Consider the following 56318-nt stretch of genomic DNA (forward strand, 5'->3'; position numbering starts at 1 on the left):
AGCCCGTCGCAGTCGCCGGCATCAGCGCCGACGACATGACACCTCAGGCAGGGGTTTAATCCGCGTGAAGCCTCTGCGCGCCATTCTCGGGACGGCCAGTGCCTCCGACAAGATCATCGCCCTGGCCGAGGGCGATGATCCCCGTGTGGTCGAAGGTGCGGTCATGGCCGTGAAAGAGAACGTCGCGCGGATCATTCTGATTGGCAGCAAGGCCGAGGTTTCGGCCCTGCTGGAGACCCATGAGGGCTACGACCCCGAGCGGATCGAAATCCACGATCCTGTTGATTCCGCACTGACACCGGAACTGACGCAGGCGCTGTACGAACGGCGCAAGCATCGAGGTATGACCCTTGATAAGGCGCAGCAGCAGATCAAGAACCGTTTGACCTATGCCGCCTTGCTGGTACAGCAGGGCTTCGCCGACGGCACTGTCGGCGGCGCGGTCGAAACCACATCCGACACCGTGCGCGCTGCGCTGCAGATCATCGGCACGGCCCCGGATGCGGCGATGGTCTCAAGCTTTTTCCTGATGCTGTTCTGCAAGGACCATCATGAGGTCAAAGGCGCACATATCTTTGCCGATTGCGGTCTGGTTGTTGACCCGGACGCACAGGAAATGGCCGAGATCGCCCGCGCCTCGGCCGCGTCCTATGAAACCCTGACTGGCGAAACCGCGCGGGTGGCGATGCTGTCCTTTTCCACCTCCGGCAGCGCCGAACATGCCAAAGTTTCCAAGGTCGTCGAGGCCACGCGTATTGCACGCGAAAAGGATCCGACCTTGCTGATCGACGGTGAGCTGCAATTCGATGCGGCCTTCGTACCCGAGGTCGCGGCCAAGAAAGCCAAGGATTCGCCTCTCAAGGGTGAGGCGAATGTCTTTGTCTTTCCCAGCCTGAATGCGGGCAATCTGGGATACAAGATCGCGCAGCGCATCGGCGGGGTCGAGGCGATCGGCCCGGTTCTGCAGGGGCTGGCCAAACCGGCAAACGACCTGTCGCGCGGCTGTTCGTCCGAAGACATTCTGCACATGATCGCCGTGACGGCCGTGCAGGCTCAACACATCGAGCCCAAGCCGGAGACGTATTGACCCGGCCACCGAAGAACCCTGGCGACAATCCCGCCGGTACCGCAATTTTTTCCAGAAGGCATGTCGGGCAGATGCTGGCAAAGACCGAACTTACGTCTCTTTTTGGTGCAAACGCCGCACAGAAGATCCGCACCCTGTTTCCCGGCGTGCTGGTGGCGATGACCGTTGCCGCAACGGCCAAGTTCCTGTCCGAGCACTATGCGACGCCAGCCATGCTGATGGCGCTGTTGCTGGGCATCGCGCTCAGTTTTCTGGGGGAAGAGGGCAAAACCGTCCCCGGCATCGGCTTTGCCGCGAAATCTCTGCTGCGTCTGGGCGTGGCGCTGTTGGGTGTGCGGGTATCGATGACGCTGATGATGGGGTTGGGTTGGGACCTGATCGCCCTGGTCGTTGGCGGCGTGCTGGCCACGATTGCCTTTGGCCTGCTGATCGCGCGTTTCTTTGGCCACAAATGGCGCTTTGCCTTTCTGACCGCGGGATCGGTCGCGATATGCGGCGCCTCGGCGGCGATGGCGATCAGCGCCATCCTGCCCAAGGACGAGCGCTCCGAGGAACGGCTGATCTTTACTGTTCTGGGTGTCACCGTCCTGTCAACCATCGCGATGATCGCCTATCCCATTCTGGTGCGCATGCTAGGCATGAGCGACGTGGCAGGCGGCGTGTTCCTGGGCGGTACGATCCACGACGTGGCGCAGGTGGTTGGTGCGGGATTCTCAATCTCGGAACAGACCGGCGACACCGCAACATTGGTGAAACTGTTCCGCGTGGCGATGCTGGCCCCGGTGGTTCTGGTCGCGTCGCTGATCATCCGTGGCGTCACTGACATGGACGAGGCGGGCAAGCGCCCACCGATCCTGCCCGGCTTTGTCATGGGCTTTCTGGTTCTGGCCGCGGCCAGTTCATTCGGCCTGATCCCGCCGGTCATCTCGGACCTGCTGAGCCAGACATCCCGCTGGCTGCTGCTGATCGCCATCGCGGCGGTCGGTATGAAGACCAACCTGAAACAGATCCTGTCGGTCGGCGGCGCCGCAATCGCCCTGATCGTCGTAGAAACTCTTTTCATTGCAGGAGTTATCCTCGCCGGAATAACATTCCTGACCTGATACGCTGCCCCGACAGAAGGACGCCAGATGACCATCCAGCAACCGAAGATCGACACCAGCCCCAAAGTCTCGGACGAGGTCCGGCGCACCACCTGTTACATGTGCGCCTGTCGCTGTGGCATCAACGTGCATATGAAGGACGGCAAGGTCGCCTATATCGAGGGCAACCGCGATCACCCGGTGAACAAGGGCGTTCTTTGCGCCAAGGGGTCGGCAGGGATCATGCAGGTCAACGCGCCGTCGCGCCTGCGCAAACCCCTGCGCCGGGTCGGGCCGCGTGGATCGGGGGAATTCCGTGAGATCGAGTGGGATGAGGCGATCAGCACCGCAGTCGGCTGGCTGAACGAGCTGCACGAGACCGCACCGCAGAAGCTGGCCTTCTTCACCGGTCGCGACCAGAGCCAGAGCTTCACCTCTTTCTGGGCACAGAATTTCGGCACGCCAAACTATGCGGCCCATGGCGGGTTCTGCTCGGTCAACATGGCGGCGGGCGGCATCTACACAATGGGCGGAGCCTTCTGGGAGTTCGGCCAACCCGATTGGGAGCACACCAAGCTGTTCATGCTGTTCGGCGTGGCCGAGGACCATGACAGCAACCCGATCAAGATGGGTCTAGGCAAGATCAAGGCGCGCGGCGCGCGGGTGATCGGGGTGAACCCGATCCGTTCCGGCTATAACGCGGTGGCGGATGATTGGGTCGGGATCACACCCGGCACCGATGGGCTGTTCATCCTGTCGCTGATCCATGTGCTGATGAAGGCGGGCAAGATCGACCTGGATTACCTCAGCCGCTACACCAACGCGCCGGTTCTGGTGAATGCCACCGAGGGGCCTGAGAAGGGCCTGTTCCTGCGCGATGCCGACGGCAAGCCGCTGGTGATCGACCGCGTCACGGGTAAGCCCACCGCATTTGACAAACCCGGGGTCCGCCCGGACCTGTCGGCCACCTACGAAAAAGACGGCGTCACCCATCGCCCGGTCTTTCACCTGATGGCCGAGAAATACCTGTCCGACGACCACGCGCCCGAGGCCATTGCCGAGCGCTGCGGCATCCCCGCCAGCCGTATCCGCGCCATCGCCACCGAAATCGCCCGCGTCGCCTTTGACGAGGCCATCGAGCTGGACCACGAATGGACCGACTTCCGGGGTGAGACGCACTCGAAAATGATCGGCCGCCCGGTCAGCTTCCATGCCATGCGCGGCATCTCGGCCCATGCCAACGGGTTCCAGACCTGCCGCGCCCTTCACGTGCTGCAAATCCTGCTGGGCACGGTCGAGGTCCCCGGCGGTTTCCGCTTCAAACCACCCTATCCCAAACCGGTCGAGGCACATCCCAGCCCGCACGGTGACCGCCGGCCCGGACGCCCGCTGGAAGGTCCGCACCTGGGATTTGTGCGTGGCCCCGAAGACCTGCTGATCGACGATTGCGGCACGCCACAGCGCATCGACAAGGCGTTCACATGGGAAAACCCGATGTCGGCCCACGGGCTGATGCATATGGTGATCTCGAACGCCGCCGCCGGCGATCCTTACAAGATCGACACGCTGTTCATGTACATGGCGAACATGTCGTGGAACTCGTCCATGAACACCAAGGGTGTGATGGAGATGCTGACCGCCCGCAATGAGGATGGCAAGTATACCATCCCGCGCATCATCTATTCCGATGCCTATTCCTCGGAAATGGTGGCCTATGCCGACCTGGTCCTGCCCGACACCACCTATTTGGAACGGCACGACTGCATCTCTCTGCTGGATCGCCCGATCTGCGAGGCCGACGCCGCCGCCGACGCGATCCGCTGGCCGGTGGTCGAACCCGACCGCGATGTGCGTGGGTTCCAGTCGGTGCTGATCGAACTGGCCAACCGCATGAACCTGCCGGGCTTCACCAACGAAGACGGCACGCCGAAGTGGAAGGACTACGCCGACTACATCGTCAACCATGAACGCAAGCCGGGCATCGGCCCGCTGGCCGGGTTCCGGGGCGAAAATGGTGACAAGGAAGGGCGCGGAGAGGTCAACCCCGACCAGCTGAACCGCTATATCGAAAACGGCGGCTTCTACGTCGCGCATATCCCCGAAGGCGCGGACTACTACAAGCCGTGGAACGCGGCCTATCAGGACTGGGCCGTGGGAATGGGCATCTATGACAGCCCGCAACCTTACCTGTTCCAGCTCTACTCCGAGCCGATGCGCAAGTTCCAGCTGGCCGCAGAAGGCCACGGCGACCGCCAGCCGCCCGAGCGCCTGCGCCAGCGCATCAAGGACACCATGGACCCGCTGCCGATCTGGTATGAAACCGATCAGCAAGGCAATGAGGGTTTCACTGTCAACGCCCTGACCCAACGCCCGATGGCGATGTATCACAGCTGGGGTACCCAGAACGCATGGCTGCGGCAGTTGCACGGCCGCAACCCGCTCTATGTGCCGACCAAATTGATGCGCGAACACGGGCTGCAGGACGGAGACTGGGCCAAAGTCAGCTCCCCGCACGGGGAAATCACCGTCCCGGTGATGGAGATGGCCGCGCTGAACGACAACACCGTCTGGACATGGAACGCCATCGGCAAACGCAAAGGTGCCTGGGCGCTGCAAGAGGACGCGCCGGAGGCGACCAAGGGCTTCTTATTGAACCACCTGATTCACGAACTGCTGCCGCCAAAAGGCGACGGGCAACGCTGGGCAAATTCGGACCCGATCACCGGGCAGGCCGCATGGTTCGACCTCAAGGTGAAAATCGAAAAAGCCGATCCCCCGAATGACGCCGAAAGCCAACCCGAGTTTGGCCCGATTAAGTCGCCGGTCGGAACCGGCCCTAAAGACTTGGCTTGGAAGGTAGGCAAATGACCCAACTCCCCCAATCCACCGAGCGCAAGATGGGTCTGGTCATCGACCTGGATACCTGTGTCGGCTGTCATGCCTGCGTGATCTCTTGCAAAGGCTGGAACACCGAGAATTACGGCGCACCCCTGTCGGATCAGGACGCGTATGGCGCGAACCCCTCAGGCACCTTCCTGAACAGGGTCCACTCCTACGAAGTTCAGCCCGCCGAAGGCCACGCCCAGCTGATCCACTTCCCCAAATCCTGCCTGCACTGTGAGGACGCGCCCTGCGTCACCGTCTGCCCCACCGGGGCCAGCTACAAGCGGGTCGAGGACGGCATCGTGCTGGTCAACGAAAGCGACTGCATCGGCTGCGGCCTGTGCGCATGGTCGTGCCCTTACGGCGCGCGCGAGCTGGACGTGGCCGAGGGCGTGATGAAGAAATGCACCCTTTGTGTTGACCGTATCTATAACGAGAACCTGCCCGAGGTGGACCGCGTGCCCTCCTGCGTTCGCACTTGCCCCGCCGGCGCACGTCATTTCGGTGATCTTGGCGATCCGAACAGCAATGTCAGCAAATTGGTGGCCGAGCGCGAGGGCATGGACCTGATGCCGGAAATGGGCACCAAACCCGTCAACAAATACCTGCCGCCACGGCCCAAGGATCAGATCGAGGACCAGATCGACATTCTGGCACCCCTGCTTGCCCCGGTCGCCGAAGAGCCCAAAGGGTTCCTGGGCTGGCTCGACAAAACTCTGGAGAAGCTCTGATGCATCCGGCCCCATCTGTCATCATCTTCACAACCTGTTCCGGGCTGGGCTTCGGCTTGCTGTTTTTCCTTGGACTAGGCCAACCCGCGGTGACCGGTTTCGTCGCCTTTGTGTTCTATGCCATCGCCTATGCACTGGCGGTGGGCGGCCTGCTGGCCTCGACCTTCCACCTGGGACATCCCGAGCGAGCCTGGAAAGCGTTCAGTCAATGGCGGTCGAGCTGGCTCAGCCGCGAAGGCTGGTGTGCGGTCACTGCCCTGATCGTCATGGGGCTATATGCGCTTGGCGCCGTGTTTATGGGCAGCCACTGGGCTGTATTGGGGTGGGTCGGAGCGCTGCTCAGCCTGGCCACCGTATTTACCACCTCGATGATCTACACCCAGCTCAAGACCGTCCCACGCTGGAACATGAACCTGACACCGGCAATGTTCCTGTCGTTCAGCCTGGCAGGCGGTGCGCTGTTGGCTGGCGCCGAGGCCCTGGCCCCGTGGCTGCTGGTCCTCGCAGGGGCGGTGCAGCTTGCCTATTGGGCCAAGGGCGACGGTGCGTTTGCCCGGTCCGGCACCAACTTGGGCACCGCCACAGGGCTTGGCGACCGAGGCGCCGTCCGCGCATTCGAACCGCCGCATACGGGCACCAACTATCTGCTGCGCGAATTCGTCCACGTGGTTGGGCGCAAACATGCGCAGAAATTGCGGGTGATTTCCTTTGGTCTGGCCTTTGTGCTGCCCTTGCTGCTGATCCTGATCCCGGTTTCGGGCGTTGCGATCAAACATATCTTTGCCCTGCTGGCCGTGCTGTCGCATCTGACCGGCGCCGTGGTGTCTCGCTGGCTGTTCTTTGCGCAGGCCGAACACGTGGTCGGGCTGTATTACGGCAAGCGTTGAAAAGTAGCCTCAAACGAAAATGGGCGGCAATCTGAGATCAGAGGCCGCCCATTAAATTTGATAATCTTTAAAGTCAGATCAGACCGGCATGAGCCATAGCAGCGTCGATGGCGGCCTTTGTGCTGTCTTCCAGCGGTGTCAGCGGCGAGCGTACCTCTTCACTGCACAGGCCCAGCTTGCTGAGCGCGTATTTTGCGCCCACCAGACCCGGCTCGATGAAGATCGCTTCGTGCAGAGGCATCAGGCGGTCCTGATACGCCAGCGCCTTGGCATAATCGCCCGCCAGCGTCGCCTGCTGGAATTCGGCACATAGCTTCGGCGCGACGTTTGCGGTGACCGAGATGCAGCCGACGCCGCCATGTGCGTTGAAGCCCAGCGCCGTGGCGTCCTCACCCGACAGTTGGCAGAAGTCGGACCCACAGGAGGCGCGCTGCTGGCTGACGCGGGCAAGATCACCGGTGGCATCCTTGACGCCCACAATGCGCGGCAGCTTGGCCAGCTCTCCCATCGTTGCGGGGGTCATGTCGATGACCGACCGGCCGGGGATGTTGTAGATGATGATCGGAATATCGGCGCAGTCATGCAGCGCGCGGAAATGCGCGATCAGGCCCTTTTGCGTGGGCTTGTTGTAATAGGGTGTCACAACCAGCGCCGCGTCCGCGCCGATCCGTTCTGCGAATCGCACGAAGCGGATCGCTTCGACCGTGTTGTTCGAGCCCGCGCCCGCGATCACCGGCACACGACCGGCAGAGGCTTTGACAACCTCTTCCACCACGGTTTCGTGCTCTTCATGGCTGAGCGTCGGGCTTTCACCGGTGGTGCCCACGGGAACCAGCCCGGTCGAGCCTTCCTGAATCTGCCATTCCACCAAGTGTTTGAGTGTCTTCAGGTCCAACTCGCCGTTTGTGAACGGGGTGACGAGGGCTGGCATTGAGCCTTTGAACATGACACGCTCCTTGGTGTGCGGTTAGCAGTTTTTGCACCTCGGGCCATCACAATCGTCGCGATGTGAGTTGATCCCGGCGGCGCAAGGTTTATCCTGAGTGGCTGTATCCTTGGTTGGTTGGGAAATGCAAGGCATGACACGCGTTCTGGCACTTTTGATAGCGGTGATTCTGGGGCCAATCGGGCAAGCGCGGGCCGACGACGTGGGCGATCTGCGCGCAGGGATGTCTGAGATGCACAAGGGCGACTGGAATGCGGCCCTGCGTGTGTCGGGCAACCGAGGGTCGGTCAGCCGCGATATCATCGTCTGGCACTGGTTACGCCAGGGCTTTGGCAGCTCGGGCGATGTGTTGGTGTTTCTGGACCGCCGTCCGGACTGGCCCGGGCTGGCATGGCTGCGACGCAAAAGCGAACCCGCCTTCACCGGCGCCGAACCCGACCGTGTGTTGAAATTCTATGCCGGCCACCCGCCGCAAACGGCAGAAGGTGCGCTGAACTATGCCGTCGCGTTGAAGGCAAAAGGACGTCCGGGAGATGCCGAGGCCGATATCGTGGCCGCGTGGCGCACCATGCCGATGGGGTCCGGACTGCAAAAGGATTACCTTGAGAATTTCGGCAAGCTGCTGAAACCCCATCACGCCGCCCGGCTGGACCGGATGCTGTGGGATGGGCACCTTGTCAGCGCCGGTCAGATGCTGCCCTTGGTCAGCGCCGATCAGCGCAAGCTGGCCGAGGCACGGATTGCCCTGCAAAAACGCCAACCCGGTGTGGACAACAAAGTTGCTGCTGTCCCGGAATCGCTGACCGGATCTCCGGGGCTGGCCTTTGACCGGTTTGTCTGGCGCGACAAGAAGGAACTGGACGACAGCGCGATCGATCTGATGCTGGCCCGGTCGACCGGGCCGGATGCGCTGGGTGAGCCGGACAAGTGGGGCGAAGGCCGCCGCCGTCTGGCGCGGCTTGAAATGCGCAATGGCGATGCCAGCCGTGCCTACCAGATCGCCGCCAACCACCACATGACGCCCGAGATGGGCTACGCCTACGCGGATCTGGAATGGCTGGCCGGGTTCCTTGCGCTGCGCAAGCTGAATGACCCCGCCACGGCGGTGCGGCATTTCCAGAACTTCTCGGGCGCGGTGGAATCGCCGATCTCGAAAGGGCGCGGCGGCTATTGGCTGGGCCGGGCTCATGCAGCGCAGGGGGATGCCGACAAAGCTTATGACGCCTATGCGATGGGCGCGGACTATCAGACGTCGTTCTATGGCCTTTTGGCAGCCGAGAGGATCGGACGACCCTTCGACAGTGAGTTGGCCAACCCGCGCCGGGCCCCGCATTGGAAACAGGCCGAGTTCGCCGATTCCAGTGTATTGGAGGCCGGGCTGTTGCTGCTGCGCGCAGGTGAAAACAATCTGTCTGAACGCTTCCTGACCCATCTGGTCGAAGAGCTTGATCAGGTGCAGGCCACGCAACTGGGCGATCTGGTGATCGAACTGAAGGAACCGCATCTGGCGGTGATGATTGCCAAACGCGCCGCCAAAACCGGTGTCGTGCTGCCCGCCGCCTATTACCCGGTGCACCCGGTGGCCGATATGGGCCTGCCCATGGCCAAAGAGATGACGCTGGCCATCGCCCGCCGCGAAAGCGAGTTCGACCCGGTGGTGGTCAGCGGTGCAGGCGCACGCGGTTTGATGCAGGTGATGCCCGCCACGGCCAAGCTGGTGGCCAAGGAGCTGGGCATCCTCAGTGGGCACAAGACGCTGAAACTGACCTCGGACTGGCAGTACAACGCCAAGCTGGGTGCAAATTACCTGTCCGGACTGGCCGCGGATTTCAACGGCAACGTGGTGATGATGGCCGCAGGCTATAACGCCGGGCCGCGGCGTCCGATCTCGTGGATGGAGCGCTATGGCGACCCCCGCGCCGGTGAGATTGACGTGGTCGACTGGATCGAGACGATCCCCTTTAGCGAAACCCGTAATTACGTGATGCGGGTGGCGGAAAGCCTGCCGGTCTATCGCGCGCGGCTGGGTCAGCCCGCGCTGCCGGTTCCCTTCTCGCAGGAGTTGGTTGGCTCAACCCTGGCTTCGTTCGCGCCATAGGGTGAACAGGCCCGCAGCCACAACCAATGCGGCCCCGAGGATAACCGCGGGCCGCAACGCCTCACCAAAGACGGAAATGCCTATGATGGCCGTCCAGACCAGATGGAAATAGGCAAAGGGCTGAACCGCGCTGGCCTCGGCCATTTCATAGCATTTGATCAGCAGCCAGTGCCCCAGAACGCCACTGACGCAGAGCACCGCCATCCACGCCCAATCCGCGCGCGCCATCGGCTCCCAGAACCACATCCCCACCAGCGTCATCGCGACGGCCCCGGCCACCCCGGTCCAGAAGAAGCTGGTGGCGGCGCTATCCTTGCGGGCCGCATAGCGGGTCAGCAACCCATAGAGCGCGAACAAAAACGCGGAAATCAGCGGGATAATGGCCCATGGGTTGAACACACCCACACCCGGTTGCAGGATGATCAGAACGCCGACGCAACCCACGCCGATCGCCACCCAGCGCCGCCAGCCGACCGCTTCGCCCAGAACCGGCCCGCTGAGTGCCGCGACCAGCAATGGGTAACAGATAAACACCGCCATGCTGTCGATCAGACCCAGCACGGTAAAGGCGTAAACGGCGACGCAAATCTCGGCCGCCAGAAGAACTCCTCGGAACACCTGCAAACCCAATTGGCTGGTCTGGGTCGCGGCGCTTAACCCTCCGGGCGCGCGCGCGGCCAGCGCGATCACGAAGGCGGCAAAGAACCAATAGCGGATCATCACGACCATGTAGGTGTTATAGGTCCCCGCCAGATGGCGCGAGATCCCGTCCTGCAGCGCAAACACAACCGTCGCCGCGATCATCAGCGCAATACCCGCACGGGTGTTGTTCTGCTGTGTCATACCCGGATCGCCCGGGTCATATGGCGCTTGCGGCCATATCCGGGGGTGCGAGTGACGGTGAACCCTGCTTCCTCCAGCCCACGCCGCACGAAGCCGGCGGCGGTATAGGTCGCCGCCGTGCCGCCCCTGGCCGTGTGGGCGGCCACCTTCTGCATCAGGTCCGCCCCCCAAAGTTCGGGGTTCTTGGCGGGGGAAAAACCGTCCAGGAACCAGGCATCGGCCTCGCCAGCCCATGAAGGCAATGTCTGACGCGCATCGCCTTCGATCACCTCAAGATGCAGGGTGCCCAGATCGCAAGAGCCGCCCTCCCACCGGGCCAGAAAGCGGTCGGCCCAAGGCGCAAGCTCGGGGAAGGCCGCCAGGGCGCGGGCCATGTCCTCGGGCACCATAGGGAAGGCTTCGAAACTGGTGAAGGTCAGGGGGGTGGTTTGGCCCGCCTTCTCCCACTCGGACCAAACGGTCAGCATGTTCAGACCGGTGCCGAACCCCAGTTCGGCAATGCGGAACCCCGGCGCGAACCGTGCAGGCAGGTCGTTGCCCGCCAGGAACACATGCCGCGTCTCTTCCAGCCCGTTTTGCAACGAGAAATACGGATCGTCGAAACGGTCCGAGACCGGAATCTGATCCTCGGTCCATGTCAGTTCAGCGCGCTGGTCTGCCATCGGGGAATCCTGTAGCTAAGCGGCGCGACACTGAACAAGGAAAAGGGGAATGGCAATGGTCGATGTAACGGTGCGCGGTGCGGGTATCTTTGGCCTGTCCATCGCCTGGACCTGCGCCCGGCGCGGCGCCAAGGTTCAGGTCGTCGATCCGTTTGGTGCCGGCTCAGGCTCCAGCAGCGGGTTGGTCGGTGCGTTGGCCCCTCATGTGCCCGAGAATTGGAACGCCAAGAAGGCCTTTCAGTTCGACAGCCTGATCATGGCCGAGCCGTTCTGGAAACAGGTCGAGGCGACCGGCGGTGTTTCCCCCGGATATGCGCGTCTGGGCCGGTTGCAGCCCATTGCTGACGCCCGCACGCTGGAGCTTGCCCATGCCCGCGCGATCACCGCTGCCGAACTATGGCAGGACCGCGCCGAATGGCGAGTGGTCGAGGCCAAATCACTCGGCTCATGGTGCCCGCCCAGCCCGACCGGTTTCGTTATCCACGACACGCTGAGCGCCCGGATGCACCCCCGTCGCGCCTGTGCCGCACTGGTTTCGGCGTTGGCAGTGATGGGAGTGGACGTGGTGGCGGAAGCGCCGGACCAGGGTCAGATCGTCCATGCCACCGGTCTGGCTGGGTTGCAGGAGTTGAACCAGGCCTTTGGCAAAACCGTCGGCAATGGCGTCAAGGGACAGGCCGCGTTGCTGCGCTTTGATGCGGGTGAAGTGCCGCAACTGTTCGCAGATGCAATCCACATCGTACCCCATGCAGATGGCACGTTGGCGATCGGATCGACCTCGGAACGCGACTATGACGACCCATCCAGCACGGATGCCGCGCTGGACGACGTGCTGGAGCGCGCCACACGGGCGGTGCCTTTGCTGCACGGTGCCGAGGTGATCGAACGGTGGGCCGGGGTCCGCCCCCGCAGCAAAAGCCGCGCCCCGATGCTGGGTGCACATCCTTTGCATCAAGGGCAGTTCATTGCCAATGGTGGCTTCAAGATCGGTTTCGGCATGGCCCCGAAAGTGGCCGAGGTCATGACCGATCTGATGCTGGACGGGCGCGATTCGATCCCCGAGGATTTTCGGCCCGAGGCGTCTTTGTGAACACCGATAAAACTCCTATACGCCTGATGCCAGACAGCGCGCGCCTGACAGAGGTCTTGCACCTGATCCGCGAGACTTTTGCCTATATGGAGGGCCGCATCGACCCGCCCTCCTCAATGCATCGCCTGACCATGGAAGAGCTTCAACGTCAGGCGCGTGACGGTGAGATTTGGGGGATAGGAGACCGGCCCGATGCAGTCGTCTTTCTGACGCCCAAGCCGGACTGCCTGTATCTGAGCAAACTCGCCGTTGCCCAAAACAAACGTGGTCAGGGGCTGGCCCGACGTCTGGTGGAAGTGGCCGAACGACGGGCCCGTGCCAAAGGGTTTCGGGCCTTGGAATTGCAAACCCGAATTGAACTTGTTGAAAATCATGCGACCTTCGCACGTCTGGGATTCGCGGTAACCAGAGAGACAACCCACCCCGGTTATGATCGAACAACCTCGCTTACGATGCGGAAGCGGCTTGAGTGATACCCGACCCAAAGAAACTGCTTCTGGAGTAGTTCAGAATCCCGCCTCGGCCCGCAATTTCTCCATCAGCACCCGCAAACTGCTTTCATAGCGGTCGCTGGACAGTTTCCCCTGCTCGTCAAACTCGTTCGAACTGTCGGCCAGATGGATTTCCGGCCCCTGCAGGATGCGCGGCTGGAACGGCACCATATAGCTGCGCAACACCATCTGCGCCCGTTCCCCGCCCGCACGCCCGGCGGCGGCCGACATCACGGCAACCGGTTTATCGGCCCATGGGCGGCCCTCGGTCCGGCTGACCCAGTCCAGCGCGTTTTTCAGAACACCCGATGGGCCCTTGTTGTATTCCGGTGTGGAAATGATCACCGCATGGGCTTGCGCGATCTGATCGGCCAGCGTCTGGACCGCCTGCGGAATGCCTTCGCCATCTTCCAGATCACCGTCATAAAGCGGCAGGTTCAGATCGGCTTCGATATGGGTGCCGGGGTTGAACAGCCGCGCCGCCTCGCGCAGCAGTTTGCGGTTGGTGGCATTTTGGCGCAACGAGCCGGAGAGGCTCAGCAGGATCGGTTCGGACATCGGGGAACTCCGTCATGGTGTTTCCCAATAGCTAGCCCAAAGGCCGCACGCGCCAAAGCCCAGTTGACGCGCAGTCAATGTGCAAAAAGGGGCACCTGCAGGTGCCCCCTCGCATTAAACGCTACCGTTCGGGATGATCTCGATATCGACCCGGCGGTTGCGGGCCTTGCCCTCGGGCGTCAGGTTCGACGCGGCGGGTCGGTTCTCACCCAGGCCGACCGTGCTGATCCGTGCGCTGCTAACACCATTGGCTTGCAGGATATCCGCCACCGACCGGGCGCGGCGTTCGGACAGGGCCTGATTATAGGACGCCTCGCCATCGCTGTCGGTATGGCCAACGACCTGGACGCTCGAATTGGGATACCGCGTCAGGTTCTGACCCACCCGCACCAGATCGGCGCGCAGCGCCGGACGCACGGTCGCGCTGTCGGTATCAAAGGAGATATCATTCGGAACGGTGACAATCAGACGGTCGCCCGCATTGGTGACGGTGATGCCCTGATTGGCCAGTTGCTGACGCAGCTCGGCCGCTTGACGGTCCAGCTGATTGCCGATCAGACCGCCACCGGCGGCACCCACCGCAGCCCCGGCCAATGCGCCCAGACCCGGGTTCGAGTTATTGGCGATCGCACCGACACCAGCCCCGACCAGACCACCCAGAAGCGCGCCCTGTTTGGCGTTCTGACTGGGATCCGCTGGCAGGTTCAGCGTCGCGGGATCCGTGCAAGCCCCCAGAAACAAGGCCGAGCACAGCCCGGCGGACAGTACAAATTTGGAAATCGTCATGATATCACCTTCTGCTCCGGCACCCGTTTACCGGGCGCGTTTTATTTGGTGCAGTTTATCACGCCGCTTGCAGGTGTTCTCAAGCAACAATCCGGTGAAATCGGCAAATACCTGCCACTTAGGACGCCTGTGCCGAGGTATCCCAACGGTTCTGCTCCTGCCACAGCGCCCGCAGAGGTTCGCCCTGCCCGCAAAAGTGATCCTCGATCATCTCACAGGCCCAGATACGGTCGGTGCGGAAATGGCGGAACCCGTTGCGCAGTTCGCACCAGGCGGCCAGCAGGGTGCATTCGATGTGATAGATCAGCGCCACTGGGCGGACGATCCGGTCAGTCCGTTCGCCTTCGGCGTTCACATAGGTGATACGGATTTTGCGCTCATCCCGGATCGCTTCGCGGTAGTTCACCACCGGAACGCAGCCTTTTTCGGGATCATCCATCGGGGCACCCCACGGGGCCACCTGCAACCAGTCGGCGGGCTCGCGCAGCGCTTCGATCTTGCGGCACACCCGGTCGGCGGCCTGTTGCAACGTGCTGTCCCCGGTGCGCGCAAGCATCGACAGGCCGACCCACAGCGCCTCGACCTCTTCGGGATCAAAATTCAGCGGCGGCAGGTCATAGCCGCGCCGCATCAGATACCCGACACCGGCCTCACCCTCAATAGGGGTGCGTTGCGCCTGCAGAGCCGCGATATCGCGGTAGACCGTGCGCGCTGACACTTCGAGTTTTTCGGCCAGCATTTCAGCCGTCACCGGCGCTTCGGCAGAGCGCAGAATCTGGATGATTTCGAACAGGCGAGTGGAACGGCGCATGGGTTTCTCCGGTTCATCTGCTGACACTTTAGCACACCCCCCTGACAGCGTGGTGTCAGGAGATTCAAACCATTAGCATCAATAGATTTTCCCGAGAGATTTCTGCCAGTGGCGCAAGTTTTGGTCTGTTTTCCTTGTGAAAAGTACCCGGGGGCACCTGTGACCAACCGTTGGCTACAGAGTTCGCTCGATCTTTATACGCTGGCTTAAGGTTTGTTTCTTATCAGGTGGTTAACCGAATTTTCGGGCGGTAACGACTTGGTAAGCAAAATGATAAAATTTATTACAAATACACTCAAAATCCTTCTGTTGATCGGAGCAGGCATCATCGCAGCACCCAGCCGGTCAAATAATTGGGCACCTCCTGAACCTCCTGCGATGCCAGAAAACAAGTCGGGTTGCCCCGTGAGGCAGGTGGATTCAAACAAAATCTCAAAACGACATACTCCAATCGGCTCAACGAATACGGTGGACCACGGAATGAAGAAGAAGCGGCTTGAGGCACTCAACATGCGTTCACCCGTGCCAGAAACGCTAATAGAAAAACGTCAGTTCAGTGGTCCCAAATCAGGGGTCCAGACACTTTGAAAGTGGGGAAACAATTGGCGGAAATCGAGCTGTGACTGACGGCCAAAACTCGTTGGATGCGATTTTGAGGGCTATCTGGCAGATCGTGCCCTCAGCTTCAGGTGTTGAGAGTTCTTGGGCTTGCATCGAGTTGGTCCATTTTCCGGCTCAATAGTCTTCAGTGGCCAACTGGGGTTTCCTTGAACGCGGGATGACCCCCAATCGAAGCGTCGTGATATCCAATATTAACAATGATTTACCAAGGTTTTGGATGATGCTGACAAAGGAAGAAACCCCCCTGACAAAGCCCTGTCAGGAGTGATGGGTGAAGCTTGGCGTCAGATGAGAAGGAGAGCACCGATGCCAAGCCTCGACAATCACGTGATGATGACCCTGAAACTGGGCCCTTGGGCGCAGGATCACACCCTGCGCAGCTTTGAGATCGAGCGCGAAATCATGGCCGCCCGCCACCCCTGCGCCCCGCGCAAACGCCGCTGGCGATTTTAGCTGGGTAACCTGAAGATGCTGTGGACGAGTAGCGCCTGAGGGTCAGAATTCCGCCTTGGCGCGGAACTTCATGGACACCCCACCTTCGGGGTTCTTCAGGCGCAATTCCTCGGAATGCAGCATCAGGCGCGGGAAATCCCGCGCTGCGCCCTCAGCATAGAACGGGTCACCCAGGATCGGGTGGCCCAGCGCCTGCATATGCACCCGCAACTGATGCGACCGCCCCGTTTTCGGGAACAGGCGCATGCGGGTCGTTTCACCCTCGTGCTTCACAACTCGCCAGTCGGTGACGGCGGGCTTGCCCGTCTCGTGACACACCATCTGGCGCGGACGGTTGGGCCAGTCCACGATCAGCGGCAGATCCACGGTTCCGGCTCTCGGCGCGACCTTGCCCCAGACACGGGCAATATAGGTCTTGCGTGTCTGGCGGTTCTCGAACTGCATACTCAGATGGCGCTGCGCATGGGGGGTCTGGGCAAAGACCATGACACCGGACGTATCCCGGTCCAGCCGGTGCACCAGCAGCGCCTGCGGAAAGGCCGCCTGCACCCGGGTCAGCAGGCAATCGGCCAGATGCTCTCCCCGTCCCGGCACTGACAACAGTCCCGAGGGTTTATTCACCACAATCAGTTGCGCGTCCTCATACAACACGTCCAGAGGGGTCTTCGGGGGATCATAGGTCTCGCTCATGCGCGCCTGCCTATCGCAGCGCGCGACCTCCCGCAACGTCGGGCTTGCCTGAACGGAACGGTTCAGCAACTCTGCCCCCAAAGCGGAAGGAGAACCCATGCACCCCACGATCAAACATATGCAGGAGGTGGTCGCCAAAGGCGATGAGAGCCTGATCCACGAATTGCTGGCCGAGGATGTGCGCTTTTCCCCACCTACCTATTACAGCACCTGGACCGGGCGCGAACCGGTGGCGGCTGTGCTGGGCCATGTGGGGCAAGTTTTTTCGGATTTCCGCTATCGCCGCGTGATGGGTGAGGGCAAGGACTGGGCGCTGGAGTTCCAATGCAAGGTCGGCGATCTGGACGCTGTGGGTGTCGATCTGATCACGCTAAACGATGACGGGCTGATTCAGGAATTCGAAGTCGTCATGCGCCCCTATAAAACCATCGGCGCCCTGCGCGAAGCGATGATGGCCCGCGTCATGACCGACCCGCGGTTCCTCGAATACAAGAACGCGCTCGGCTGACCATGCCTATCGCTGCCGATCAGCTGTTGCGTGTGCCATTGCTGCCAGTTCTGGCAGCCCAAGGCCTGTCGGTGCGCCGCAACGCCCAAATGCTGCCGGAACCCATCGGCCCGCGCGAAGGGCGCATGGGGAGAGGGCCACGGCGGCGTCTTCTGATCGCAGGCGACAGTTCCGCCGCAGGGGTCGGCGCGGGAACGCAGGCGCAAGCGCTGTCAGGCTACCTCGTGGCCCGGCTTGCCAAGCACTATACGGTCGAATGGCGACTTGAGGCCACGACCGGGCACACAACACAGGACACGATTGACCGACTGCGCGGCTTGAGCGGCCAATTCGATATGGCCGTCACTGCGCTCGGCGTGAATGACGTGACCCGTGGCGTGACGCGTCAGCAGTTCACTGAGCGCCAGACCCAATTGCTGGAGCTTTTGACCGGTCCTCTGGGCGTGCGGCGGCTGGTGGTCACGGCCGTGCCGCAGATGCACCTGTTCCCGGCCCTGCCGCAGCCGCTGGCCTGGGTTCTGGGGCGTCAGGCCGCACGGCTGGATCGCGGCTTGCAGCAGGTCGCGGCCCGCTTTCCACAGGTAAAGCATCTTCAACTGAATCTGCCCGAAGACCCTGCGCTGGCCGCGCCGGACGGCTATCACCCCAGCCCGAAAACCTATGCCCTCTGGGCCGAAGAGGCCGCCCGCCTTTTGCGTCAGGCCTGAGCCCGCATCTGCCGGATCATCGGAATCGAATAGACAATCAGCGCCGTCCAGATCAGTGGGAATGCGATCATGCGCCCCCGGTCGATCTGTTCACCGAACACGGTGATGGCCGTAATGAAAATCATGGTCGGCGCGATATATTGCAGGATACCCATGGTCGACAGCCGCACCAGTTTCGCCCCGTTGGCATAAACCAGCAGCGGCACCGCCGTCACAACGCCTGCGCAAGCCAGCAGCATGGTGTCAGTTGCCCCCACACCGAAATGCCCAGTGCCCTGCACGCCTAGCCACGTCACATACATCAGTGCCGGGATCAGCAGAATCAGAACCTCAAGCAGGAACCCCTGATTTGGACCAATCGGCAACGACCGCTTGAAAAACGCGTAGAACCCCCAGCTGACCATCAGACCCAGCGCAGGCCACGGCAGGCTGCCTGCCTCGACCACCAAAACCAGCACGCCCAGCGCGGCAATTGCCACTGCAGCAAGTTGGATTTTCGTCAAAGGCTCACGCAACAGAACCGCGCCCAGAGCGATACTGAAGAGCGGGTTGATATAATAGCCCAGCGCTGCGTCCAATGCCCGGTCATTGGCAATCGCCCACACATAAATCGCCCAGTTCACCGAGATCAGCGCGGCCGTTATGCAAGCCATCCCCAACATCTTCGGGTTCGCCAATGCCGCTTTCAAGTCCCGCGTGCGCCCCAAGGCCACCAGCAGCAGACCCGCCACCGGAACTGACCAGATGACGCGGTGCGACACGAGTTCGATTGGTCCCACATGAGACATCGCCTTCATGTAAAGCGGCAGAAAGCCCCACAGGACATAAGCCGTCACGGCCAGCGCCAGCCCTTTCGGCGTGTCTTCTCTGTTCGGTGGTATGGGGGTATCTGCCACGGCGAGTCTCCGACTGATATCGGGCTTGTCTACGGCAAACCAGACCGCCTTGGGAACTGCGAAAACTGTGAAGCAGGCCATCAGAAATTCTGATACGTCGCGGTTGCCACCGGCAACCCCAAGAAAAGAGCCGGGGCGCCACAGCGCCCCGACAATTTGATTATACTTTCACCCGCTCGGATTTCGGGTCGTACATCGGCTTCAACGATGCCTCGGCTTTGACCTTCACACCGCAGACGTCGATCTCATAAGTCGAGGCCAGTACATCCGCCGCCTTTTCACCCTCGCACGGCACGTAGCCCAGACCGATGGCGCCGCCCAACGTGTGGCCATAGTTGCCCGAGCTCAGATAACCGACATATTCACCATCCCGGATGATCGGCTCATTGTGGAACAGCAGCGGCTCGGCATCGGTCAGTTTGAACTGAACCAGGCGGTTCTTGGGTCCGCTTTCCTTGCGTGCAATCACCGCCTCACGGCCAATGAAATCACTGCCTTTGTCGACCTTGACGGCAAAGCCCAGCCCCGCATCGACCACGTGGTCTTCGCAGGTGATGTCATGGCCAAAGTGGCGGAAGCCCTTCTCGATCCGGCAGCTGTCCATCATGTGCATCCCGCACAGCTTCAGCCCCATATCCTGCCCCGCCTCATGCAGCGTTTCGAACGCGTGGCCCGCCATGTCGGACGAGACATAGATCTCCCACCCAAGCTCACCCACATAGGTGACGCGGTGGGCACGAGCGAGGCCCATGCCGATCTCGATCTCTTGCGCGGTGCCGAACGGGTTGGTCGCGTTCGAGAAGTCGTTTGGCGATACCTTTTCAAGCAGCGCGCGCGCATTGGGCCCCATGATCGCAAGAACGCCTTCGCCCGCTGTTACGTCAGTGATGACCACGTTAAAGTTGCCCGCATGGCGCATCATCCAGGTCTGATCAGCCAGACGCGTCGCGGCCGGTGTCACCACCAGATATGATGTCTCGGTCAGGCGGGTAACGGTCACATCCGCCTCGATCCCGCCGGTACGGTTCAGAAACTGAGTGTAGACGATCTTGCCATTGGGCACTGAGTAATCGCCACCGCCGATATAGTTCATGAACGTCTCGGCATCGGGTCCTTCGACACGAATCTTGCCGAAGGACGACATGTCGTACATGCCGACATTTTCGCGCACAGCACGGTGTTCGGCCGCCGAGTTTTCGAACCAGTTCTGGCGCTTCCAGCTGTATTGGTATTCGCGCTCCTGCCCTTCAGTGGCAAACCAGTTGGCGCGCTCCCAACCGGCGATCTCGCCCATGACAGCACCCTGTTCCAGCAGGTGGTGGTGGAACGGCGTGCGGCGCACACCTCGTGCAGTCGCCTTCTGGCGGTAAGGGTAGTGGTCGGCATAGAGCAGACCCAGCGTTTCCTTGGACCGTTCGAACAGGTATTTCTTGTTGCCCTGAAACGGTTGCATCCGGCCGATATCCACGTCGCCCAGATCAAACGGTTTCTCACCGCTGTCCATCCATTCGGCCAAGGCCATGCCTGCGCCACCGGCAGACTGGATACCAATCGAGTTGAAGCCGGCTGCGACCCAGACGTTGTCCATCTCGGGCGCCAGACCCAGATGATAGGCGTCGTCGGGCGTAAAGGACTCGGGGCCGTTGAAGAAGGTGTGAATGCCGGCCTCAGCCAGCATCGGCATCCGGTTGCAGGCCGCTTCGAGGATCGGCTCGAAGTGGTCGAAATCCTCGGGTAGTTGGTCAAACTCAAAGGTGTCCGGAATACCACCCATGCCCCAGGGTTTGGCATTAGGTTCAAATGCGCCCAGAAGGATTTTGCCCGCGTCTTCTTTGTAATAGGCGCACTCATCCGGAACACGCAGCACCGGCAATTGGGTCAGACCGTCGATGCCTTCGGTCACGATGTAGAAGTGTTCGCACGCGTGCAGCGGGACATTTACGCCCGCCATTTTGCCGACCTCGTGACCCCACATTCCGGCACAGTTCACCACCATGTCGCATTCGATATGACCCGAGGCGCTGCCGTCATCGGCAACCCAATCCACACCGGTCACCTTGCGGCCTTGCTTGACGATATCGGTGACCTTCACGCGCTCCTTGACGATACCGCCACGCTGACGCGCACCTTTGGCCAGCGCCAGCGCAATGTTAGCCGGATCGCCCTGCCCGTCCAGCGGCAGGTACACTGCGCCTTTGACGTCTTCGATGTTCAGATGCGGATACAGTTCGGCCACACGCTCGTTCGAGATTTCTTCGACCTCAACCCCAAAGGCGCGGGCCATCGCGGCCTGACGATAGATCTCTTCCTTGCGCTCATCGGTCAGGGCAACTGTGATCGAGCCACAGCGTTTGAACCCGGTGGCAACACCTGTCTCTTCCTCAAGCGCGCCATAAAGCTCCTGACTGTATTTCGCCAGCTTGGTCATGTTCGCCGTTGCGCGCAGCTGTGCGATCAGACCCGCCGCGTGCCACGTGGTACCGCTGGTCAGCTGTTTACGCTCCAGCAGGACAACATCGTTCCAGCCCTTCTTGGTCAGGTGATACGCGACCGAGCATCCGATGACGCCGCCGCCGATGATGACCACTCGGGCCTTGCTGGGAAGATCAACCATCCTGAAATCTCCGCTGTGTCAGGTTTTGTGCAAAATGACACGGAAGATCGACAGTAAATGCACCAAAAACGTCACAGGATCGATGATTTTCACCGATGTGTCGCCGCCCGCTTTTCGCGGCGGACAACAAAGGGGGTGACGCCGAAAAAGCTTTTGTAAACAGAGGAAAAACCGTTCGGAAACCCGCAGGCCAGACCTATCTCACGGACGCTCATGGTGGTGTTGAGCAGCAGATTATTGGCCTTGGCTAGCCGCATTTCGCGATAAAACCCGTTCGGCGTGGTGCCGAAATAGTTTTTGAATTTCCGCTCAAGCGACCGGTTTGACAGGTGCAGCGATTCGACGATTTGGTGGATCGGCAGCGGGTCTTCGATATTGGCCTGCATCAGCTTGATGCACTGATCCAGTTTGGCGTCTCCCGTTGCGGTCTGTTTGGCCCCGGAAAACGGCTGCATCGAAGCAAAGTCGCGGATGTTTTCATGCAGCATGATATCGGCAACCGTCATCTTGGCCGGTCCCGAGATATGCCGCCCGATCACCGCCAGCGCCACATCCGTCGTTGCCTCCATCCCGGCGCAGGTTACAACCGCGCCCTGTTCGGTCGCAATCGACAGCTTGGCCTCGAACCGGGCCCCGCGTTCGCGCAGGAATGAGGCGTTTTCCCAATGGGTCGCCATATCGTCGGTGCCTTGCTCGTCGATATAGCGGCTGGCGGCCTCGGCCAGCAAAAACACCTTGGCCCCTCGGAACGTGTAGTCCGACACCACCCGCCCCAAAGACAGGTTTGGGTGATCCGGGTCGGAATTACCGATCACGAACAGGTAATCCGCCTTGGGCTGCGCTTGCACAGGTTCGGTTTGCACCACCGCATCGCTGCTGCTGGCAATCGGGCCGCCTTTCAGCGAACGATAGGTATAGGTGAACGGAGGGCTCGGACACACACGATTGGCCAGCCGCAGCACTTCGACCAGCGAGGCCAGTTCCAATAGCACGTATCCCGGGGCAACCAGGATATCGAATTGGAACTGATCTGAATTGTCCGCAGGTTTCCGCATCATTTACACCTCAGACGATCTGGTGACCGGCTGCACGCAATCGGTTGGCCAGGGTTTCGATGTGATCCGGGCCGACCTCGCAGCAGCCGCCGACTACGGTCGCCCCTTGCGCAACCCATGCCATCGCATGATCGGCATAGGCCTCGGGGCCCAGATCCTGACGTTGCTCCAGCGCGTCTACGGTGGGCGCGTCTTCCAGAAACTTCTGAGTGATCCCGGTGAACCCGTTGGCATAGGCCCCATATGGGCGATCAAATTCAGCAATGATATCCAGCGCGGCAGGAATGGCCTCAGGGCGTGAGCAGTTGATCAGCACAGCTTCGGGCGCAAAACGGTCCACCACCGGCGCGATTTCGGACAGTGGCTCGCCAGACCGCAGGCGCGTGCCATCGTCGTCCATCACCGTCAGCGCCAGCCAGACAGGTTTGCCGCCTCCCGCCGCGCCGCGCAAAGCACCTTCCGCCTCCTGAACCGAGGACACGGTTTCGATCAGGAAAAAGTCCACGCGATCCGCCATCAACTTGGCCAACTCAGCGAACTTCTCGGCCGCCTCGGCCACATCAGGGTTCAGGTCAGGCCGGTACGAGGCCAGAAGCGGCCCAAGCGCCCCGGCAATGCGCCCCCCGTTTGAGCCGCGCGCTTGCTCGGCTTGCGAAACTGCAGCGTCGACCAGACTGTAAAGCTGATCATCCATCCCTTCCCGCACCAGCCGTGACCGATGCAAGGCATATGTGTTCGTGGTGGCAACCGTCGCGCCGCGACGGAAATACTCGGCGTGGACGTCCCCGACCAGTTCGGGGCGGTCGATCATCACCCGGGTCGACCACAAAGGCGTGGGCCGGTCACCGCTGCGTTTGACCAGTTCCTGCCCGATTGAGCCATCCAGAAGAGTGATATTTGCCATTTCCCCAACCCTTTCACGGAATAAGAACAAGCTTGCCCGGAAACGCCTTGGATTGAAAATCCGCCTGCGCCGCCGCAATGTCCTTGAGCGAATAAGTATTTGAGATCAAGGGCCTGATCCGGCCGGCATTGATCATCTCGACCAACCTCCCGAACACCTCAAAGGCCTGATGGGTGCAGCCGTGGATGGTGATGTCGCGCAGATAGATATCGCGCAGATCGGCCTGAACGATCGGTCCCGCGATTGCGCCCGACACAGCATAGTGCCCGCCCGGCTTCAGGGCCAGGATCAGGCGGGACCACGCCGGGCCGCCCACGACGTCGATCACCACATCGAACATATCCGCAGGCAGCGCCGCATCACGTGCAAAGGTCTCTGCCGCACCTTGCCCTTTGACCACCTCGGCCTTGGCCGGGCTGGTCACACCCCAGACAGTCGCGCCCCGCAGCGCCGCCAGTTGCACCGCCGCCAGACCCACACCACCGGACGCACCCGTAATCAGCACTTTTTGCCCCGAAGTCACGCCTGCGCGGGTCAGCAGGTTCTCGGCGGTGCCAAATGCACAGGGGATGGCGGCGATTTCGACATCCGACAGGGGTGAGGCGGTCACGTCATACAGGTCATCTGCCTCAACCACACAGTACTGCGCAAACGCGCCATCCATTTCGGACCCCAAGGCGATGAACCCAGTCGAATGGCCCGGACGTGGACGCGGCAGGTTGATCGGGCAGGTCACCCGCTGACCCGGTTTGAAACCCGTATCAGGCGCGGCAACCTCGACAATACCGCACAGATCACCGCCTTGGATGCGTGGGAAGTGCAGCGCGCCGCCCCAGCCTCCGGCCTCGACATCCTGATCAACGGCATCGGTCGCGCCGGTCACGTCAGAGGAATACCAGCCAACACGCGTGTTGATATCGGTGTTGTTCACCCCCGCGGCGAGAACCCGAACCAGCACCTGCCCCGGTCCGGGCTGGGGCACCGGTATATCCTCGCGCCAGTCCAGCGCCTCTGGCCCGCCGTGTTGGGTCAGGTAAACGCCAGACATTGTATTGGGGAGTGTCATGTGATGCCGCCTTCAGGTCAGATCGTCCGGATGTGGCGGAACCGGACCCATCGGGATGATGTCATATCGGGCGTTCAGTTCGGCCATCTTTGCCTCATCTGCGAAATCGGCCTGGCTCATTGCCGCAAGCTCTGCAAGGAAACCGTCAAACCCCGAGGGCTGAAAGATCATCAGCATCCGCGCAGGTGCGCCTCCGGCCACGCGGCACGCGTGCGGCACCCCCGGCGGGACATGCATCGTGGTGCCTGCCGTGCACCGGTGCCAATCGCCATCGACGTAGAAATCCACCTCACCTTCCAGAAAGTAAAAGGTCTCGGCATGGCTGTCATGGCGATGAAGGCCAAGCGCGAAGCTGGCCTTCAGATTGTCTTCCATGAGCGTATAGGCTCCACCTGAGTCCTGACCAGAGACCTTGACGAAGGTGTGGTCGTTTTCCCAGTCATAGTTGGGGCCCTCACCGGGCCCCAGTTTGGAGTATCGCTTGCTCATGGCACCTCCGTCCGGGGTTATGCGCGCAGCCGCTCGTTTGCCGGATCCCAGAGCGGTTGGTCCTCTTGTACCACAGCGCGGTATTTCTGACCGTAGATTTCCACCTCTAGCTCGGTGCCCGGGTTGGCGGCTTCGGTCCTGACCATGCCCAGCGCGATGGACTTGCCAACGCGGTAACCCCAGGCACCCGACGTGGTCTCACCGACAATCTCGCCGTTCTGCGAGATGCAGGACATGTAGGGCGCATCGCAGTCACCAGCCTCAACGGTCAGCGTGACAAAGGCTTTCTTAACACCCTGCTGCTTTTCGTTCTGGATCGCGGCCTTGCCGGGGAAGTCCTGCGGCTTGTCCAGCTTGACGAACCGTCCCAGACCACCTTCCAACAGCGAGTAGTCACTGGACAGATCGCCCTTCCAGGTGCGGTAGCCCTTTTCGATCCGCAGCGCGTTCAGCGCATACATACCGAACGGCGTTGCACCTGCACCGAGGATCGCGTCGTAGATGGCGGGCATGTCCTCGTTCAGGGCGTGCACTTCCCAGCCCAGTTCACCGGCGAAGGAAACACGGATCAGGAAGGCCGATTTCCCGGCAACGGTTGCCGCCTGATGGGTCAGCCAGCCGGTGGACAGGTCCGCGTCGCTCAGACCCGACAGGATCTCACGCGATTTCGGGCCGGTCACGATCAGCGTGTCGCGGGTGGTAGTGACATCCTCGACCGAGACGTTGGCGGGCATCGCCTTCGTCAGGAGGTCGCGGTCATGCCACTGAGCGGTGGCGGCGGTGATCATCATGAACTCATCCTCGCCCAGACGGACGCAGGACATTTCTGTCAGGATGCGGCCCCGGTCGTCCGAGACGTAGACCAGGTTGATGCGGCCAACCTTGGGCAGGCCCCCGGTGATCAGGCCGCGCAGCGCTTCGGCCGCGCCTTCACCTTTGACCATGAAGCGCGAGAAGCCCGGCAGGTCGAGCACGCCGCAATGATCGCGAACGGCTTCACACTCTTCCTTGATGCGCTGTTCCCACGGGCCGGACCGGCCCCAGGTGTGGGTGGCGTCTTCGGAGGTGTTGTCGCCCGGCTTGGCAAACCAGTTGGCACGCTCCCAACCGTTATACGCCCCCATGACGCCGCCCAGTTCCTTGACCTTGGCATGGACCGGAGACAGCTTCTTGTCGCGCGCTGCAGGCCATTCGTGGTGCGGGAAATGCATGGCGTATTCGTTGCCATAAACTTCCATGCCTTTCTGGTTGCAGTAATCCTGATCGGTGTAGTCGGTATAGCGGCGCGGATCGACGGCCCACATATCCCATTCGGTGTGGCCATCAACGATCCATTCAGCCAGCACCTTGCCTGCACCACCGCCCTGCGCGATGCCGAAAGTAAAGCTGTGGGCCTCGAACGCATTTGCCACGCCCGGCATCGGGCCGATCAGCGGCAGACCATCGGGCGCATAGGGGATCGGGCCGTTGATAACGCGGCCAACACCCGAGGTCGCCATCAGAGGCACCCGTTCCATCGCGTCGGTGACGATGTCCTCGATACGGTCCAGATCGTCATTCCACAGCTGGAAGCTGAAATCCTCGGGCATCGGGTCATCTTCGGTCATCCAGTGGCCCTTGCAGTTGGGCTCGTAGGGACCGAGGTTGAAGCCGTTCTTTTCCTGACGCAGGTAGTAAGAGATATCCACGTCGCGCAGCAGCGGCAGCTTGCCACCGTTCTCTTTCGACCAAGCCTCGACCTCGGGCACTTCGTCGGTCAGCAGGTACTGGTGGCTCATGACCATCGCAGGCACGGTACGGCCGCCGTACGGCTTGAACATCTCGCCCACGCGCTGCGCGTAATAACCCGCGGCGTTCACCACATAGTCACAGGCGATGTCGCCTTTTTCGGTGTGAACGGTCCAAGTTCCGTCGTCATGCTGGGTCACGTCTGTGGCCGGGCAGAATCGGATGATCTTCTGGCCCATATCGCGGGCACCCTTGGCCAGCGCCTGCGTCAGCTGCGCCGGGTCGATGTCACCGTCAGTGGGGTCATACAGCACACCTTCAAGGTCATGGGTTTCAAGGAACGGATAGCGTTCCTTTGCCTGTTCCGGGGTCCACATTTCCATCGGAATGCCCTGGTACTTGCCCATTGCCATGGCGTGTTCGAATTCCTGCATCCGCTCTTTGCTGTGCGCCAGACGGATCGAGCCCGAAACATGATAGTTCATCGGGTAGTCGACCTCTTCGGCCAGACCCGAATACAGCTCGGTTGAATAGCGCTGCATGTTCATGATCGCCCAAGAATTCGAAAACGTGGGGACGTTACCCGCAGCGTGCCATGTCGAACCGGCGGTCAGTTCGTTCTTTTCCAGCAGAACGCAGTCGGTCCAGCCCTTCTTGGCCAGATGATACAGGGACGAACAGCCAACGACGCCGCCGCCGATGATGACCACACGGGCCTTGGTTGGAAAATCACTCATGAGTTTGGATCCTCTTTTACTGTGCCCGTTGGGGCAGATCGTCTGTGATGTCGTAGTAGTCGCCCTTGTCGGCCACAAAGATGTGCCGGGCGAGGTTCAGTCCGGTGGGTTCGCTCAGAGCGCCCATGGAAATGGAAATCGTGTCCTCGTCGTTGTGCTGCCAGAACAGGAACGAACCGCACGCACTGCAAAAGCCGCGTCGCGCTGTCTCTGACGCCCGGAACCAGCGCAGCGTGTCGCTGGCGGTAAAGCTGAGGTTGTCCTGATGGGTCGAGGTCGAAGACCAGAAATGGCCCGACTGTTTGCGGCACTGGCCGCAATGGCAGGCCGAAGGCGGCGACAGGTCGCCGTCGATGGCAAACGAAACAGCGCCGCAAAGGCAGGAACCTGTGCGCATGTGACTACCTCCTTGCTGCTGGCGAATGGGCAGGCATCGGCCCCACGCCACAAATGGTGGATGCAGGACCCGACATGTCAGTACACCGGCGGTGCGATGACCCAGATGGCCACTGCGTGTTCTTCATAGGGGTTGGCCCATTGATAGGGTTCGTTCTTGATGCGGAAACTGTCCCCCGGACCAACCGAAAACACCCGCCCCCCGATCACCAAATCCAAACGACCTGACACGATATAGCCGACCTCTTGCGTGGGACGATTTGCGGGTGTCTGCATCTTTGAGAACGGCTCGAACGTGGAATGTACCATTTCGAAGTCATCGGTCAGATCGGGTGACAGCAGCTCTTCGATCAGCCCTTCCTCGCCCGAGCCCATCGGGCGGCGCGACCCGGCGCGCACGACATATCCCTGCTCGTCTGCTGGTGAAGAGGAATGCGCGAACAGCATCGACATCGGCACACCCAAGCATTCGGCGATCTGGCGCAGGTCCGAGATCGAAGGGTCCGACATGTCCCGCTCAACCTGGCTGAGCCATCCGACCGAGCGGTTCAGACGCTCGGCTATTTCGGTCAGCGTCAGCCCACGCGCTTTGCGCAGGGCACGGATATCCGCACCGAGTGTCGCGCTGTGGGGGGCCTGAGTGTTCACTTGCCGCTCCGATTCTGGTGAAATTTCTCTCTGGTTTTTCACGATGACTTAGTTTCGTGAAATTTCCAAGAGTTTTTTCATTTGCGCGCAAACACGTGCCAGTTTATGCCAAGGCCATGTGGATTGCAGTGATCTATCTTTGGGCGATCAACGCCCTGACGCTATTGGCCTTTGCGTGGGACAAAGCCCGAGCGCGGCGGCGCAAAGGCAGGGTTCCGGAACGACGGCTGCTATGGCTGGCCGCACTTGGCGGCAGCCCCGGTGCAGTGTTGGGGCGCTGGATGTTCCGCCACAAAACCCGCAAGAGCGGGTTTTCCATGTGGCAGTTTGCGATTCTCGGGGTGCAGGCTACGATAATCTACTTGATTGTGACAAAGGGTTATTTCGGCTGGCTGTAGCCTAAACAGACTAAAGCACGCGTGTGAAAGGAAAGAAGCTCACAAAACCACCCTTACCGTCAGCTTTCCCTGAAACCTGCCTCCTGCAGGGTAATTGGTCGCTTACCCAACCCCAGTAAGGTTCGATTGATTTTCCGAATGTTCTCCCGTGCAACTCTTTCGTGCGGTATCGTTGGGTTCTGACGCGGAACCGATTGATCCGGGATTTGCCTGTTGGTCAGCTTCGCTATCGCGTCCAACATCTCAGGCGAGCCAATCTCGACATCGATGAGTTGGTTCATGGCGCCAGCTTCGCCAAAATGCGCGCGGACCTCTTTCAGGTGGTTATTATATCGGGTCAGGTAGTGTTCTTCGAAACCGTGTGGGAACTCGGTCCCGTATGTGGCTTGCCGAATCGATTGGGTCCGAGCGCTAAGAGAGTAGCGTTTGATCGACGCAAGCCAGGCTTCCGGGGAACTGCGCCGCGTCAGAACGAAGACGGCGTCGTCCCCGAACTCCTGCAAAAGCTCGCGGTACAGAAACGGCCAAGGCCAGTCATCGAAGGCGTCATGCCGGTCGATTGCACGACGAATACTCGGACCGATCCCGCCTTCATCCAGGTATTCGTTTAACAGCTTTCCAGAATACCCATGGGTCTTGTAGACAATGCTGCCCATGAGGCTGTTAAAAGACGTGGTTCCGGTTTTTGTGAGCCCGATACAGAAAAACTTCATCCCGTTAAATCCTTGCGTTTCAACGCAGATGCCCTCTGAATTGCGGGGCTCCGTTCCTGAGCTCCAGAGCAATCGCGTCAAGCATGCGCAAAGACCCGTGAGAGAATGGCACTCAGCATCTCCTCATCCTCGTCCCGGAATGCGTCAGGCTGGTCGCTGTCGATGTCGAACACGGCAATGATATCGCCCGCCGCATCCCGCACCGGCAACACCAATTCAGATCGGGTGGACGAGGCACAAGCGATGTGGCCCGGAAACGCATTCACGTCGGGCACCAACTGAGCCTCGCCGGTGCGCGCCGCGGCCCCACAGACGCCTCGTTCGAAGGGGATGACCAGACAGCCGTGACCGCCCTGATAGGGGCCAATCTTCAGCACGCCTGGTTCAGTCACCCGGTAAAACCCGGTCCAGTCGAAGCGGTCGTCGGCGTGGTGCACCTCGCAGGCAATCGTCGCCATGAGGGCGACCTGATCCGTTTCGCCTTCGGTCAGAGCGGAAATGGTCTTGGCGAGTGTGTCGTAATCAACGGTCATGGTCAGTCTTTTCCGGGCTGGGCGGGGGCGCTGCCCCCAGACCCCGAAGTATTGGGAAAAGGATGAGGCGTCAAACGCGTTCGATGGCGATGGCTGTGCCTTCACCCCCGCCGATGCAGATGGCGGCCACACCGCGCTTGAGGTTTCGCTTTTCCAACGCGTTCAGCAGCGTGACCATGATCCGCGCGCCCGACGCGCCGATCGGGTGGCCCAAAGCGCAAGCGCCACCGTTCACGTTCACCTTGTCCCGCGGCAGGCCCATTTCGTGCATGAAGGCCATAGGGACAACGGCAAAGGCCTCGTTCACTTCCCACAGGTCCACATCGTCTTTGGACCAGCCAATGGCCGCGAGCAGCTTTTGCGCCGCCGGAACCGGAGCGGTCGTGAACAGGCCAGGGGCTTGCGCATGGCTGGCATGGCCAACGATCCGGGCGCGCACGGTCAGACCCTGCGCCTCGGCAGCGTCGGCCGAGGCCAGCACTAGTGCTGCGGCTCCATCGGAGATCGATGAGGAATTGGCCGCCGTCACCGTGCCGTCCTTGCGGAAGGCGGGTTTCAGGGTCGGGATTTTGTCGGGCCGCGCAGATTGCGGTTGTTCGTCAGCGGCCAAGGTAACCTCACCCTTACGGGTCCGAATGGTCACAGGTGTAACCTCGCCCTCAAAGGCTCCACTTTCCTGTGCGGACAGGGCATTGGACAGCGATTGCAACGCGTATTCGTCCTGTGCCTCGCGGGTGAATTGGAAAGATTCGGCACAATCCTCGGCGAAGGTGCCCATCAGGCGACCCTTGTCATAGGCGTCCTCAAGCCCGTCCAGAAACATGTGGTCCACCACCTGACCATGCCCGATCCGCGCACCACCACGCATCTTGGGCAGCAGGTAGGGGGCGTTGGTCATGCTTTCCATGCCGCCTGCAATCATCGTATCCGCATGACCCAAAGCGATCTGGTCAAAGGCCATCATGGCGGCTTTCATCCCCGATCCGCACATCTTGTTCAGGGTCGTCGCGGGCACCTCTTCACCCAGACCCGCCGCGAACCCGGCCTGCCGCGCTGGCGCCTGGCCCTGACCGGCGGGCAGAACGCATCCCATCAGCACCTCATCCACCGTTTCAGCGCCTGCGCCCTTCAGAGCCGCTCGGATGGCGGTTCCGCCCAGCTCGGCGGCAGCCACACCGTCAAACATTCCCTGAAACCCTCCCATGGGTGTGCGTGCGGCCCCGGCGATAACAACCTGTTTCATCGGCGTGTTCCTCCTCTTTTTCCATCCGATGGATACCGAATGGTAAGATTTGCCGTCTAGCGTATTTCTACCAGCGATTTTCAGATTAGAGGACCGTCGCGCATGGCCCTGACCAGCACAACGACCGACGCAACCCAGATTATCAAAGTACATTCAGACCGGATCGATGCGGCCATGGCTATCCAGTTCAAGGAAGACATGCGCAACGAGGCCGAAGGCGGCGCCATACGGGTGGTGCTGGACCTGAGCAGCGTGGAGTTCATCGATTCAAGCGGGCTGGGCGCCATCGTCGCCTCGATGAAACAGCTTGGCAACGACCGAAGGCTGGATCTGGCCGGGTTGCATCCCTTCGTCGAAAAGGTGTTTCGGCTGACCCGTATGGACACGGTTTTCAAGTTGTACCCGACTCTGGATGACGCCTTGTCGGCCACCGCCAACTGACCCTTCCGACTATCTGAATAGGCCCAATGCCCATGTGTGACGGCAAATGTTTGGATCTGAGCTTTGCAGCGACCGAGTCTGAGGCCAGCGCCGGTATTGCGCAGCTCAGCAGATGTCTGGCGACGCAGGGGTTGCCGCAGCACAAGGCGAGTGACGTGAAGATTGCCTTAGCCGAGGCGATCAACAACGTGGTCGAACATGCTTATGCCGATGTGACGCCCGCCAAGGTCAAGGTGCGGTGCCGTCTGCACCGGAACTGGCTGGATATCCTGATCTCGGACACCGGTAACCCCCTGCCCGGATTTCGGGTGCCCGACGGCGTTCCGGCACCGCTGGGATCAACCATTGAAGACCTGCCCGAAGGTGGATTCGGCTGGTACCTGATCCACAAATTGACCAGCGACATCCGGTATGAACGCTCCGATGGTTGCAACCGATTGTCACTGCGGTTTGACTTTCCTGATCCAGCCTGACTGCAAGAAAACGTCACAATAAGGCCCAGATCGAACCATTGTGGCGCCGCAAACACCGGACAAAAAGGTACTTGTAGCTCAGATAGCTTCCCTCGGCGCCATGTGTCACAGCCCCCACCCAGTGAACGGCGCCGAGGAACTTCTCCCTCATGTGACTGGACAAGTTCTGACCGCGCGATACCTTCGGCGCGTTCAAATCGGGGAATAGCATCATGCGGGATTTTCACACTCCGGGCCGGTCCGAAGTTCTGGCGACCGAAGGGATGTGCGCCACGTCGCACCCTCTGGCGGCGAAGGTGGCCGTGGATATTCTTGCACGGGGCGGCAACGCGATGGATGCAGCCATTGCCGGGGCGGTCCTGCTGGGCATTTGCGAACCGCAGATGACGGGGTTGGGGGGCGATTGCTTTGTCCTCTATAACCGAGCCGGAGAGGATGAGATCCGCGCCCTGAATGGTTCGGGCCGTGCGCCTGCCGCAGCCGATGCGGAAAAACTGCGGGCGCAAGGGCTGAATTCGGTGCCCCAGAATACCGCGGTCGCCGTGACCATCCCCGGCGCCGTCGATGCGTTTTGTCATCTGGTGGAAGCCGAGGGCAAGCTGGGTCTGGACGCCATCCTGCAGCCCGCCATTCACTATGCCGAAGCCGGCGTGCCGGTCGCACCGCGGGTCGCTTTGGACTGGGCGACCGGGGCGACCACCCTGCAAGGCGCGGCGCGGGCGCATTATCTGATCAATGACAAAGCGCCGAATGTCGGGCAGATTTTTCGTTCCCCCGGTCAAGCTGAGGTTCTGCGCCGGATTGCCCAAGACGGGCGGGACGCGTTTTATTCCGGCGACATCGCCGAGGACATGATCGCGGCGCTGACCGAACGGGGCGGCACCCACACGGCTGAGGATTTTCGGGCCACTGCCTGCACCAAAACCCTCCCCGTCAGCGGCCCGTATAATGGGCTGGATCTGGTCGAGCATCCGCCCAACGGCCAGGGTGCTACCGCGATTTTGCTGCTGAACATCCTCAAGAATTTCGACCTTGCCAGCATGGACCCGTTCGGAACCGAGCGCCTGCATATCGAGGCCGAGGCCTCAAAGCTGGCCTATGACGCCCGCAACCGGTTCATTGCCGACCCCGATCACACAACCCATGCAGATCGGTTCCTGGATCAAGGCGTGGCCGACAAGCTGGCCGCGCTGATTGACCCGAAGCGCGCGATGCCTGCTGCGGCCCCTCTGACCGAGGCCATTCACAAGGACACCGTCTATATCACCGTGGTGGACCGGGACAGGATGTCGGTGTCCCTGATCTATTCGATCTTCCACAGCTTCGGCTCGGGGATAGCGTCCGAAAAATATGGCATTCTGCTGCAGAACCGGGGGGCTGGCTTTACCCTACAGGCGGGCCATCCCAATGAGTTCGGCGGCGGCAAACGCCCCATGCACACGATCATCCCCGGGCTTCTGAAACAGAATGGCCGCGTCCTGATGCCGTTCGGAGTGATGGGAGGTGCCTATCAGCCCACCGGTCATGCCCGGTTCGTGTCAAACCTGACCGACCACGGGCTGGGCATGCAGACCAGCATAGATGCACCGCGTGCTTTTGCGGACAATGGTGTTTTGAAGCTGGAACGCGAAATTTCGCCCAAGGTGACTCAACAATTGTGCGAAATTGGACACACTGTTGAAATCCCAGAAACGCCACTGGGCGGCGCACAGGCTATTCGAATCTGTGAAAATGGTGTTCTGAAGGGCGCAAGTGACCCGCGAAAAGACGGCTGCGCGCTGGGGTATTGACCGGCAAACGCGCGGTCAGCGGGTCTCAGTTCAGATGGAAGTGCAGCGGGTAGGACCCGTTTTCGAACGGCCCGAACATATCGGGGATATCCGGGTGCTCGACCGGTTCGCCCGACTGATCCGCGACCAGATTTTGTTCTGAAACATAAGCGACATAGAAGGACTGATCGTTTTCCGCCAACAGGTGGTAAAACGGCTGATCCTTGATCGGGCGGCTGTCTTCGGGGATGGCCTGATACCACTCTTCGGTATTGGAAAACTCTGCATCCACGTCAAATATCACCCCTCGGAAGGGATGTTTCTTGTGACGGACCACCTGACCCAGGCGGTACTTGGCATGTGTCTTCAGCATTGTTTCTGCCCCCAATAGTCTTACTACCTGTTTCCGCGCCGAAATGCCAATAATTGATCCGAATTTAAGGGAAACAGTCTGTGAACCTCTTGCTGACAGTGTTCGAAATCGTGGCGCCGGTCTTTCTTTTGGCGGGGATCGGATTTGCCTGGGTCAAGCTGGGATTCGAGTACCGGTTGGAGTTTGTCACTCGTCTTGGCGTGACGCTTGCGGTGCCCAGTCTGATCTTTGTGGCCCTGATGCAAACCGAAATACCGCCCGGAGATCTGACACGCTTTACACTGGCCGCCATTGCCGGACATGTCGGGCTGGCAATCGTTTTCGAGGTTTTCGTACGCCTGCGTGGATTGGACCGAAGAACCTACCTGTCTCCGCTGATTTTCGGGAACACGGGCAATTTGGGCCTGCCATTGTGCATCTTTGCCTTTGGGCAGGCCGGACTGGGCTATGCGGTCATTTTTCTGGCCGTCACTGCCCTGTTGTCTTTCACTTACGGCATCTACCTGGTGGCCGGGAAAGGCGGGTTCGGCAAAGCGGCACGGGAACCGATGGTCTGGGCGACGCTGTTGGGGGCCTTGTTCCTTTGGCGCGGCTGGCAAACCCCGGTCTTTTTGACCAACACACTGGAACTGTTGGGGCAGATGGCCATTCCGATGATGCTGATCACAGTCGGGGTCGCAATCGCCCGCCTGACGACACAGAAAATAGGGCAGGCTGTCTGGCTATCGCTGATCAAACTCGTCGTGTGCTTTGCCTTGGGATGGGCTTTGGCCGTCTTGTTCGGCCTCGATTCCATAGCGTTTGGCGTAATGGTCATGCAAATATGCACACCGGTTGCCGTGACGTCCTACATTTTGGCGGAACGGTTTGAGGCGGATGCAGACGCAGTGGCAGGGATGGTCATGATCTCGACAATCCTGTCTGTCGCGGCGTTACCTCTCATTCTAGCTATTGTTCTGTAACGATTGTGATTTCCTAAAAGCTCAATCTGCGCTAGAATAAAAGAAAAAGGCACGAGGCACATGAGCAGAATTCTTATCGTACTCTTCGGGGTGCTGCTTTTGGCATCCTGTGGGGGTGGATCCAAGCAGCCGCCCAGCAAGCTGAATGACGCGTGCAGCATTGCGCGCGAACGGCCCGAATACATGAAGGCCTTCAAAAACACCGAGCGGAAATGGGGCGTTCCGGTCCATGTGCAGATGGCGACGATCTATCAGGAAAGCCGTTACAAGCACGATGCCCGCACGCCGCATCAATACGTTCTGGGTGTGATCCCGATGGGCCGCCAAAGCAGCGCCTATGGCTTCAGCCAGGCACTGGACGGCACGTGGGAGCAATATCAGAAAGAAACCGGCAAGCGCCGCGCCAAGCGGGATCGTATCCGCGATGCGTCGGATTTCATCGGCTGGTATATGAACAAAAGCTACCAGCGGAATGGCATCCACCCCAGCGACACGCGCAACCAGTACCTCGCCTATCACGAGGGGCACACCGGTTACGCGCGCGGCAGCCACTATAGCAAGACGTGGCTGTTGAATGTCGCCAATGACGTGGACGCGCGCGCCAAGCTGTATCAGGCGCAACTGTCCGGTTGCCGCTACTGAAGGGCTAGCGGGTCAGCGGTTGCCTGACCCGCTTCTGTTCGATTTTGTAAACAGGTCCCGACTCAGGTTCTTGCCTGTGTCCAGCTGCCCCAGCAGCACGGTGGTCTGGGTCCCTGCATTGTCGTGAATGACCCATTTGCGCAACTCGACCGGGTTGTCGGTGAACATCAGCTCGATCCGACCTGATTCAGGATTCTTGGGGTCCTGAGCTGTGACGACGGTCGCGGTGCCGTCGAAATCGTGGCCAACGACCATATTCGCCTGCCCCAGATTCACATTGCGCGCCAGCACCAAAGACAGCGGCGTCCGGTTCAGCGGGTATTGCTCGGGCGGCTGGTTCGATTTGGGGTCAAAGATCTGCACGGTGCCCGTGTTGGCCAGAACAACGGCGCTGCTGGGCGGATCATATTCGAACCGCATCTTGCCCGGCCGCTGTAACCACAGCTTGCCGGTGCTCAGCGAGCCGTCATCATTGACCTGAGTGAATGTCGTCTGAACGGTCTTCAGACCGTTCAGATAGTTGGAAATCTGCGACAGCGGCAGTTTTTCGGCCGCCCAGGCCGCCGGAGCGGCCAGGGTCAGGGCAAGGGCAAAAGCAATCTGTTTCATGGCTCACAGATAGGCGCTCTGCCCTTGTTATTAAATATCCTACTGCTCGGGGACGAGGATTTCCCGCTTACCGACGTGATTTGCCGCCGATACAACGCCTTCGTCCTCCATCTGCTCAACCAGCCGCGCCGCCTTGTTGTAGCCGATGGCGAGTTTCCGCTGGATATACGAGGTCGAGCATTTGCGATCCTTGATCACAATCGCCACCGCCTGATCGTACAGAGCATCCTCTCCGTTCGTGTTGCCACCGGTGTTCAGGCCCAGAACCGCGTCGATATTTTCAGCCTTTTCCTCGGCCGGGCCATCGACCACGCCGCTCATGTAATCGGGCGGACCGAATTGTTTCAGATGGTTGACGATTTCCTCAACCTCTTCGTCCGAGACAAAGGGCCCGTGGCAACGGGTGATCTTGGCGCCACCCGCCATGTACAGCATGTCACCCTGCCCCAGCAGCTGCTCGGCGCCCATCTCACCCAGAATGGTGCGGCTGTCGACTTTCGAGGTCACCTGGAACGAAATCCGGGTCGGGAAGTTCGCCTTGATCGTGCCTGTAATCACATCGACCGAGGGGCGCTGTGTGGCCATGATCAGGTGAATACCCGAGGCCCGCGCCATCTGCGCCAGACGCTGAATGCAGGCTTCGATTTCTTTGCCCGCGACCATCATCAGGTCGGCCATCTCGTCGACGATGACGACGATATAGGGCATCGCCTCGGGGGCGAATTCTTCGGTCTCGAACACGGGCTCGCCGGTTTCATCGTCAAACCCGGTCTGAACCGTGCGGCTGAACAGCTCACCCTTGTTCAGCGCGTCTTTCACGCGGCCGTTGTAGCCTGCGATGTTGCGGACGCCCATTTTGGACATCTTGCGGTAACGATCCTCCATCTCGCCCACGACCCATTTCAGGGCGACAACCGCCTTTTTCGGGTCGGTCACAACGGGGGACAGCAGGTGCGGAATGCCGTCATAGACAGACAGCTCCAGCATCTTGGGGTCAATCATGATCAGGCGGCATTCATCCGGTGTCAGTTTGTACAGCAGCGACAGGATCATCGTGTTGATTGCCACCGATTTGCCGGACCCCGTGGTCCCCGCGATCAGCAGGTGAGGCATTTTCGCAAGGTTCGCCACCACGGACTCACCACCGATATCCTTGCCCAAGGCCAGCGGCAGCGCGTGGTTGCCATCGCCGAAATCGCGGCTGGCGAGGATCTCGCGCAGCACCACCATCTCGCGGTTTTCGTTGGGCAGTTCGATCCCGATCACCGAGCGGCCCGGCAGGGTCGAAACCCGCGCCGACAGCGCCGACATCGAGCGCGCGATATCGTCCGCCAGACCGATCACACGGCTGGCTTTCAGGCCCGGGGCGGGTTCCAGTTCGTACATGGTGACAACCGGGCCGGGACGAACACTGACGATCTCACCCTTCACACCGTAATCATCCAGCACGTTTTCAAGCATCCGCGCGTTTTCTTCCAGCGCCTCATCACTGAGGTGATGACGTTGGATACTGGCCGGGTTTGACAACAGGCCCAAAGGCGGCAGTTCGAAATCGGAATGCCGGTCTTCGAACGACAGCGCGGGCTGAGCCTCGGCCTGAGCGCGGCGCGAAGGCGGTGGAGTGCGCCGCACGGGCTGCGCCACCACCGGTTTGCGCGGCTCGGCCACCGGGATTTTCATCGCCGGGCGCGGCTGCGGTTCGGGTTCGGGCATCGGGGTATCCTCGAACACCGCTTCGTCTTCGAAATCCGGCTCGGGCGCGAAATCCTCGTGCAGCGGCTCCTGCTGCCATTCGGGCGCAGGCTCTGCCGTCAGCATCGGTTCAGGCGGCAGACCGGCCGACGTCATCGGCGGTTCGGGCGGTAGCTCTTCCCCACCTCTGGGGTTCAGGATCAGCGGGTCCGGGCCACGACCCCGCCCCTTGGTCAGCGGCAGGTTCGGGTCATGCTCGGGCGCCATCTCGCCCGCGGCGACCTTGCGGTTGCGCACGGCGGCGGAAATCTTGGACCGGATACGGTCCTCGCCCGGCATCTCGTCAAAACCCGCAACGGGCTCGAGATCGACCAATTCGGGTTCGGGCATCGGCTCGGGACGGCGGATCAGGCTGGGCATCCGTGCCAGCAAACCGGTTTTTGCAGGCTCGGGTTCATCGAATTCCGGCTCTTCGAAGATCGGGTCATCGAAAGCGATTTCATCATCGAATACGGCATCCGCGCGGGCGGTCTTGCGTTCCTCCCACTGCGTGCGACGGTCGCGGGCGGCCTGCGCGGTGGCGGCAGCGCCACGGCCCAGCAAGTTCATCAGCATGTCATACGACATCACCAGACCCAGCAGGAAGGCGCGGAAACCTTTGCGCACATCAGCCTTGGTGAAACCGAGTACAAAGACACCCAGCACCAGCATCCCGGCGGCCATCGCCAGTGACATCAGCTTGACCATGAAATGCGAGGAAATCGGCAGCAATGTCAGAAGCGCGCCCATGACGGTATCGCCGAACAGTCCACCCAGACCAAAGCTGTGTGTCGCGCGCCATGCCTCACCCGGCACCAGCGTCGCGGCGTAGACCGAGACAACAGCAATCCAGATCGGGGCAAAGATCAGGCGGGCGACCGCGCGTTCTGCGCCGAAATGGCCGGCAAAGCGAACGCCCCAGCCAATCAGCACCAGCGCGATGCTCCAGCTGCCCCAGCCCACGATCATGAACAAGGGTGCCGCAATCGAGGCACCAATCCGGCCCATCCAGTTCTGTACCGGCGCGTCGGTCGAGACCATCCAGTTCGGATCATCCGGCGTGTAGGACCAGATCATTGCGGCAGCGGCCAGCCCCAGCAGGATCAGGGCGATTCCGATCAGTTCCTTGCTGCGCCGCTCAATCGCGGCCTGAGTCGTGCTGTCCAACAATGGATCGCGGTTGCGCGCGTTCAATGATGCCATTTTGCCCTCGTACCTCACGAATAGATGCAGTCGCGGAGCTTGATCAGCCCTTGCTGCAACTCTGTTTTTGGGGCCACCAAAGCGACCCGGATAAATTGCTCGCCCGGGTTTTGCCCCGGATCACCTTGAGAAAGATATGCGCCCGGCAGCACCCGAACACCGGTTTGCTTCCAGACCTTCAATGCAGTTTCTTCACCGTTTTCGACCGGCAGCCACAGGAAAAACCCGGCCTCGGGCGGCATATAGCCCTGAAGACCCGCGAAGACCTGATCGGCAATCGCGTATTTTTCCTGATAGAGCGCACGGTTCTCGGCAACGTGTTCTTCATCCGCCCAAACCCGGGCAGCCGCGGCCTGCAACGGCAGCGGCAGCGGTGCGCCAGCATAGCTGCGCAACTGTTTGACCCGTTTGATTGTCTCGGGGCCACCGGCGATCAGGCCCGATCGCAGGCCAGCCAGATTTGACCGTTTCGACAGGGAATTGAACAGTGTCACCCGCTCAGGATCAGCACCCAGCTCTTGCGCCACGGTCAGCGCCCCCGTGGGGACCTCATCGCGGTAGATCTCGGAATAGCATTCGTCAGCGAAGATGCGGAAATCGTATTTCTCGGCCAGTTGGATCAGTTCGACCCAATAGTCGTGCGAGGCCACCGCCCCCTGTGGGTTTGCAGGCGAACAGATATAGGCCGCGACGGTGCGGTTCAGGACATCCTCGGGCAGGCTTGCATAGTCCGGCAGATGGCCGGTGGCGGCCGTGGCAGGCACGAAAACCGGCTCGGCCCGGACCGAGATCGAGGCGACCATATAGACCTGATAGAACGGGTTCGGGCACAGGATGGCCGGTTTCTGGCCGTTCTTTTCCTCGGGGCACAGCGCCATGGCGGCGTTGTACAGCCCTTCGCGCGTGCCGTTCAGGGCCATCACGTTGGTCTCGGGGTCCATCGTGACGCCATAGCGGCGGCTGATCCAGTCGGTGATCGCGCCCCGCAGCTCGGGCGAGCCTTCATTCGGCGGATAGCCCTGAAACCCGGCGGCGTTTTCGGTGATCACATCCGTCACCCACGCCGGAAAATCATGCATCGGCGCACCGATGGTCATGTGAATCACGTCGCCGCCCGGCTGATGGTGGTCCAACAGGGTGCGCAGACGCGGGAATGCGTATTCCGGTAGGTTCGAAAACCGCTCGGGGAAGTTCATAACTGCTGCCTCAATATCGGGATCATTTTCGCCCCGTTTTTTTGGCAGGTTACAGATCACACCCCGCTTCGTCCAGACAAAGAGGCGCCGAATCAGGGGATTGTGACATTCAGGCCAAAGCCGCCTCGGCCGCTGATCCCAGCCGTAACAGAGCCTCTTCCGACCCCGGATAGCCCATCATCATCAGCCCGCAACCGGGTGTTCCGGTGGGCAATGTCAGCGCTGCCAGCCCCATCAGGTTGCCAATCCGCGTGTTGCGCAGGGCCAGCAGGTTTTCGGTCACATAATAATCGTGGTCGCTCATCAGCCGGTCCAGATTCGGCGGCAGGATGGGTGCCGTCGGGGCCAGAACCGCGTCAAACCCGGCGGTGGCTGCGTCCCACGCGGCGCGGATGGCCTTCAGCTTGGACCAGGCGGCGATATAGTCAGGACCAGAGGCGTTTTTGCCCGAGCGGAACCGCTCCAGAATTTCCGGATACATCGCGTCCGGGTTGGCCTCGATCACGTCGCGCCACAGCCCGTAGGCTTCGGTTGTGTAGAGGATACCGGACAGACCCATCGCCTCGTTCAGTTCGGGCACCTCAAGGGGCACAATCTCGGCCCCGGCATCCCGCAGACGATCCAGCGCTCCGTCGAACGCCTTGCCCGGGACATCCCGCAAATCATCCTTTGCGACGTTCTGAAGATCAGCAAAGCGGCGACCTTTCAGACTGGCCCCGCGTAGATCGGCCGGCGTGTTCCCTTCCATCATCGCCAGCAGATGGGCCGCGTCCTCGACCGACCGGGCCAGAGGGCCAGCGGTATCGAAACGCAAACACAAGGGCACCACACCTTCCAGACTGACCCGCCCGGCGGTTGTCTTCAACCCGACCAGATTGTTCCAGGCCGCCGGGATGCGCACCGACCCACCCGTGTCCGAGCCGATCCCGCCCGCCGCCAGGCCCCAGGCCACCGACGCACCGGCCCCCGAGGAAGATCCGCCCGGAACCGCTTCTTCATCGTTGATACAGGGCGGCGTTCCGGTGATCGGGTTCAGGCCCAGCCCGGAAAAGGCCAGCTCGCTCATATGGGTTTTGCCCAGACAAACGGCCCCCATCCCAGTGGCGTTGCGCAAAACGACCGCATCAGCCTCGGGCACGCGGCCCTTCAACAGGGCCGATCCGGCCTCGGTCGCGGTTCCCGCCGTATCGAACAGGTCTTTCCAGCTGATTGGCACGCCATCCAGCAGCGACCGGCGCAGGCCCAGCTTGGCGCGTTCTTGCGCGGTCTTTGCCTCGGCGCGGGCGCGGTCGTGAGTCACGCGGGCATAGATTCGATCGCTGTGGGGATGGGCGTCGATAGCCGAGAGGTAAGCCTCGGTCAGTTCCACCGGATCGATACGCCCCATGCCGATACCCCGGCCCAGATCACACGCCGTCATGGTCAGCCAGTCCTGCATCCCCGCCCCCCGAAAAAATTCTGCTGCATCGGACGGTAGCGACAGGACCGCACATGGACAATCCCGAAAGGCCGCGCATATTGCGAGGCATGGAACAGAAGACCGATATCCTGATTGTTGGCGGCGGGCTGAACGGCCCGGCCCTGGCCTTGGCTCTGGCGCAGACGGGGCATTCCGTCACCGTGATTGACGCCTTGGCCGAGAAGGTGCGCAAGAATGCGGCCTTTGACGGGCGCGCCTATGCGCTGGCGCTGGCCTCGCAACGCCTGCTCGACGCAGTCGGGGTATGGGATTGGGTCGCCGAGCATGCCCAACCGATGTTAGAGATCAAGGTCACCGACGGGCATGCGGGTGCAGGACCGTCTCCCTTCTTCATGCATTTCGATCACGCCGAGATCGAAGAAGGCCCGATGGGGTATATGGTCGAAGATCGCCACCTGCGCCGCGCCTTTCTGGACGCAATGGCCGAGGAAACGGGCATCACCCAGATCAATGGCCGGACGGTCGTCGCGCAAGAGGCTGACGCAACCAGTGTGACCCTGACGCTGGACGATGGCAGCATCGTCACCGGTGGCCTGTTGGCAGGCTGCGATGGACGCCGCAGCGGCACCGCAGCGCGCGCGGGCATCAAGCGCACCGGCTGGGATTACGGCCAAACCGCGTTGGTCTGCGCCATCGAACACGACCTGCCCCATCACGGCATCGCACATCAGTTCTTCATGCCGCCCGGTCCGCTGGCCATCCTGCCGCTGACCGGCAACCGCAGCTCGATTGTCTGGAGCGAGCGGTCTGAGGCCGCACAACGCATCAATGCCCTGCCCGAAGAAGAGTATTTGCAGGTTCTGCGCCCCCGGTTCGGGGATTTTCTTGGTAATATCCACCTGCAGGGCGACCGGTTCACCTATCCGCTGAACCTGACCATCGCCAATTCCTTTATCGGAGACCGCATGGCTCTGGTCGGAGACGCCGCCCACGGCATGCACCCGATTGCCGGGCAAGGTCTAAATGCGGGCCTGCGGGACGTAGGCGCGCTGGCCGAAGTGCTGACGCTGGCCGGACGACGGGGCGAGGATATTGGCTCGGTTCTGGTCTTGGAGCGCTATCAGGAATGGCGTCGCTTTGACACCGCCGCGCTTGCGATGGCAACGGATGTGTTCAACAAGCTGTTTTCCAACGACAATCCGCTGCTACGCGTGGGGCGTGATATTGGAATGGGGATTATCGGCTCTCTGCCCGGACTACGCCGGGGCTTTGTGCGCGAGGCCGCCGGGTTGACCGGAGACCTGCCGAAACTGCTGCAGGGCCGCCCGATTTAATCCAGCTGGCGCGCCTCGTCCACCAGCATCACCGGGATACCGTTGCGGATCGGGAAGGCCAGACCAGCGGCCTTGGACACCAGTTCCTGCTTTTCGGCATCGTAGTGCAGCGTGGTATGGGTCTGCGGACAGATCAGCGCCTCAAGCATGTGGCGATCAAAGAGGTGTTCGGGGTCGGTCATTGTAGTTTTTCCTCATTCGTTCCGCCGCGCATGGCGAATTCTATCAGTGTCACCAAAGTCTCGCGCCGGGTACGCAGGCACGGGGCTTCTAGCAGTGCCTGTTTTTCTTCGGGGTCGAAATCCAGCAGCATCGACAACGAGTTGACCAGCAACTCGTCATCGGCGTCTTTCAACGTATCCCAGTCCGTTGAAAGCTGGCGCGAAGCAAAAAAACGTTCCAGCAGGTACAAAAACTGCGAGCGGTCGAACCCGTCGTCCAGTTCGGCCTTGCCCAGATCGCGGTCAAACCCGCCCCATGACACGGCGCAGCGCCGATAGGGTGTAAAGGCGTCCAGCTCTGACGTGATGCGGAACCGTGAAATACCGGTCAGCGTGATCAGATACCTGCCATCTTCGGTTTCGGAAAACTGCGTCACCCGCCCGGCGCAACCGATCTGGTGCAGTTTGTCCTCATCGCTCTGACTAGGGTTCGGCTGTACCATGCCGATCAGGCGTTCCTGCGTTTTCAGGGCGTCGTCCAGCATTTGCAGGTAACGCGGCTCGAAAATATGCAGCGGCAGACGGGAACGGGGCAGCAGCAGCGCCCCGGGCAAAGGAAAAACGGATACCGTTTCCGGCAGATCAGCGGGATGCATCATGTACCCGAGTGTAGCTCTGATCCGGGATTAGGCAAATATCATCGAGCTGAGTTTGCGCCGCCCGTTCAGAACAATCGGATCGTTGGGCTTGAGCGCGTCGAAGATGGTGAACAGCTGCGTCTTGGCGGCGCCGTCATTCCACTCACGGTCGCGACGGAACAGGTCCAGCAGTTGCGCAACAGCCTCTTCTACATCGCCGTTGGCGTGCAGGGCCTGCGCCAGATCGAAACGGGCCTGATGGTTGTCGGGCTCGGCTTCGACCGCTGCGGTCAGCTCGGCCACAGGACCCGCATCAGCGGCCTGTTTGGCCAGCTCCAGCTGCGCATGGGCGGCTTCCAACTCGGGTGACGAGGAAATCTCGGCCGGTGCACCGTTCAGGATCGCCTCGGCCTGTTCCAGATCACCTGCCGCAATATGGGCACGCACCAGCCCGCCATAAGCACCGGCATGGTTGGGGTCTTCACCCAGAATGGCGGCAAAGGTCTGGGCTGCGTCACTGGCGGCGCCCTCAGACAGCATCTCTTCGGCGGCGGCAATGGCGTCGTCCAGTTGCCCACCGGGGCTTTCACCGCCCGCGGCTTCGATCACGCGGTCGACAAATGCCTTGATCTCGGAGCCCGGCTGCGCGCCCTGAAACCCGTCCACAGGCTGACCCTTGAAGAATGCATAGACGGTCGGGATCGACTGGATGCGCAGTTGCGCGGCGATCATCTGCGCCTCGTCCACATTGATCTTGACCATCTTCACCGCGCCCTTGGCGGCGGTCACTGCTTCTTCCAGCAGCGGACCAAGCGTCTTGCAGGGGCCGCACCACGGCGCCCAGAAATCCACGATCACCGGAATCTCCTGCGAGGTTTCGACCACGTCGGCCATGAACGTGGCCTCGGTTCCGTCCTTGATCAGGTCGGCGTCTGGGCTGGCTGCGGCGTTCAGAAGGTCCATGGTATTCACTCTCCGGTTCGAACTTGCGCCCTATATGCAACCGCTGGCTGCGGAAACCAAGGGCAGAGTTTAGGGGTCACAGGTCGAATGTCGCAAAAACGGGGGCGTGGTCGCTGGGTTTCTCCCACCCGCGCGCGTCGCGCAGGATACGACTGGAATGGCCCGCGTTGGAAATGTCAGGCGTGGCCCAGACGTGATCCAGCCGCCGTCCCTTATCCGCCGCGTCCCAATCGCGGGCGCGATAGGACCACCAGCTGTAAAGCTGCCCTTCGGGGATGTCCTGGCGCGTGATATCTACCCAGCCGCCCGCGTCCTGCGTCTCGGCCAATTGTTCAACCTCGATCGGTGTGTGCGACACCACCTTGAGCAGCTGTTTGTGCGACCACACGTCATCCTCACGCGGAGCGATGTTCAGGTCGCCGACCAGAATCGATTTCTCGGGCTTTTCCGCATGGAACCAGTCGCGCATGTCGGTGAGGTAATCGAGCTTTTGGCCGAACTTCTCATTCACCTCGCGATCCGGTACGTCACCGCCTGCGGGGACGTAGAAGTTGTGGATGGTAACACCATTCTCCAGCCGCCCAGCGATGTGGCGCGCGTGACCAAGACCGGCGAAATCCTTGTCACCCACCTCTTCCATCGGCAGGCGCGACAGGATGGCGACGCCGTTATAACCCTTCTGGCCCCGCGCAACCATGTGGGTGTAGCCCAGTTCCGCAAACCCCTCCGTGGGGATCTTTTCGACCGGCGACTTGCACTCTTGCAGACACAGAACATCCGGCGCCTCTTCCTGCAGCAGTTTCAGCACGATGGGCTCGCGCAGGCGGACCGAGTTGATGTTCCAGGTGGCAAGGGTAAAGGGCATGGGGGATTCCTCTGTCGCGGTTGGCGCAGACTAGCGTGACGTTTCGCCCGGCACCATGGGAAATGACAGAGACAATTGTGTTTTGAAATCCACACCGCGGCGAGCGCTTGGACCGCGATTTCTTCTATATGGAGCGTAGATGAAATTGCCTTTATGTATCAACGCCCGCATAGAAATCGAAGTCTCCGCCCCCAACATCTATGGAAAGAATATGGAGGAGATCATGACCAACTTTAAGACACTTGGCGCCGCCGCTCTGGCCAGCACCTTTGCTTTTGCCACCCTTGCGGCCGCCGAAAACGCACCCGACCTGCGCGGGATCTGGAATGGCACCCACACAGTTGCCGCCCTGCCCAACGAACACAGCGACGGGGCACCGCGTTTCAATCAGTCCGAATGGGTTCTGGAGATAAAAGAACAACAGGACAATGCATTCTGGGGTACCAGCAAATGGAGCCGCATCGGTTCGGATCGTTGGAACGAAGGTCAGGTGACCGGAACAATCAGCCGGGATGGTTCAGGTACGATTGCCATGGTCGAAAGTCGCACTGGCGAAGACCGCAAAGTGAACGGTCTGATTGATGCCACCTTTGAAGATGGCAAAATCTATGCTGATTTCCGCAGCCTCCGCAGTGGCATGACCTACGGCACTATCCTGGAGAAAGATGGAACCAGTTAACCTTTTCCCCGAGGTGGCAGATTTGCTTTCTCGTCAAAGAATTTAAAGAAAAAAAAGCCGGGCCATCAGGCCCGGCAGTCCAACAGGGAGGTGCATGTCATAACCCGGACATGCGCGGGTTGGGAGCAATCTAATTACACATCCAGAGTATCACTTTGATCCACGTCAATCCACAACCAGTTAAGAGACGAGCCTATATCCACCCGATTCTGTGACCAAAAGGCGCGCATTGGACGGATCGGGCTCAATCTTCTGGCGCAGGCGATAGATGTGCGTTTCAAGTGTGTGGGTGGTGACACCGGCGTTATATCCCCAGACCTCATGCAGCAGCACGTCGCGGGCAACCACGCCATCGGTCGAGCGGTACAGGAACTTGAGAATATTGGTTTCTTTCTCGGTCAGGCGGATTTTGCGATCGTCTTCGGTGATCAGCATCTTCATCGCAGGCTTGAAGGTATAGGGCCCCAGAACGAACACCGCGTCCTCGGACTGTTCGTGCTGTCTCAGCTGCGCCCGGATACGGGCCAGCAGGACCGGGAATTTGAACGGTTTCGAGACATAATCGTTGGCGCCCGCATCCAGACCCAGGATGGTATCCGCGTCGCTGTCATGGCCGGTCAGCATCAGAATCGGGCTTTTGACGCCCTGCTTGCGCATCAGGCGGCACAGCTCGCGCCCGTCGGTATCCGGCAGTCCAACGTCCAGAATGACCAGATCGTAGATCGCTTCGCGCGCGCGCTCCATCGCGGATGCCCCGTCTTGGGCTTCGAACACGTCGAAATCCTCGGTCATCACAAGTTGCTCGCTGAGCGCCTCGCGCAGATCTTCGTCGTCATCCACCAGCAGGATTTTCTTGAGCTGAGCCATGTCCGGTCCTCCTAAGCCTTTTCCACCACTTGCGCGCGGAAGATGCAATCAACAAGGTTTGCTGCAACGGTTTCACGCCCTCGTGTCTGACGCAGAGGAAATGTTTCACATTTCCGTCTTATCAGGCTACAGGAAGGCCGGATGGTTACAGGGTAACACAGATGAGTCTTGTCCCGGATATTTCAGAATTGCTGGCGCGGGCCCGCGCGGACCTGCGCATGGGGGTCCCGGTTGCCCTGACCGATGACAGCGGATTCAGTGTGCTGGCCGTTGCCACCGAAACGCTGAGCGCCCAGCGGCTTGCGGATCTGCGTGGCCTTGGCGGCGAGCCGGTCGTCGCCGTCACCGTGCGCCGGGCCGAGACGCTGAAGGCGCGGGCCTATGATGGCGATCTGGCGCGGGTGATCATTCCGGCCGACGCGGATATTGCATGGGTTCAGGCCGTGGCCGATCCCTCGGACGATCTGAACGCTCCGATGAAGGGTCCCCTGATGACAGAACGTCAGGGCCACGCCAACCTGCACCGCATTGCCATCGCCCTGACCAAATCGGCGCGCCTGTTGCCTGCGGCGGTTGTTCTGCCCATCGAGGACGGGCACAGTTTTGCGGCGGCACATGGGCTGACATGTATCGACCACACTCGCGCTGCGCCGCATCTGGCCGATCGCAGCGAACTGCACGCGGTGGTCGCCGCCCGCCTGCCGATGGAAGTGTCCGAAGCCGGGCGACTGCACGTATTCCGCCCCGACGATGGCGGCGAAGAGCATTACGCCGTCGAAATCGGCCGCCCGGATCGTGACAAACCGGTTTTGGCGCGGCTGCATTCGGCCTGTTTCACCGGCGACCTGATGGGCAGCCTGAAATGCGATTGCGGTCCTCAGTTGCGGGGCGCGCTGGCGCAGATGGGCTCGGAAGGGGCCGGGGTTCTGCTGTATCTCAACCAAGAAGGGCGCGGGATCGGTCTGGCCAACAAGATGCGCGCCTATTTCCTGCAGGACCAGGGATTCGACACAGTCGAGGCCAATCACCGGCTAGGGTTCGAAGACGATGAGCGGGACTTCCGGCTGGGTTCGGACATTTTGAAATCGCTGGGATTCAGCTCGGTTCGGCTGCTGACCAATAACCCCGCAAAAATCGCGATGATGGAGAATACCGGCATCGCCGTGACCGAGCGTGTTCCGCTGAAAGTCGGCGAAACCGCCCATAACCGCGGATATCTGGCGACCAAGGCGGCGAAGTCAGGGCACCTGCTGTGACGCCGGATGATCTGGTGCTGACCCCGCGCGGTGTTCGGTTTGCCGGTCGGGTCTTTCCCAGTTCCATCGGCAAAGGCGGGCTGACCAATACCAAACGCGAAGGTGACGGTGCCACACCCTCTGGCGTGCATCATATCGTCGGTATGTTTTATCGGCCCGACCGGATTGCGAAGCCGGCTGAATGGGCGATTCCCATCGGCCCGCGCGACCTGTGGTCAGATGACGTCCGGGACGACGACTATAACCATCTGGTCACCGCGCCCTATGCCTTCAGCCATGAAAAGCTACGCCGCGCCGATCCGCTGTATGATCTGGTGCTGATCACCGACTGGAACTGGCCCAATGCCGTGCCCGGTCGCGGATCGGCGATCTTCATTCACCAGTGGCGGCGCCCCGGCTATCCGACCGAGGGCTGCGTTGCCTTCCGTCGCGACCACCTGCATTGGATCGCGGGCAAGGTGTCTCTGGGCGCGCGGCTGATTATTCCTGAGGCTTGACCCGCTCTCCGAATATGGCAGACCCGACGCGCACATGGGTTGCCCCAAGCGCAATGGCCTGTTCGAAGTCGCCGCTCATGCCCATTGAAAGGCCCTGAAGACCGTTGCGCTCGGCGATCTTGGCCAGCAGGGCAAAATGCAGCGCGGGTTCTTCGTCGACCGGCGGGATGCACATCAACCCCTGAACCGGCAGGTCCAGGTCACGACATTCTTTAATGAAGTCGTCGGCATCAACAGGCAGGATACCGGCCTTTTGCGCCTCTTCCCCGGTGTTGACCTGAATGAACAGGTCCGGGCAGGTGCCGACCTCTTGCGCCAGTCGGGCCAGCGTCTTGGCCAGCTTGGGCCGGTCGACGGAATGGATGGTGCTGAACAACTCCATCGCCTGCCGGGCCTTGTTGGTTTGCAGCGGACCGATAAGGTGCAGATCGACATCCGGGAACTGCGCAGTAAACCCCGGCCATTTGCCCGCAGCCTCTTGCACCCGGTTTTCCCCGAAACACCGATGCCCCTGATCCAGAACGGCCTGCACACGCGCGTCCGGCTGCACTTTGGAGACCGCGATCAATTTGACGGTCCCTGCGGCCCGCCCGGCGGCGGTTTCGGCTTTTGCGATACGGGCAGTGATATCTTGCAGCGACATTGGATTCCTCAATCTGCTTTGAGCGCAGGAAAACACCATGTCGGCGCAAAAGAAAAGGGCAGGTCCGAAGACCTGCCCTAAAACCTTGCGGTTTCAGATCAACTTAGAAGTTGAACTGAGCACCGAAGTCAGCAACGATCGACGAGTCCGTGCAGATGTCGCAGTCGTTTACGCCGATACCACCGCGCAGCGATGCACCGCCACCCAGGTCGTAGATGGCACCCAGAGCAACCTGCTGCAGGTCAGCGTCTGCGTTACCGTCACCGTAGGTGAACAGCAGGGTGGTTGCGGCGCCCAGGTTGTAGGAAGCCGACAGACCCCATGCGGTGCCGTCAGTCAAAGCAACTTCGGTTGCGTCGTCTGCAACAAACAGAGTACCGCCGAAGTCGCCCCATTCGCCACCCAGGGTCAGAACGGTCAGGCTTGGATCGCTTACACCGGCAACACCGGAGTCGGTCTGACCGTATGCAATTGCAGCAGTGATGTTGTTGAAGGTGTAAGTCGCGCTCACGTCCCAACGGTCGGCGTCAACAGTCGTACCACCACCCGGGAACAGGGTCCGCTGGTCATACGATGCGCCAAAGGCGAAGTCGCCAACTGCGTACTGGAAGAACACAGCGTTCGCACCCGAACCGGTCGAGGAGTACGCCAGGAAGTCGTAGTTAACGCCCGAGTACTGACCTGCGAACAGTTCCAGACCAACTTCGTTACCGTAGTAGTTTGCCAGGTTGTCGAACGAACCTGCTACGTTGCCGGCGTCAACACGCAGACCACCGTAGATGACCGAGAAACGTGCGCCGTTCAGGCCAGCCGAGTTGGCTTCGCCGGTGCCGCTGTCTTCGTCGGCTTGCAGACGAACACGGCCTTCAAAGCGAACGCCACCGTCGGTTTCGGTGAAACCGTCAATGTTCAGACGGAAGCGCGAGACCAGGATCGCGTCGTCGGTTTGTGGGTTGTTTACGTTGACTGCACCGCCTGTGGTGGTGGTGGTGGTGAGGATCGAACGATCTTCAACATAGCCAATACCAAAACGACCGTAACCGCTCAGATTTACACCGGACTCAGCCGCGGCCATACCGGCAGTTGCGATCAGAGCGGTCGATGCGAAGAGAACTTTTTTCATCTTGTTTCCCTCGGTTTCAAAAGTTTTTCTACTCGACACATGCCTCAGCACATGTCTCAGCACGGGAACCGTTTCGCTCTTTTTGCCCCTGACGCGCAAGCTTGGCATAAATGAATTGTCCGCATTGGAAGAAAATTGGTGCAAGGATGCCACAGTCCGTTTTCCACACCGGACCGACGCTCAACCCACGTAAAAGCGACAATAATAGGGTTGTTGCTGAACGGGTCCTTGTCTAGGAGTAACGTCAGACAACGTAGACCCAAGTGAACAGGACCAGTCGACAATGCGCCTGCAGACGATTTTCGGTTTGATCATAATGACTGCTGCCGTGTCGGCTTGCGGAGAGAATCGGGGGGCGTCGCCCAATCCGAACGTTGTCGCCACGGGCGGCAATTCTGATGAACAAGAGTTCAACGATCCGGATCGTTCGACCATTTGGGATTTGTTCGGCGACCGAAATTCCGAGCAGATCACAAATGTGAATCGTTACTTGTGGGCTGCTTCGCTTGATGTGCTGGATTTCCTGCCCGTGCAGGAGGTCGACCCGTTTACCGGCGTGATCGTAACGGGTTACGGCACACCTCCGGGTGGCGGGCGCCAGTATCGCGCGACCGTACATATCAGTGACCCGGCGCTGGCGGCGCGCTCTTTGTCGGTGTCTCTGCAGACCAGCGGCGGCGCTCCGGTCAGCGCGGCAACAGCGCGGGCGATCGAAGATGCCATCCTGTCCCGCGCCCGTCAGTTGCGCATTGCGGACAACAAGCTCTAGCCAGCCGCAGAAAATCACAATATTACCACGCCGGGTTCACGCCCGGCGTTTTCATTCACGAAGGACCGCACGATGTCTCGCTACTCGGCCAATGAAATCGAAGCAAAATGGCAAGAGGCCTGGGACAAGGCCGGAATCTTCACTGCCAATCGCAAGGCGGACAAGCCGAAATATTATGTGCTTGAGATGTTCCCCTACCCCTCGGGGCGAATCCATATGGGGCATGTGCGCAACTATACGATGGGCGACGTAATCGCGCGGCACAAGCTGGCGACCGGCCACAACGTGCTGCATCCGATGGGCTGGGACGCGTTCGGGATGCCTGCGGAAAATGCCGCGATGGCCATTGGCGGCCACCCCAAAGACTGGACCTATGGCAACATCGCCGACATGCGTGGGCAGATGAAGCCGCTGGGGCTGTCGATCGACTGGTCCCGTGAATTTGCCACCTGTGACCCGGAATATTACGGCCAGCAGCAAGCGCTGTTCCTGGACATGCTTGAGGCCGGGCTGGTTTACCGCAAGAACGCCGTAGTGAACTGGGACCCGGTCGATATGACCGTTCTGGCGAACGAACAAGTGGAGAACGGGCGCGGTTGGCGCTCGGGAGCGCTGGTGGAACGCCGCGAGCTGACACAATGGTTCTTCAAGATCTCGGACTATTCCGAAGAGCTGCTGGATGCACTGGACACGCTGGAAAACTGGCCCGCCAAGGTGCGCCTGATGCAGGAAAACTGGATCGGCAAGTCGCGCGGCCTGCAATTCGGTTTTGAACGTACCAATGGCGGTGAACCGATCACCGTCTATACGACTCGCCCCGACACGCTGCTGGGCGCGTCCTTTGTAGGTATCTCGCCGGACCACCCGATTGCCAAGCAGCTTGAGGCCGAAGACCCCAAAGTTGCCGAATTCGTGGCTGAATGCCGCAAGGGCGGCACCACCGAAGAGGCAATCGAGACCGCCGAAAAGCTGGGCTATGACACTGGTATCAAAGTCAAACACCCGCTGGACCCGAACTGGGAACTGCCGGTCTGGATCGCGAACTTCATCCTGATGGATTACGGCACTGGCGCAATCTTTGCCTGCCCGGCACATGACCAGCGCGATCTCGATTTCTGCCGCAAATACGGGCTGCCGGTGGTAGATACCTTCTTTGGGCTGGACGATGACACTCCGGTCGACAAGATCGCCTTTGTCCCGCCGAAAACTGAAAAAGTCCGCTGGGTGAACCATTTCGCGGGCCTGACCGAGGCGACAGGCGACGAGGCTATCAACGCCACCGTGGATTTTGCCGAAAAGGCAGGCTGGGGCGAAGGCGTCACCAAATACCGCCTGCGGGACTGGGGCCTGTCCCGCCAGCGCTATTGGGGTTGCCCGATTCCCGTTGTCCATTGCGACAGCTGCGGTGTGGTGCCCGAGAAGAAAGAGAACCTGCCGGTCCGCCTGCCCGATGATGTCACCTTTGACAAGCCGGGCAACCCGCTGGACCGTCACCCGACCTGGCGCGACTGTTCCTGCCCGAACTGCGGCGCCCCGGCCAAGCGCGAAACCGACACGATGGATACGTTTGTCGATTCGTCGTGGTATTTCGCCCGCTTCACCGCCCCGCACGCCGAAACACCCACCGATCTGGCCGAGGCCGAATACTGGATGAATGTGGACCAGTATATCGGCGGCATCGAGCACGCGATTCTGCACCTGCTTTATTCCCGCTTCTTCGCGCGAGCGATGAACATCACGGGCCATCTGCCGAAAAAAGCCATCGAACCGTTCGATGCGCTGTTCACCCAAGGCATGGTGACCCACGAGATTTACCAGACCCGCGACGACAACGGCCGCCCGGTCTATCACCTGCCCGAGGACGTGACCGACGGCAAACTGGCAGACGGCACCGAGGTCGAGATCATCCCTTCGGCCAAGATGTCGAAATCCAAGAAGAACGTGGTCGACCCGGTCAGCATTATCTCGGCGTTCGGTGCCGACACCGCGCGCTGGTTCGTGCTGTCCGATTCGCCGCCCGAGCGCGATGTGGAATGGACCGCATCCGGGGCCGAGGCCGCCTATAAGCATCTCAACCGGGTGTGGAACCTCTGCGACAAGATCGGGGCCATGAACCCCGCAGCCGAAGGGGAAGGCGATCAAGAGCTTTTGCGCGAGATGCACAAGACCATCCACGACGTAACCCTCGGCGTTGAGAGCTTTGGCTTCAACGCAGCGATCGCGAAACTCTACGCCTTCACCAATACGCTGGCAAAATCCAAAGCTGGCGCTGCGGCGCAAAAGCAGGCAATAAAAACGCTGGCACAGCTGATGTCGCCGATGACGCCGCACCTTGCGGAAGATATCTGGGCACATCAAGGCGGCGAAGGCTTGGTGGCGGTAGCCCCATGGCCCGTTGCGGATGAGGCGATGCTTGTCGACGATACCGTCACTCTGCCGATCCAGATCAACGGCAAGCGCCGCGCGGAAATCAGCGTGGCCAAGGATTTGGCCAAGGACGAGGTTGAAAAAATCGCGCTCAGCACCGAAGCTGTGCAAAAGGCGCTGGACGGTAATGCGCCGAAGAAGGTGATTGTTGTCCCGGGCCGGATCGTAAATGTCGTTGTTTAACCGCAGAACCCTGTTGTTGATGCCGTTGGCTCTTGCAGCCTGCGGCTTTGAACCGGTTTACGCGCCCGGGGGTTCGGGCGCGGCCCTGAATGGTCAGGTCGCTGTGTCGGCCCCCAATTCGGTCGACAGCTATATGCTGGTCCAGAATCTGGAGCAGCGTCTGGGGCGCAGCGCTACTTCGGGCAACGAATATAATCTGGATGTGAACGTATCTACCGCGTTCCGCGCGGCGGCTATCACCACAACGAACGAGACCAATCGCTATACCATCGAAGGCAGCGCGAATTACGCGCTCAGATCGAATGCGACCGGTCAGGTCATTGCATCCGGCACGGTGAACAATTTTGTCGGCTATTCGGCCGCCGGATCGACCGTATCCACCTTGGCAGATGAACGCGACGCCAGAGAACGGCTGATGGTGATTCTATCGGATCAGATCATAGCCGAGCTCTACGCCGCGCCGGGTCTTGGTACATGAAGCTCAGCCCGCGCGAGGCTGAGGGGTATTTCGCCCGACCAGACGCCGACAAGGCCGGGCTGCTGATCTATGGCGCGGATGCGATGCGCGTCGCGCTAAAGCGGCAGCAGGTTCTGGCCGCCCTGCTGGGTCCCACTGCCGAAGAGGAAATGCGCCTGACCCGTATGCCGGGCTCGGATCTGCGCGGCGACCCGGCGCTGCTGCTGGACGCGGTCAAGGCGGTGGGGTTCTTCCCCGGCCCGCGCGCCGTTTTTGTCGAAGACACCACCGATGTGGCCGCCCCCGCGATTCTTGCCGCGTTCGAGGACTGGGCACCGGGCGACGCCCAGATCATCGTCACCGCCGGGCAACTGAAAGCCAGCTCGAAAATCCGCAAGGCATTCGAAGCGCACCCAGCGGCCTATGCGGTCGGCATTTACGACGATCCTCCCTCGCGTGGCGAGGTCGAGCGGATTCTGACCGAGGCCGGGGTGCAGAAGATTCCCCGCGATTCGATGTCGGCAATCACTGAGCTGGCCACCGGGATCAGCCCCGGAGATTTTGCGCAGACCATTGAAAAACTCTCTCTCTACAAACGCGGTGACAGTTCAGAGCTGACCATCGAGGATATCGAAGCCTGCGCGCCCCGTTCGACCGAGGCGGCGCTGGACGATGTCTTGAATGTGGTGGCCGAAGGCCGCGCGGGCGAGATCGGCCCGCTGATCCGGCGTCTGCAATCGCAGGGCACCAATGCGGTCACTCTCTGCATCGGAGCAACCCGGCATTTCCGGACTTTGTACACCTGCGCGTCCGACCCGGGCGGAGCGGCGCAGGGAATCGGCAAGCTGCGGCCGCCGGTTTACGGCAAACGCCGCGACCGGATTCTGCGGCAGGCGCAGGGCTGGGGCGCGCCGAAACTGCAAACGGCTCTGACCGTCCTTACCGATACCGACCTGTCGCTGCGGTCGGCGGGTCAGACCGCCCCCGCGATGGCGCTGGTCGAACGCGCGATGATTCGTCTGGCGATGCTGGCCCGGTCACGCTGAGCGGTTCACCCACTCTGCTGCAGATCGCCCGGCCCATCTCCCGGTCGCCATGCAGGCTGTCAGCAGATAGCCCCCGGTCGGGGCCTCCCAATCCAGCATCTCACCGGCGCAGAACACGCCCGGCAGCGCGGTCAGCATCAAACCATCGTCCAATGCGGATTGCCTGACACCACCTGCCGTTGAAATGGCTTCATCCATCGGACGCAATCCCGCGTGGTGGATCGGGAGGTGTTTCAG

Annotated in this window: 57 protein-coding genes (1 of these 57 running past the window's edge); 25 read left to right on the forward strand and 32 right to left on the reverse strand. The window is 60.8% G+C overall.

Features of this window, described 5'->3' with window-relative positions; translation table 11 throughout:
• Positions 1–64 precede the first annotated feature (64 nt).
• From pta to GOX88_RS09745, 5 genes are all read left to right on the forward strand, one after another.
• Positions 65–1087, forward strand: coding sequence for a phosphate acetyltransferase (pta, locus tag GOX88_RS09725; RefSeq protein ID WP_170400974.1), 1023 nt, complete (start codon positions 65–67; stop codon positions 1085–1087).
• Positions 1088–1158: 71 nt separating this feature from the next.
• Positions 1159–2190 (forward strand): YeiH family protein, encoded by a 1032-nt coding sequence (locus GOX88_RS09730; RefSeq protein WP_170400975.1) that lies wholly within the window; start codon positions 1159–1161, stop codon positions 2188–2190.
• Positions 2191–2217: 27 nt separating this feature from the next.
• Positions 2218–5037 carry a molybdopterin oxidoreductase family protein gene (locus GOX88_RS09735; RefSeq protein WP_170400976.1) on the forward strand — a complete coding sequence of 940 codons (2820 nt, stop codon included), beginning with the start codon at positions 2218–2220 and terminating at the stop codon, positions 5035–5037.
• Entirely contained in the window at positions 5034–5783 is a 750-nt protein-coding gene (locus GOX88_RS09740; RefSeq protein ID WP_170400977.1) for a 4Fe-4S dicluster domain-containing protein, read from the forward strand. The genes GOX88_RS09735 and GOX88_RS09740 overlap by 4 nt, the downstream gene beginning before the upstream one ends.
• Positions 5783–6670, forward strand: a complete 888-nt coding sequence (locus tag GOX88_RS09745) for a dimethyl sulfoxide reductase anchor subunit family protein (protein ID WP_170400978.1) — start codon at positions 5783–5785, stop codon at positions 6668–6670. The genes GOX88_RS09740 and GOX88_RS09745 overlap by 1 nt, the downstream gene beginning before the upstream one ends.
• Positions 6671–6743: 73 nt before the next feature.
• Here the strand turns inward: GOX88_RS09745 and dapA are convergent, their stop codons facing one another.
• Positions 6744–7616 (reverse strand): 4-hydroxy-tetrahydrodipicolinate synthase, encoded by an 873-nt coding sequence (gene dapA, locus GOX88_RS09750; protein ID WP_170400979.1) that lies wholly within the window; start codon positions 7614–7616, stop codon positions 6744–6746.
• A gap of 133 nt (positions 7617–7749) precedes the next feature.
• Here dapA and GOX88_RS09755 point away from each other — a divergent pair, with 133 nt between their 5' ends.
• Positions 7750–9714: a lytic transglycosylase domain-containing protein gene (locus GOX88_RS09755; RefSeq protein ID WP_170400980.1), complete on the forward strand. Its 1965-nt coding sequence runs from the start codon at positions 7750–7752 to the stop codon at positions 9712–9714.
• On the opposite strand, the gene GOX88_RS09760 is transcribed toward GOX88_RS09755, so the two are convergent.
• Together GOX88_RS09760 and mnmD are read right to left on the reverse strand one after the other, a co-directional pair.
• On the reverse strand, positions 9688–10557 hold the full coding sequence (locus GOX88_RS09760) for a DMT family transporter (RefSeq protein WP_170400981.1): 870 nt from the start codon (positions 10555–10557) through the stop codon (positions 9688–9690). The two genes, GOX88_RS09755 and GOX88_RS09760, sit on opposite strands and share 27 nt — an antisense overlap.
• On the reverse strand, positions 10554–11219 hold the full coding sequence (mnmD, locus tag GOX88_RS09765) for a tRNA (5-methylaminomethyl-2-thiouridine)(34)-methyltransferase MnmD (protein WP_170400982.1): 666 nt from the start codon (positions 11217–11219) through the stop codon (positions 10554–10556). The genes GOX88_RS09760 and mnmD overlap by 4 nt, the downstream gene beginning before the upstream one ends.
• 49 nt (positions 11220–11268) lie before the next feature.
• On the opposite strand from mnmD, the gene GOX88_RS09770 reads away from it, so the two are divergent.
• The gene (locus GOX88_RS09770) at positions 11269–12309 is read left to right on the forward strand and encodes an NAD(P)/FAD-dependent oxidoreductase (protein ID WP_170400983.1); all 1041 of its coding nucleotides are present in this window, start codon (positions 11269–11271) and stop codon (positions 12307–12309) included.
• 26 nt (positions 12310–12335) lie between these two features.
• Positions 12336–12782, forward strand: coding sequence for a GNAT family N-acetyltransferase (locus GOX88_RS09775; protein WP_170400984.1), 447 nt, complete (start codon positions 12336–12338; stop codon positions 12780–12782).
• Positions 12783–12815: 33 nt separating this feature from the next.
• On the opposite strand, the gene GOX88_RS09780 is transcribed toward GOX88_RS09775, so the two are convergent.
• From GOX88_RS09780 to GOX88_RS09790, 3 genes are all read right to left on the reverse strand, one after another.
• Positions 12816–13358: an NADPH-dependent FMN reductase gene (locus GOX88_RS09780; RefSeq protein WP_170400985.1), complete on the reverse strand. Its 543-nt coding sequence runs from the start codon at positions 13356–13358 to the stop codon at positions 12816–12818.
• 114 nt (positions 13359–13472) lie between these two features.
• A complete protein-coding gene (locus tag GOX88_RS09785; RefSeq protein ID WP_170400986.1) occupies positions 13473–14144 on the reverse strand; it encodes an OmpA family protein in 672 nt (223 codons plus the stop codon).
• Positions 14145–14262: 118 nt separating this feature from the next.
• Positions 14263–14955, reverse strand: a complete 693-nt coding sequence (locus GOX88_RS09790) for a helix-turn-helix transcriptional regulator (RefSeq protein ID WP_170400987.1) — start codon at positions 14953–14955, stop codon at positions 14263–14265.
• 927 nt (positions 14956–15882) lie between these two features.
• Here GOX88_RS09790 and GOX88_RS09795 point away from each other — a divergent pair.
• Complete coding sequence (locus tag GOX88_RS09795; RefSeq protein ID WP_170400988.1) at positions 15883–16029, forward strand: hypothetical protein; 147 nt, start codon at positions 15883–15885, stop codon at positions 16027–16029.
• A gap of 42 nt (positions 16030–16071) precedes the next feature.
• Here GOX88_RS09795 and GOX88_RS09800 read toward each other — a convergent pair whose 3' ends face one another.
• The gene (locus tag GOX88_RS09800) at positions 16072–16719 is read right to left on the reverse strand and encodes an RluA family pseudouridine synthase (protein ID WP_170400989.1); all 648 of its coding nucleotides are present in this window, start codon (positions 16717–16719) and stop codon (positions 16072–16074) included.
• A gap of 97 nt (positions 16720–16816) precedes the next feature.
• Here GOX88_RS09800 and GOX88_RS09805 point away from each other — a divergent pair, with 97 nt between their 5' ends.
• Together GOX88_RS09805 and GOX88_RS09810 are read left to right on the forward strand one after the other, a co-directional pair.
• Entirely contained in the window at positions 16817–17227 is a 411-nt protein-coding gene (locus GOX88_RS09805; RefSeq protein WP_170400990.1) for a nuclear transport factor 2 family protein, read from the forward strand.
• Positions 17228–17229: 2 nt separating this feature from the next.
• The gene (locus GOX88_RS09810; RefSeq protein ID WP_254436276.1) at positions 17230–17934 is read left to right on the forward strand and encodes an SGNH/GDSL hydrolase family protein; all 705 of its coding nucleotides are present in this window, start codon (positions 17230–17232) and stop codon (positions 17932–17934) included.
• On the opposite strand, the gene rarD is transcribed toward GOX88_RS09810, so the two are convergent.
• From rarD to GOX88_RS09855, 9 genes are all read right to left on the reverse strand, one after another.
• A complete protein-coding gene (rarD, locus tag GOX88_RS09815; protein ID WP_367647816.1) occupies positions 17925–18830 on the reverse strand; it encodes an EamA family transporter RarD in 906 nt (301 codons plus the stop codon). The genes GOX88_RS09810 and rarD overlap by 10 nt on opposite strands.
• 160 nt (positions 18831–18990) lie before the next feature.
• Positions 18991–21444, reverse strand: coding sequence for a GcvT family protein (locus GOX88_RS09820; protein WP_170400992.1), 2454 nt, complete (start codon positions 21442–21444; stop codon positions 18991–18993).
• A gap of 89 nt (positions 21445–21533) precedes the next feature.
• Positions 21534–22502 carry a GlxA family transcriptional regulator gene (locus GOX88_RS09825; protein WP_170400993.1) on the reverse strand — a complete coding sequence of 323 codons (969 nt, stop codon included), beginning with the start codon at positions 22500–22502 and terminating at the stop codon, positions 21534–21536.
• Positions 22503–22509: 7 nt separating this feature from the next.
• Positions 22510–23403, reverse strand: a complete 894-nt coding sequence (locus GOX88_RS09830) for a homocysteine S-methyltransferase family protein (protein ID WP_170400994.1) — start codon at positions 23401–23403, stop codon at positions 22510–22512.
• Between the two features lie 13 nt (positions 23404–23416).
• The gene (locus GOX88_RS09835) at positions 23417–24469 is read right to left on the reverse strand and encodes a zinc-binding dehydrogenase (RefSeq protein WP_170400995.1); all 1053 of its coding nucleotides are present in this window, start codon (positions 24467–24469) and stop codon (positions 23417–23419) included.
• A gap of 12 nt (positions 24470–24481) precedes the next feature.
• Entirely contained in the window at positions 24482–24958 is a 477-nt protein-coding gene (locus GOX88_RS09840) for a cupin domain-containing protein (protein WP_170400996.1), read from the reverse strand.
• 17 nt (positions 24959–24975) lie between these two features.
• Positions 24976–27423, reverse strand: coding sequence for a GcvT family protein (locus GOX88_RS09845; RefSeq protein WP_170400997.1), 2448 nt, complete (start codon positions 27421–27423; stop codon positions 24976–24978).
• A 16-nt stretch (positions 27424–27439) separates the two neighbouring features.
• Positions 27440–27820 carry a GFA family protein gene (locus GOX88_RS09850; RefSeq protein ID WP_170400998.1) on the reverse strand — a complete coding sequence of 127 codons (381 nt, stop codon included), beginning with the start codon at positions 27818–27820 and terminating at the stop codon, positions 27440–27442.
• Positions 27821–27897: 77 nt separating this feature from the next.
• Positions 27898–28467, reverse strand: a complete 570-nt coding sequence (locus tag GOX88_RS09855; RefSeq protein WP_170400999.1) for a helix-turn-helix domain-containing protein — start codon at positions 28465–28467, stop codon at positions 27898–27900.
• 56 nt (positions 28468–28523) lie between these two features.
• On the opposite strand from GOX88_RS09855, the gene GOX88_RS09860 reads away from it, so the two are divergent.
• A complete protein-coding gene (locus GOX88_RS09860) occupies positions 28524–28865 on the forward strand; it encodes a DUF1294 domain-containing protein (protein WP_367647815.1) in 342 nt (113 codons plus the stop codon).
• Positions 28866–28924: 59 nt separating this feature from the next.
• Here GOX88_RS09860 and GOX88_RS09865 read toward each other — a convergent pair whose 3' ends face one another.
• The 3 genes from GOX88_RS09865 to GOX88_RS09875 all read right to left on the reverse strand — a co-directional run bounded on the left by GOX88_RS09865 (position 28925) and on the right by GOX88_RS09875 (position 31354).
• Positions 28925–29659, reverse strand: coding sequence for a sulfotransferase (locus GOX88_RS09865; RefSeq protein ID WP_170401000.1), 735 nt, complete (start codon positions 29657–29659; stop codon positions 28925–28927).
• Positions 29656–30111: a GAF domain-containing protein gene (locus tag GOX88_RS09870; RefSeq protein WP_170401001.1), complete on the reverse strand. Its 456-nt coding sequence runs from the start codon at positions 30109–30111 to the stop codon at positions 29656–29658. Before GOX88_RS09870 ends, GOX88_RS09865 begins: the two co-directional genes overlap by 4 nt.
• A gap of 70 nt (positions 30112–30181) precedes the next feature.
• Positions 30182–31354 carry a thiolase family protein gene (locus GOX88_RS09875; RefSeq protein ID WP_170401002.1) on the reverse strand — a complete coding sequence of 391 codons (1173 nt, stop codon included), beginning with the start codon at positions 31352–31354 and terminating at the stop codon, positions 30182–30184.
• A 102-nt stretch (positions 31355–31456) separates the two neighbouring features.
• On the opposite strand from GOX88_RS09875, the gene GOX88_RS09880 reads away from it, so the two are divergent.
• The 3 genes from GOX88_RS09880 to GOX88_RS09890 all read left to right on the forward strand — a co-directional run bounded on the left by GOX88_RS09880 (position 31457) and on the right by GOX88_RS09890 (position 34058).
• On the forward strand, positions 31457–31795 hold the full coding sequence (locus GOX88_RS09880; RefSeq protein WP_170401003.1) for an STAS domain-containing protein: 339 nt from the start codon (positions 31457–31459) through the stop codon (positions 31793–31795).
• A gap of 32 nt (positions 31796–31827) precedes the next feature.
• On the forward strand, positions 31828–32268 hold the full coding sequence (locus tag GOX88_RS09885) for an ATP-binding protein (RefSeq protein WP_254436275.1): 441 nt from the start codon (positions 31828–31830) through the stop codon (positions 32266–32268).
• A gap of 212 nt (positions 32269–32480) precedes the next feature.
• Complete coding sequence (locus GOX88_RS09890) at positions 32481–34058, forward strand: gamma-glutamyltransferase family protein (RefSeq protein WP_170401005.1); 1578 nt, start codon at positions 32481–32483, stop codon at positions 34056–34058.
• A 25-nt stretch (positions 34059–34083) separates the two neighbouring features.
• Here the strand turns inward: GOX88_RS09890 and hspQ are convergent, their stop codons facing one another.
• Entirely contained in the window at positions 34084–34410 is a 327-nt protein-coding gene (gene hspQ / locus GOX88_RS09895) for a heat shock protein HspQ (protein WP_170328114.1), read from the reverse strand.
• Positions 34411–34490: 80 nt separating this feature from the next.
• On the opposite strand from hspQ, the gene GOX88_RS09900 reads away from it, so the two are divergent.
• Together GOX88_RS09900 and GOX88_RS09905 are read left to right on the forward strand one after the other, a co-directional pair.
• On the forward strand, positions 34491–35372 hold the full coding sequence (locus GOX88_RS09900; RefSeq protein WP_170401006.1) for an AEC family transporter: 882 nt from the start codon (positions 34491–34493) through the stop codon (positions 35370–35372).
• A 60-nt stretch (positions 35373–35432) separates the two neighbouring features.
• Positions 35433–36014 (forward strand): transglycosylase SLT domain-containing protein, encoded by a 582-nt coding sequence (locus GOX88_RS09905; RefSeq protein WP_170401007.1) that lies wholly within the window; start codon positions 35433–35435, stop codon positions 36012–36014.
• Between the two features lie 12 nt (positions 36015–36026).
• On the opposite strand, the gene GOX88_RS09910 is transcribed toward GOX88_RS09905, so the two are convergent.
• From GOX88_RS09910 to GOX88_RS09925, 4 genes are all read right to left on the reverse strand, one after another.
• On the reverse strand, positions 36027–36623 hold the full coding sequence (locus GOX88_RS09910; protein WP_170401008.1) for a LolA family protein: 597 nt from the start codon (positions 36621–36623) through the stop codon (positions 36027–36029).
• A 39-nt stretch (positions 36624–36662) separates the two neighbouring features.
• Positions 36663–39557, reverse strand: a complete 2895-nt coding sequence (locus GOX88_RS09915) for a DNA translocase FtsK (RefSeq protein WP_170401009.1) — start codon at positions 39555–39557, stop codon at positions 36663–36665.
• A 14-nt stretch (positions 39558–39571) separates the two neighbouring features.
• Positions 39572–40753, reverse strand: coding sequence for an aminotransferase class I/II-fold pyridoxal phosphate-dependent enzyme (locus GOX88_RS09920; protein ID WP_170401010.1), 1182 nt, complete (start codon positions 40751–40753; stop codon positions 39572–39574).
• 109 nt (positions 40754–40862) lie between these two features.
• Positions 40863–42191: an amidase gene (locus GOX88_RS09925; RefSeq protein ID WP_170401011.1), complete on the reverse strand. Its 1329-nt coding sequence runs from the start codon at positions 42189–42191 to the stop codon at positions 40863–40865.
• Positions 42192–42244: 53 nt separating this feature from the next.
• Here GOX88_RS09925 and GOX88_RS09930 point away from each other — a divergent pair, with 53 nt between their 5' ends.
• Positions 42245–43507 carry an FAD-dependent monooxygenase gene (locus GOX88_RS09930; RefSeq protein WP_254443326.1) on the forward strand — a complete coding sequence of 421 codons (1263 nt, stop codon included), beginning with the start codon at positions 42245–42247 and terminating at the stop codon, positions 43505–43507.
• On the opposite strand, the gene GOX88_RS09935 is transcribed toward GOX88_RS09930, so the two are convergent.
• The 4 genes from GOX88_RS09935 to GOX88_RS09950 all read right to left on the reverse strand — a co-directional run bounded on the left by GOX88_RS09935 (position 43504) and on the right by GOX88_RS09950 (position 46134).
• Positions 43504–43689 carry a Trm112 family protein gene (locus GOX88_RS09935; protein ID WP_170401013.1) on the reverse strand — a complete coding sequence of 62 codons (186 nt, stop codon included), beginning with the start codon at positions 43687–43689 and terminating at the stop codon, positions 43504–43506. The two genes, GOX88_RS09930 and GOX88_RS09935, sit on opposite strands and share 4 nt — an antisense overlap.
• Positions 43686–44327, reverse strand: a complete 642-nt coding sequence (locus GOX88_RS09940; RefSeq protein WP_170401014.1) for an LON peptidase substrate-binding domain-containing protein — start codon at positions 44325–44327, stop codon at positions 43686–43688. Before GOX88_RS09940 ends, GOX88_RS09935 begins: the two co-directional genes overlap by 4 nt.
• 27 nt (positions 44328–44354) lie before the next feature.
• Entirely contained in the window at positions 44355–45269 is a 915-nt protein-coding gene (gene trxA / locus GOX88_RS09945; RefSeq protein ID WP_170401015.1) for a thioredoxin, read from the reverse strand.
• A 76-nt stretch (positions 45270–45345) separates the two neighbouring features.
• Complete coding sequence (locus GOX88_RS09950; RefSeq protein WP_170401016.1) at positions 45346–46134, reverse strand: exodeoxyribonuclease III; 789 nt, start codon at positions 46132–46134, stop codon at positions 45346–45348.
• 223 nt (positions 46135–46357) lie between these two features.
• Here GOX88_RS09950 and GOX88_RS09955 point away from each other — a divergent pair, with 223 nt between their 5' ends.
• A complete protein-coding gene (locus GOX88_RS09955) occupies positions 46358–46813 on the forward strand; it encodes a hypothetical protein (protein WP_170401017.1) in 456 nt (151 codons plus the stop codon).
• A gap of 180 nt (positions 46814–46993) precedes the next feature.
• Here the strand turns inward: GOX88_RS09955 and GOX88_RS09960 are convergent, their stop codons facing one another.
• Positions 46994–47680 (reverse strand): response regulator transcription factor, encoded by a 687-nt coding sequence (locus tag GOX88_RS09960; protein WP_170401018.1) that lies wholly within the window; start codon positions 47678–47680, stop codon positions 46994–46996.
• Positions 47681–47841: 161 nt separating this feature from the next.
• Between GOX88_RS09960 and ribA the strand changes: the two genes are divergently transcribed.
• Positions 47842–48936 (forward strand): GTP cyclohydrolase II, encoded by a 1095-nt coding sequence (gene ribA, locus GOX88_RS09965; protein WP_170401019.1) that lies wholly within the window; start codon positions 47842–47844, stop codon positions 48934–48936.
• The gene (locus GOX88_RS09970; protein ID WP_170401020.1) at positions 48933–49433 is read left to right on the forward strand and encodes a L,D-transpeptidase family protein; all 501 of its coding nucleotides are present in this window, start codon (positions 48933–48935) and stop codon (positions 49431–49433) included. Before ribA ends, GOX88_RS09970 begins: the two co-directional genes overlap by 4 nt.
• On the opposite strand, the gene GOX88_RS09975 is transcribed toward GOX88_RS09970, so the two are convergent.
• Together GOX88_RS09975 and GOX88_RS09980 are read right to left on the reverse strand one after the other, a co-directional pair.
• Positions 49417–50076, reverse strand: a complete 660-nt coding sequence (locus GOX88_RS09975; protein WP_170401021.1) for a YggS family pyridoxal phosphate-dependent enzyme — start codon at positions 50074–50076, stop codon at positions 49417–49419. The genes GOX88_RS09970 and GOX88_RS09975 overlap by 17 nt on opposite strands.
• 103 nt (positions 50077–50179) lie before the next feature.
• Positions 50180–51199, reverse strand: coding sequence for a porin (locus tag GOX88_RS09980; protein ID WP_170401022.1), 1020 nt, complete (start codon positions 51197–51199; stop codon positions 50180–50182).
• 283 nt (positions 51200–51482) lie between these two features.
• On the opposite strand from GOX88_RS09980, the gene GOX88_RS09985 reads away from it, so the two are divergent.
• The 4 genes from GOX88_RS09985 (at position 51483) to holA (ending at position 56081) form a co-directional block, all read left to right on the forward strand.
• A complete protein-coding gene (locus GOX88_RS09985) occupies positions 51483–51968 on the forward strand; it encodes a DUF3576 domain-containing protein (RefSeq protein WP_170401023.1) in 486 nt (161 codons plus the stop codon).
• A gap of 72 nt (positions 51969–52040) precedes the next feature.
• Positions 52041–54578 carry a leucine--tRNA ligase gene (gene leuS / locus GOX88_RS09990; protein ID WP_170401024.1) on the forward strand — a complete coding sequence of 846 codons (2538 nt, stop codon included), beginning with the start codon at positions 52041–52043 and terminating at the stop codon, positions 54576–54578.
• Positions 54565–55056 carry an LPS assembly lipoprotein LptE gene (lptE, locus tag GOX88_RS09995; protein WP_170401025.1) on the forward strand — a complete coding sequence of 164 codons (492 nt, stop codon included), beginning with the start codon at positions 54565–54567 and terminating at the stop codon, positions 55054–55056. Before leuS ends, lptE begins: the two co-directional genes overlap by 14 nt.
• Positions 55053–56081 (forward strand): DNA polymerase III subunit delta, encoded by a 1029-nt coding sequence (gene holA / locus GOX88_RS10000; RefSeq protein WP_170401026.1) that lies wholly within the window; start codon positions 55053–55055, stop codon positions 56079–56081. The genes lptE and holA overlap by 4 nt, the downstream gene beginning before the upstream one ends.
• Here the strand turns inward: holA and GOX88_RS10005 are convergent.
• A protein-coding gene (locus tag GOX88_RS10005) for a TIGR03862 family flavoprotein (protein WP_170401027.1) crosses the window boundary here: on the reverse strand, positions 56073–56318 show its final stretch. Its footprint extends 939 nt past the window's final position; 246 of the gene's 1185 nt are visible here — the last part of the coding sequence; its start codon lies off the right edge, out of view; its stop codon occupies positions 56073–56075. The genes holA and GOX88_RS10005 overlap by 9 nt on opposite strands.

The sequence above is a fragment of the Ruegeria arenilitoris genome, assembly GCF_013030985.1.
GTDB classification, from domain to species: Bacteria; Pseudomonadota; Alphaproteobacteria; order Rhodobacterales; family Rhodobacteraceae; genus Ruegeria; species Ruegeria arenilitoris_B.

Coding starts and splice junctions, on each gene's coding strand:
- GOX88_RS09980 (WP_170401022.1), bottom strand. CDS start 51,199: ATGAAAAAAGTTCTCTTCGCATCGACCGCTCTGATCGCAACTGCCGGT.
- leuS (WP_170401024.1), top strand. CDS start 52,041: ATGTCTCGCTACTCGGCCAATGAAATCGAAGCAAAATGGCAAGAGGCC.
- GOX88_RS09835 (WP_170400995.1), bottom strand. CDS start 24,469: ATGACACTCCCCAATACAATGTCTGGCGTTTACCTGACCCAACACGGC.
- GOX88_RS09920 (WP_170401010.1), bottom strand. CDS start 40,753: ATGAACTTCCCCGAGCGGTTTTCGAACCTACCGGAATACGCATTCCCG.
- GOX88_RS09735 (WP_170400976.1), top strand. CDS start 2,218: ATGACCATCCAGCAACCGAAGATCGACACCAGCCCCAAAGTCTCGGAC.
- GOX88_RS09805 (WP_170400990.1), top strand. CDS start 16,817: ATGCACCCCACGATCAAACATATGCAGGAGGTGGTCGCCAAAGGCGAT.
- GOX88_RS09845 (WP_170400997.1), bottom strand. CDS start 27,423: ATGAGTGATTTTCCAACCAAGGCCCGTGTGGTCATCATCGGCGGCGGC.
- GOX88_RS09785 (WP_170400986.1), bottom strand. CDS start 14,144: ATGACGATTTCCAAATTTGTACTGTCCGCCGGGCTGTGCTCGGCCTTG.
- GOX88_RS09885 (WP_254436275.1), top strand. CDS start 31,828: ATGTGTGACGGCAAATGTTTGGATCTGAGCTTTGCAGCGACCGAGTCT.
- GOX88_RS09740 (WP_170400977.1), top strand. CDS start 5,034: ATGACCCAACTCCCCCAATCCACCGAGCGCAAGATGGGTCTGGTCATC.
- GOX88_RS09840 (WP_170400996.1), bottom strand. CDS start 24,958: ATGAGCAAGCGATACTCCAAACTGGGGCCCGGTGAGGGCCCCAACTAT.
- GOX88_RS09910 (WP_170401008.1), bottom strand. CDS start 36,623: ATGAAACAGATTGCTTTTGCCCTTGCCCTGACCCTGGCCGCTCCGGCG.
- GOX88_RS09890 (WP_170401005.1), top strand. CDS start 32,481: ATGCGGGATTTTCACACTCCGGGCCGGTCCGAAGTTCTGGCGACCGAA.
- GOX88_RS09870 (WP_170401001.1), bottom strand. CDS start 30,111: ATGACCGTTGATTACGACACACTCGCCAAGACCATTTCCGCTCTGACC.
- ribA (WP_170401019.1), top strand. CDS start 47,842: ATGAGTCTTGTCCCGGATATTTCAGAATTGCTGGCGCGGGCCCGCGCG.
- GOX88_RS09810 (WP_254436276.1), top strand. CDS start 17,230: ATGCCTATCGCTGCCGATCAGCTGTTGCGTGTGCCATTGCTGCCAGTT.
- GOX88_RS09825 (WP_170400993.1), bottom strand. CDS start 22,502: ATGATGCGGAAACCTGCGGACAATTCAGATCAGTTCCAATTCGATATC.
- GOX88_RS09850 (WP_170400998.1), bottom strand. CDS start 27,820: ATGCGCACAGGTTCCTGCCTTTGCGGCGCTGTTTCGTTTGCCATCGAC.
- GOX88_RS09915 (WP_170401009.1), bottom strand. CDS start 39,557: ATGGCATCATTGAACGCGCGCAACCGCGATCCATTGTTGGACAGCACG.
- GOX88_RS09775 (WP_170400984.1), top strand. CDS start 12,336: ATGCCAGACAGCGCGCGCCTGACAGAGGTCTTGCACCTGATCCGCGAG.
- GOX88_RS09795 (WP_170400988.1), top strand. CDS start 15,883: ATGCCAAGCCTCGACAATCACGTGATGATGACCCTGAAACTGGGCCCT.
- GOX88_RS09730 (WP_170400975.1), top strand. CDS start 1,159: ATGCTGGCAAAGACCGAACTTACGTCTCTTTTTGGTGCAAACGCCGCA.
- GOX88_RS09790 (WP_170400987.1), bottom strand. CDS start 14,955: ATGCGCCGTTCCACTCGCCTGTTCGAAATCATCCAGATTCTGCGCTCT.
- GOX88_RS09935 (WP_170401013.1), bottom strand. CDS start 43,689: ATGACCGACCCCGAACACCTCTTTGATCGCCACATGCTTGAGGCGCTG.
- GOX88_RS09925 (WP_170401011.1), bottom strand. CDS start 42,191: ATGCAGGACTGGCTGACCATGACGGCGTGTGATCTGGGCCGGGGTATC.
- GOX88_RS09760 (WP_170400981.1), bottom strand. CDS start 10,557: ATGACACAGCAGAACAACACCCGTGCGGGTATTGCGCTGATGATCGCG.
- GOX88_RS09770 (WP_170400983.1), top strand. CDS start 11,269: ATGGCAATGGTCGATGTAACGGTGCGCGGTGCGGGTATCTTTGGCCTG.
- GOX88_RS09930 (WP_254443326.1), top strand. CDS start 42,245: ATGGACAATCCCGAAAGGCCGCGCATATTGCGAGGCATGGAACAGAAG.
- GOX88_RS09940 (WP_170401014.1), bottom strand. CDS start 44,327: ATGATGCATCCCGCTGATCTGCCGGAAACGGTATCCGTTTTTCCTTTG.
- GOX88_RS09905 (WP_170401007.1), top strand. CDS start 35,433: ATGAGCAGAATTCTTATCGTACTCTTCGGGGTGCTGCTTTTGGCATCC.
- GOX88_RS09755 (WP_170400980.1), top strand. CDS start 7,750: ATGACACGCGTTCTGGCACTTTTGATAGCGGTGATTCTGGGGCCAATC.
- GOX88_RS09955 (WP_170401017.1), top strand. CDS start 46,358: ATGACCAACTTTAAGACACTTGGCGCCGCCGCTCTGGCCAGCACCTTT.
- mnmD (WP_170400982.1), bottom strand. CDS start 11,219: ATGGCAGACCAGCGCGCTGAACTGACATGGACCGAGGATCAGATTCCG.
- GOX88_RS09950 (WP_170401016.1), bottom strand. CDS start 46,134: ATGCCCTTTACCCTTGCCACCTGGAACATCAACTCGGTCCGCCTGCGC.
- GOX88_RS09830 (WP_170400994.1), bottom strand. CDS start 23,403: ATGGCAAATATCACTCTTCTGGATGGCTCAATCGGGCAGGAACTGGTC.
- GOX88_RS09985 (WP_170401023.1), top strand. CDS start 51,483: ATGCGCCTGCAGACGATTTTCGGTTTGATCATAATGACTGCTGCCGTG.
- holA (WP_170401026.1), top strand. CDS start 55,053: ATGAAGCTCAGCCCGCGCGAGGCTGAGGGGTATTTCGCCCGACCAGAC.
- GOX88_RS09960 (WP_170401018.1), bottom strand. CDS start 47,680: ATGGCTCAGCTCAAGAAAATCCTGCTGGTGGATGACGACGAAGATCTG.
- trxA (WP_170401015.1), bottom strand. CDS start 45,269: ATGGACCTTCTGAACGCCGCAGCCAGCCCAGACGCCGACCTGATCAAG.
- lptE (WP_170401025.1), top strand. CDS start 54,565: ATGTCGTTGTTTAACCGCAGAACCCTGTTGTTGATGCCGTTGGCTCTT.
- hspQ (WP_170328114.1), bottom strand. CDS start 34,410: ATGCTGAAGACACATGCCAAGTACCGCCTGGGTCAGGTGGTCCGTCAC.
- GOX88_RS09780 (WP_170400985.1), bottom strand. CDS start 13,358: ATGTCCGAACCGATCCTGCTGAGCCTCTCCGGCTCGTTGCGCCAAAAT.
- GOX88_RS09820 (WP_170400992.1), bottom strand. CDS start 21,444: ATGGTTGATCTTCCCAGCAAGGCCCGAGTGGTCATCATCGGCGGCGGC.
- GOX88_RS09880 (WP_170401003.1), top strand. CDS start 31,457: ATGGCCCTGACCAGCACAACGACCGACGCAACCCAGATTATCAAAGTA.
- GOX88_RS09875 (WP_170401002.1), bottom strand. CDS start 31,354: ATGAAACAGGTTGTTATCGCCGGGGCCGCACGCACACCCATGGGAGGG.
- GOX88_RS09975 (WP_170401021.1), bottom strand. CDS start 50,076: ATGTCGCTGCAAGATATCACTGCCCGTATCGCAAAAGCCGAAACCGCC.
- GOX88_RS09745 (WP_170400978.1), top strand. CDS start 5,783: ATGCATCCGGCCCCATCTGTCATCATCTTCACAACCTGTTCCGGGCTG.
- GOX88_RS09800 (WP_170400989.1), bottom strand. CDS start 16,719: ATGAGCGAGACCTATGATCCCCCGAAGACCCCTCTGGACGTGTTGTAT.
- dapA (WP_170400979.1), bottom strand. CDS start 7,616: ATGTTCAAAGGCTCAATGCCAGCCCTCGTCACCCCGTTCACAAACGGC.